This window comes from Pseudomonas sp. FSL W7-0098 (genome assembly GCF_005930585.1).
Classification (GTDB): Bacteria; Pseudomonadota; Gammaproteobacteria; order Pseudomonadales; family Pseudomonadaceae; genus Aquipseudomonas; species Aquipseudomonas bubulae.
Window position 1 is genome coordinate 168,836 of record NZ_RXHW01000004.1, and the last position, 55,288, is coordinate 224,123.

A 55,288-nucleotide genomic window follows, 5' to 3' on the forward strand; every position below is an offset into this window, starting at 1 on the left:
CAACGAAGACGCCGAAGCCGAGCGAGTGGCCGTCGAAATCCTCACCCTGCACCTGCGCACCGATCGACCGTACAGCGACTTCGCGATCCTGTACCGCGGGAACTATCAAGCCAAACTGATCGAATTGAAGCTGCAGCACCATCAGATCCCGTACCGTTTGTCGGGCGGCAACAGCTTCTTCGGACGTCAGGAAGTTAAAGACCTGATGGCTTACTTCCGCCTGATCGTAAACCCGGATGACGATAACGCCTTCCTGCGCGTAATCAACGTCCCACGTCGCGAGATCGGTTCGACTACCCTGGAAAAGCTGGGTAACTACGCGACCGAGCGAAAAATCTCGATGTATGCCGCCACCGATGAAATCGGCCTGGGCGAACATCTGGACGCACGCTTCACTGACCGCCTGGTACGTTTCAAGCGCTTTATGGACCGTGTACGTGAGCATTGCTCGGGCGAAGACCCGATTGCAGCGCTGCGCAGCATGATCATGGACATCGACTACGAAAACTGGCTGCGCACCAACAGCTCCAGCGACAAGGCGGCGGACTACCGCATGTCCAATGTCTGGTTTTTGGTCGAGGCGTTGAAAAACACCCTCGAAAAAGACGAAGACGGCGCCATGACCATCGAGGAAGCCATCGGCAAACTGGTGCTGCGCGACATGCTCGAGCGCCAGCAGGAAGAGGAAGACGGTGCCGAAGGCGTGCAGATGATGACCTTGCACGCCTCCAAGGGTCTGGAATTTCCTTACGTGTTCATCATGGGCATGGAAGAAGAAATCCTCCCGCACCGCTCCAGCATTGAAGCAGACACCATTGAAGAAGAACGGCGCCTGGCCTATGTGGGCATTACCCGTGCCCGTGAGACGCTGGCATTCACCTTTGCCGCCAAGCGTAAACAGTACGGCGAGATCATTGACTGTGCGCCGAGCCGTTTCCTCGATGAGTTACCCCCGGACGATCTGGCCTGGGAAGGCAACGATGACACCCCCACCGAAGTTAAAGCGGTTCGCGGCAATACAGCACTGGCTGATATACGCGCGATGCTAAAACGCTAAAATCGACTATTTTTTACTCTACCTTCAGCGCAAAAGCGCTATTTGAGGACGTTACGTTGGAAGTACTGCACAAGAAAATTCGCGAAGAAGGCATCGTGCTTTCCGATCAGGTTTTGAAAGTCGACGCCTTTTTGAACCATCAGATCGATCCTCAGCTGATGAAGGAAATCGGCGACGAGTTCGCGCGTTTGTTCAAGGATTCGGGCATCACCAAGATCGTCACTATCGAAGCATCGGGTATCGCCCCTGCTGTGATGACTGGCTTGAACTTGGGTGTACCTGTGATTTTTGCGCGTAAGCACCAGTCCCTGACCCTGACTGAAAACCTGCTGTCGGCCACGGTGTATTCGTTCACCAAGCAGACTGAAAGCACCGTTGCGATTTCCCCGCGCCACCTGCAAAGCAGCGACCGCGTGCTGGTGATCGACGACTTCCTGGCCAATGGCAAGGCCTCGCAAGCGCTGATTTCGATCATCAAGCAAGCTGGCGCCACCGTGGCCGGTCTGGGCATCGTGATCGAGAAGTCGTTCCAGGGCGGCCGTGCCGAGCTGGATGCACAGGGCTACCGCGTTGAATCCCTGGCCCGGGTCAAATCCCTGGCGGGCGGTAAAGTGACCTTTATCGAGTAACCCTTTCAGTCCGTAGCAGCTGCCGAGGCACGAAGGCTGCGCCGCCGAACGCAGCCTGGCGGCAGCTGCTACGAAAGGCGCGTCAATTGCTTTTCGCGGTTGCCTGCAGCCCTGCCAGCAGCAAACGCTGGTACAGCTCATCGCGCAACCCGTCGGGTTGTGCGAGCTGCATGCGCTCCAGGTGTTCGGGGAATGCCTGGGGCGAAGGCGCGTCCAGCGTAGCCTTGCCCAGTTGGTACATCTGCGTGAGCTTGAATTTGCTTTTAAGCCAGTTCAACGCTCGCAGCAGGTCTTGCTCCTGCGCGCTGAAATCACTGCCCAGCGGGTATTCCGGGAACAAATGCGGGTGCCGATCGGCGATCTCCTGCAAACGCTGCGGGCTGTTGTCGGCAAAACGTGGATCAAGGCGAAAGTCCTTGGGCAGCTTGCCCATCAGTTGTGCCTGGGTAGTCAGTTCGGTCTGGAAGCGCGAGTCGGTGATGTTGAGCAGCGCCTCGATGACTTTGCTGTCGGTTTTGCCGCGCAAATCAGCAATCCCGTATTCGGTGACCACAATGTCGCGCAAATGCCGCGGGATGGTGCAGTGACCGTATTCCCAGACAATATTGGAACTTACGTCACCGCCCGACTCTCGCCAGCTGCGCAACATGATCACCGAGCGTGCGTCATGCAGGGCATGGCCCTGGGCAACAAAGTTGTATTGCCCGCCAACCCCGCTCAGCACCCGGCCGTCTTCGAGCTGATCAGCCACGGCGGCACCGAGCAAGGTCACGGTGAATGCGCTGTTGACGAAGCGCGCATCACGCCGTTGCAGGCGTTTCAACTCTTCCTGGCCGTATAATTCGTTGATATAGCTGATGGCGGTCATATTGAATTCAAGGCGCTTGCTGTGGGGCAACTCCCTTAGCCGCTGGTAAAAATCGCGGGGGCCGAGGATAAAACCGCCGTGGATGCTGACCCCGTCACCCTGCAAGCTTTCATCCAGGGTGCCCGCATTGGCCTGGGCTTGCCTGTCGGCATCGGGGTAGACCTTGCGTCGCACAATCCCGGCATCGGCCAGCACCATCAGGCCGTGGACAAACATCTCGCTGCAACCATACAGGCCCCGGGCAAATGGCTCGACGCCACCTTGTTGCTCGATCAGCGTGCGCCACGGGGTGATATCGATAGCGTCGAGCAGGTCGCGGTAGCCCTCGTTGTCACCCTGGCGTGCGAGCAGGGCTGCACTCAGGGCATCACCCATCGAGCCAATGCCGATCTGCAGAGTGCCGCCGTCGCGTATCAGGGTGCTGGCATGCAGGCCGATCATATGGTCTTGCAGATTGACCGGCATGCTGGGCGTTGAAAACAACGTAGTGTGCTCATCTTCGTCAATCAACAGATCAAAATCGTCGATACTCAGCTCCGAGTCGCCGGGCATATAAGGCAGGTCATCATGTACCTGGCCCAGTATCAGAATGGTCTCCCCCGCCGCACGCCGCTTGGCAATCATGGGCAACAAATCGAGGGTGATATCCGGGTTGCAGCTCAGGCTCAGACGCGCGGCATCCTCGGGGTGTCGAGCAACCAGTTGGGCCACCAGGTTCAGGCCGCTGGCATTGATGTCGCGGGCCGCGTGACTGTAATTGCTGCTGACGTAATCCTGCTGGGCAGGCGGGCTGTTGAGCAAACTGCCCGGCTGCAAAAAGAACTGCTCGACGTGGATGTTGGTGGGCATGCTGTTGTGAAGCAGGTCGGCCAGGTAATCCAGCTCAATGTAATCGCCAAATACCCGCTCGACAAAAGGTTCCAGAAACAACCGTTGCAGTCCGTCCCCAAGTGGGGGGCGGCCCAGACTCAAAGCGGTATAGATCGTCAGTTGGCGTTCGGGCAGCTGCCTGATCCGCTGATACAGCGCATTGACGAAGCGGTTGGCCTTGCCCAGGCCCAGCGGCAGGCCAAGGTGAATATGCATCGGTAGCCGCGCCAGCACATCATCGACTGCGCGCTCGATCGAACAGGACTGCACCATCTGATCCTCCTTATCCAGTCTTGAATATAGACGTGATAGCGCAGAGGACGCGGACGAGCTCAAATTTCGGGCACAAAAAAGCCGCCCATCAGCGGCTTTTTCAGAGAAGGTCGGGTTATTTCAAACCGGACATTTTCTCGATGGCGCCTTTTAGCTCTTCATCGGTACAGGTCATGCAAGTGCCTTTTGGCGGCATGGCGTTGATACCGGTGATGGCTTTGGCCAGGATGCCATCAAGGCCGCCCTGATGATCGGCGCGCTCTTTCCAGGCCGCGGTGTCACCGATTTTCGGTGCGCCCAACAGGCCGGTGCCGTGGCATGCACTGCAATGCTTGGCAATGATGTCGTCGGGGGTCATGCCACCGCCGCCGCCCACCGAGGCTGCTACGTCCATCCCTTTGCATTCTTGCCCTTGAACACAGACCTTACCCACTGGCTCAAGACGTTTTGCGATGTCATCGTTCGTTGCTGCCTGAGCGTTGACTGCCCATAGGGCCACTACTGCTGCTGGTACGGCCAGCATTTTCATAATTAGGTTCACGCGTTCACCCTCAATGGTGGCTATTCACGCCCACAACCACGGTTTCGCGGGCGGCGAAAGTATAACGGTTAGCCCGCCTCTCTGAAACAACCCTAAAGACAAAGGGGGAATAGAGCTGGCGAAATGCATCTACGGGTGCCTCTGCAAGCAGACAGGGCGCCTCTGTTCTTAGAAATTCGCCGGGGTGGCTGCGCTGATTAGTCGCGCCGCGACGTCGAACGGATTACGAAAGCGGTGTGGTTTGGAGCTTTCGAAATAATAGCTGTCACCGGCTTCCAGCACGAAGGTCTCAAGACCCACGGTTAACTCTAGGCGACCTTCCACCAAAATCCCGGTTTCTTCGCCTTCATGAGTCAGCATTTCGCCCCCGGTATCGGCGCCCGGTGGATAAATCTCGTTGAGAAAGGCAATGGCCCGGCTCGGATGTGCCTTGCCCACCAGTTTCATGGTCACCGCACCGTCGGAAATGTCGATCAGCTCATTGGCTTTGTAGACAATTTGAGTTGGGTTTTCTTGAAGGATTTCTTCGGAAAAAAACTCGACCATGGACATGGGGATGCCACTCAGCACTTTTCGCAGGGAGCTTATAGACGGGCTCACGCTGTTCTTTTCGATCATCGAAATGGTGCTGTTGGTGACGCCCGCGCGCTTGGCGAGTTCACGCTGCGACAGGCCTTTGAGTTTGCGGATGGATTGCAGTCGTTCACCGACGTCCAATGCGGGAGCCTCCTGGGGGTCAGATTCGGGTCGAGAAGCCGCCATCATGGCGATAGCGTTCAGTATTTACAACACTTCGACTTCAAACCCGGACGCCCATTCGCCCCCGCATATTGGATACAACCCATCAGTTACCGGAATAGAGCCGTGGAACGCGTTTGAGGTTGCAGAAAATCTGGTAAGGAATGGTATCTGCTGCAGTGGCCACTTCGCTGGCGAGAATGTTTTTACCCCACAACTCGACCGTCGAACCCAGGCCCGCTTGCGGCACATCGGTGAGGTCGATGCACAGCATGTCCATCGACACACGACCCAGCAACTGGCTGCGCACACCGTCCACAAATACCGCGGTACCGGTGGGTGCCTGGCGCGGGTAGCCGTCGGCATAACCCATGGCCACCACGCCGATTCGCATGGGTTTTGGGGTGATGAACCTGGCACCGTAGCCCACTGGCTCACCGGCGGGCAGTTCGCGCACGCAGATCACTTTGGACTCCAAGGTCATCACCGGTTGCAAGCGAGAGGCCGTGGCCTGTGGCTCGTCAAATGGCGAGCTGCCATACAACATCAAGCCCGGGCGTACCCAGTCACTTGGCACGCGTGGCCAGCCGAGTACGGCCGGCGAGTTGCGCAAGCTGATTTCTGCCGTCAAATCAGCGCGAGCGCCGAGGAACACAGCAACCTGCTCTACGCTTCGAGTGCAATCGAGCTCATCGGCGCGGGCAAAATGGCTCATCAGCACGATTTTCGCCACATTGGCACTGGCCTGCAGACGCTGGTAAGCGGCCTTGTAATCGTTGGGGTGCAAGCCAACGCGGTGCATGCCACTGTCCAGTTTCAGCCACACATGGATGGGTTTGGCGAGTCGGGCCTGCTCGATGGCATCAAGCTGCCACAGCGAATGCACCACACACCAAAAGTCATGTTCGACTATCAGTGGCAGTTCATCCGCTTCAAAAAAACCTTCCAGCAGCAGGATTGGCGCGCGAATACCGGCGGCGCGCAGTTCCAGTGCTTCTTCAATACAGGCCACGGCAAAACCGTCAGCCTCGGCCTCAAGAGCCTGGGCGCAGCGCACGGCACCGTGGCCGTAGGCATCGGCCTTGATCACAGCAAGGGCCTTGGCCCCCGTGACTTCACGGGCCAGTTGGTAATTGTGACGCAGGGCTTGGAGGTCGATCAGGGCACGGGCTGGGCGCATGGCGGCGGGCTTCTAACGGCAAAAGAATAAAAAACGGTGCACACCCGCAGCGTGAACTGCGTGCTGCACCGCAAGAGGGACTGTTACGTGATCAAAAAACTTACGGCAATGCTGCCACAACAGACAGTTCAACCAGGATTTCGGGCTCGCACAGCTTGGCCTCGACAGTTGCGCGGGCCGGCGCTACACCCTTGGGCAGCCATTGGTCCCAGACGCTGTTCATGCCGGCAAAGTCGGCATCGATGTCTTTGAGGTAAATAGTGACCGACAGGATACGGCTTTTATCGGAGCCCGCCAGGTCCAGCAAATGCTCGATATTGGCCAGTGTTTCACGGGTCTGTTGCTCGACCCCGGCGTTCATGTCGTCGCCGACTTGCCCGGACAGGTAGACAGTGCCGTTATGGGTAACGATCTGGCTCATGCGTTCATTGGTGAGCTGGCGCTGGATTGCCATGTTTTGCAGTCTCCTGGTGGTTGCCGTAGCGGGAAATATCAAGGCCTTCGGCGCTGATTTGCGGGGTCTTTTTGGCCATTACGTCCGCGAGGAAACGACCGGAACCGCAGGCCATGGTCCAACCCAGTGTGCCATGCCCGGTGTTCAGGAACAGGTTTTTGAACGGGGTTGCGCCCACAATCGGCGTGCCGTCCGGGGTGGTCGGGCGCAGGCCGGTCCAGAAACTGGCCTGGCTCAGATCACCGCCCTGAGGATAAAGGTCGTTGACGATCATCTCCAGGGTTTCGCGTCGGCGCGGGTTCAGCGACAGGTCAAAACCGGCGATTTCAGCCATGCCGCCAACGCGAATGCGGTTGTCGAAACGGGTGATCGCGACCTTGTAGGTCTCATCGAGAATGGTCGAGGTCGGTGCCATGTCCGAATTGGTAATCGGAATGGTCAGCGAGTAGCCCTTGAGCGGGTAAACCGGCGCCTTGATGCCCAGTGGCTTGAGCATTTGCGGCGAGTAGCTGCCCAGTGCCAGTACGTAACGATCGGCAGTTTCGAGTTTGCCGTCGATCATCACGCCATTGATGCGATCACCTGCGTAGTCCAGACGCTGGATATCCTGGCCGAAGCGGAACTCAACACCCAGGTTTTTGGCCATTTCAGCCAGGCGGGTGGTAAACATCTGACAGTCGCCAGTCTGGTCATTGGGCAGGCGCAGGGCGCCGGCCAAAATGTCGGTCACGCTGGCCAGTGCGGGCTCAACCCGGGCAATACCGGCACGGTCGAGCAGTTCGAACGGTACACCGGATTCTTTCAGGACCGCGATGTCCTTGGCGGCGCCATCGAGCTGGGCCTGAGTGCGGAACAGTTGTGTGGTGCCGAGGTTACGGGCTTCGTAGGCAATACCCGTTTCGGCGCGCAGTTCGTCGAGGCAGTCACGGCTGTACTCGGACAGGCGAACCATGCGCTCCTTATTCACGGCATAGCGGCTGGCGGTGCAGTTGCGCAGCATCTGTGCCATCCACAGGTACTGATCAATGCTGGTCGTGGCCTTGATGGCCAGAGGTGCGTGGCGTTCGAGCAACCACTTGATCGCCTTGAGCGGCACGCCCGGTGCAGCCCACGGCGAAGCGTAGCCCGGGGACACCTGGCCCGCGTTGGCAAAGCTGGTTTCCATTGCAACGGCTGGCTGACGGTCCACGACAACCACATCAAAACCGGCTCGGGCCAGATAATAGGCGCTGGCAGTACCAATAACGCCGCCACCCAATACCATAACTCGCATATTCATTCCCTCATCGCGGCCAGCCGCAGACGTTTATTGTTCGATGCAAAGATGAGCGCAGTATATGAAGCATTGAGCAGTGGTATTCACTGTATAAGAAGCTATATTTGGCGACAATTCTCGGGCATAACCCTTTTCACGGAGGAGAATCTCCTATGCGTACAAATCATCAAACAAAGCGTGAATTGGACAAGATAGATCGCAACATTTTGCGCATCCTCCAGGTCGATGGCCGCATCTCGTTTACCGAGCTGGGAGAGAAGGTTGGGTTGTCGACCACTCCCTGTACAGAACGAGTGCGCAGGCTGGAACGTGAAGGGATCATCATGGGCTACAACGCCCGGCTGAACCCGCAACATTTACAGGGCAGCCTGCTGGTATTTGTGGAAATCAGCCTGGACTACAAATCAGGCGATACCTTTGATGAATTCCGACGCGCCGTGTTGAAGTTGCCCCATGTGCTGGAGTGTCATCTGGTGTCGGGGGACTTCGACTATCTGGTGAAGGCGCGGATCAGCGAGATGGCTTCTTACCGCAAGCTGCTGGGTGACATCTTGCTCAAGCTGCCCCACGTGCGTGAGTCCAAAAGCTATATCGTGATGGAAGAAGTCAAAGAGAGCCTGAATCTGCCGATTGCAGATTGACGGCTTTCCCTTAGAGGGGCTGCGCAGACCGGCTTTTGCCTTTAGTCCCCTCTCCCTCCGGGAGAGGGTCAGGGTGAGGGGGCTCTTGATCTAGACCAGCACCTGCCGCGTACTGGCGATGTACTCATGCACCAGCTTCTCTGCGCTGGGGTGAATCATCTCTACCGGGCGTCGACCGTTGGGGCACGGCAAGGTGGGGGTAGTGCCAAACAACCGACAGATCAATGGCCGCTCTTCATACACCGTGCAGCCATTGGGCCCCAGATGCACACAGTTCAGCTCATCCATTGCTGCTTCTTGTTCGGCAGCCGTCTTGCGCGGCAAGCGGGCCATTTCTTCGGATGAAGTGGTCACAGGCCCGCAGCAGTCATGGCAACCCGGCACGCATTCGAACGAGGGGATTTGCTGCCTGAGAAAGCGGATCTTGTGACTGTTACAGCTCATCCAGAACGTACCGATTGAGAAAAGGCCGCAGAGTCTGCCTGAAAACCCCTGCCCTAGACAGGGCCATTCGGCTGTTCTTGCCCCACGGGAATGGCACGGCTTATGCTCCGTCAAATTTTCCAAACATCAATAATCAGGATTACGCACATGAACGCCCCTGTTCAGCGCAGCCAGCACACCGCTTCTTATTACGCCGCCAGCAGCCTGCCACAACCCGATCATCCGGTGTTGCAGGGCGAGCTGGTGGCGGATGTGTGTGTGGTGGGCGGTGGCTTTTCCGGCCTGAATACGGCGCTGGAGCTGGCCGAGCGCGGCATGAGCGTGGTCTTGCTGGAAGCGCACAAGATCGGTTGGGGCGCCAGCGGGCGCAATGGCGGGCAACTGATTCGCGGGGTCGGCCATGGTGTTGAGCAGTTTGAAGGCATCATCGGCAAGGACGGTGTGCGGCAAATGAAGCTGATGGGGTTGGAGGCGGTGGAAATCGTGCGCCAGCGCGTCGAGCGTTTCAATATTGCCTGTGACCTGACCTGGGGCTATTGCGACCTGGCCAACAAACCCCGTGACCTTGAAGGTTTTGCTGAAGAGGCCCAGGAGCTGCGCGATCTGGGTTATCGCCATGAAACCCGTCTGTTGCAGGCCAACGAAGTGCACAGCGTGGTGGGTTCGGACCGGTATGTCGGCGGCTTTGTCGATATGGGCTCGGGTCATTTGCACCCGCTGAATCTGGCGCTGGGCGAAGCAGCGGCCGCTGCGCAACTGGGTGTAAAGCTGTTTGAAAACTCCGCAGTAACCCGCATCGATTATGGCCCTGAAGTACGGGTGCACACGGCCCAGGGCTCAGTGCGGGCCAAAAGTCTGGTACTGGGCTGCAACGCCTATCTCAAGGACCTCAACCCGCAACTAAGCGGCAAAGTGCTGCCTGCGGGCAGCTACATCATTGCCACCGAGCCGTTGAGCGAAGCCCGGGCTCACGCCTTGCTGCCACAGAACATGGCCGTGTGCGACCAGCGCGTGGCGCTGGACTACTACCGTCTTTCGGCAGATCGGCGTCTGTTATTCGGTGGGGCCTGTCATTATTCTGGGCGGGATCCGCAGGATATTGCCGCGTACATGCGTCCTAAAATGCTCGAGGTGTTCCCGCATCTTAAAGACGTGAAAATCGACTACCAGTGGGGCGGCATGATCGGCATTGGTGCCAACCGCCTGCCGCAGATCGGCCGCCTGCAAGAGCATCCCAATGTGTATTACGCCCAGGCGTATTCAGGGCACGGGGTTAACGCAACCCACCTGGCGGGCAAGTTGCTGGCCGAAGCTATCAGTGGCCAGCACAGTGACGGTTTTGATCTGTTTGCCAAGGTCCCGCATATCACCTTCCCGGGTGGCAAATACCTGCGTTCGCCATTGCTGGCGCTGGGGATGCTGTGGCACCGGTTAAAAGAGCTGCGCTGATTCAAACCTGTAGCCGCTGCCGCAGGTTTGGTTACGAACGCCAAAATGGCTTGCAGCCTTCCTGCCGGGCCATTTCGCGGGTCAACCCCACATCGCGCAGCTGCTGTTCGTCCAGGTTCAGCAGCATCCGGCGACTGCGAGCACGGTGGCAGAACAGCCCCCACACCCCAAGACCGGCCGGGGTGCTGGTGACTTGACGGGCTTCATGCTCAGCCAGTAATTGTTGGCTGTGCAGCGTCAGGCGCACATCGCTCAAACCATTCATCAGACAGCTCCTTTTGACTCGATTGCCATGAGTCAGCATGATGGCCGTGCGCTGGAAACCATGACAGATTCAGCAAAGTCTTTTTAAATACATACAGATCTGCCATTTCAGGCGCTGAATCCTTGGTTTACGCCCCATCTGTACTGGTCCACCCTTCGGGAGTTCTGCCATGACCCTTTATGTCAACCTCGCCGACCTGCTCGGTACGCGCATCGAGCAGGGCTTTTATCGCCCTGGCGACCGTTTGCCGTCGGTGCGGGCGCTAAGCGCCGAGCATGGTGTGAGCCTGAGTACGGTGCAGCAGGCGTATCGCTTGCTGGAGGACAATGGCCTGGCGTCGCCGCGGCCCAAGTCCGGGTACTTCGTGCCGATGGAGCGTGAGCTGCCCGCCCTGCCGGGCATGGGTAAACCTGCCCAGCGACCCGTGGAAATTTCACAGTGGGAGCAAGTGCTGGAACTGGTTCGCTCAGTGCCGCAAAAGGACGTGATCCAGTTGGGGCGCGGCATGCCGGACGTCACCACGCCAACCATCAAGCCGCTGTTGCGCAGCCTGGCGCAAATCAGCCGGCGCCTGGACTTGCCCGGTCTGTATTACGACAACGTCTACGGGGTACTCGGCCTGCGCGAGCAGGTGGCGCGGTTGTTGCTCGATTCGGGCTGCCAGTTGGGCGCAGAAGATCTGGTAATCACCACGGGCTGCCATGAGGCCTTGTCGTGCAGTATTCGAGCCGTGTGCGAACCGGGTGATATCGTCGCGGTCGACTCGCCAAGCTTTCATGGCGCCATGCAAACCCTCAAGGGCCTGGGGATGAAGGCCCTGGAGATCCCTACCGATCCGCTGACCGGCATCAGCCTCGAAGCCCTGGAACTGGCCCTGGAACAGTGGCCGATCAAGGCTATCCAGCTCACCCCCAGTTGCAACAACCCACTGGGCTACATCATGCCCGAAGCCCGCAAGCGGGCGCTGGTGACCCTGGCCCAACGTTTTGATGTGGCGATCATTGAAGACGATGTGTACGGCGAACTGGCCTACACCTACCCTCGCCCGCGAACCATCAAGTCCTTCGACGATGACGGTCGTGTCCTGCTGTGCAGTTCATTCTCCAAAACCCTGGCCCCCGGCTTGCGCGTTGGCTGGGTGGCGCCGGGGCGTTATCTGGAGCGGGTGCTGCACATGAAATACATCAGCACCGGCTCTTGCGCACCGCAGCCGCAACTGGCGGTTGCCGACTTCCTGAAAAACGGTCATTTCGAGCCGCACCTGCGCAAAATGCGCAGCCAATACCAGCGCAATCGCGACCTGATGCTGGGCTGGATCAGCCGCTACTTTCCGCCCGGCACCCGTGCCAGCAGGCCCCAGGGCAGCTTTATGCTGTGGCTTGAGCTGCCTGACGGCTTCGACAGCCTGCGCCTCAACCGCATGTTGCTGGACCAGGGCGTGCAGATCGCGGTGGGCAGTATTTTTTCGGCTTCGGGCAAGTACCGTAATTGCTTGCGCATGAACTACGCTGCAAAGCCTACGCCGCAGATCGAAGAAGCGGTGCGCAAAGTGGGTATGGCAGCCAGTAAACTGCTGGCAGATACCGTTTAACTCCAGTGACGTCTGGCCCGAGGCTTTACCCGTTGAAATCACTTTGCGCATTGTTTTTAGTCGTCTTGCTGGGAGGCTGTGCCACGTTGGACGTACCCCGTGAACCCACCCAGGCGTTACCCGCCGCAGACTCGGCCTTTGGCCGCTCGATCCAGGCCCAGGCCGCGCCGTATCAAGGTCGCTCGGGGTTCAGGCTGCTGCCCAACAGCGGCGAAGCCTTCAGGGCCCGGGCCGAGTTGATTCGCAACGCGCAAACCAGCCTCGACCTGCAGTACTACATCGTCCACGACGGCTTGAGTACGCGCATGCTGATTGACGAATTGCTCAAGGCCGCAGATCGCGGCGTGCGTGTGCGCATCCTGCTCGATGACACCGCCAGTGATGGCCTGGACGATATCCTGGCCACCCTCGCCGCTCATCCCAATATCCAGATTCGCCTGTTCAACCCCCTGCAACTGGGCCGTGGAACGGGTGTAACCCGGGCGATGGGACGGCTGTTCAACCTCTCGCGCCAGCACCGGCGCATGCACAACAAACTCTGGCTGGCCGATAACAGTGCGGCGATCGTGGGCGGGCGCAATCTGGGCGATGAGTACTTCGATGCCAAGCCGGAGCTGAATTTTACCGATATCGACCTGCTTGGCGTCGGCCCGGTGGCCGAGCAATTGGGGCACAGCTTCGATCAGTACTGGAACAGTGCCCTGAGCCAGCCGATTGGTGATTTTGTCTCCTCGCAACTCTCTGAGCAGGAGCTGGGCAAGGCACGCAAACAACTGGAGACCTCGCTCAAGCGTGCGCAGCAACGCAACCCGGCGCTCTATCAGGAGCTGGCCTCATACGAAACCCGCCCGCAGCTCGACGTGTGGCGCAAGGAGCTGATCTGGGCCTGGAATCAGGCGCTGTGGGATGCTCCGAGCAAGGTGCTGGCCCGGGATGAGCCTGACCCGCATCTACTGCTGACCACACAACTGGCGCCGGAGCTGGTAGGCGTTAATCAGGAGCTGATTCTGGTTTCAGCCTACTTTGTGCCGGGTGAAACCGGGCTGGTGTACCTGACGGGCCGCGCCGATGCCGGGGTCGATGTACGTTTATTGACCAACTCCCTGGAGGCTACAGACGTGCCCGTGGTGCATGGCGGTTATGCACCCTATCGCAAGGCGCTGCTGGAGCATGGGGTCAAACTCTTCGAATTGCGCCGCCAGCCGGGCAGCAGCGGTGGCAGTGGCCCGCACTGGCTCAAGCCCGGGATGAGTTCGGATTCGAGCCTGCACAGCAAGGCGATGATCTTTGATCGGCAAAAATCCTTTATCGGTTCATTCAATTTCGATCCGCGTTCAGGCTTGTGGAACACCGAAGTCGGCGTGCTGGTGGACAGCCCCGAGCTGGCCGCCGAGGCCCGCAAACTGGCGTTGCAGGGCATGGCCCCGGCCTTGAGTTATGAGCCGAAACTGGAGCAGGGCAAGATGGTCTGGGTGACCGAAGACAATGGCCAGTTGCACACTTTGCATCATGAACCGGGCAACTGGTGGCGCCGGCTCAATGCCTGGTTCAGCAAAAGTGTGGGGCTGGAAAAAATGCTCTGATTGGCGGCTGCCCTCTCCCCAACCCTCTCCCGGAGGGAGAGGGAGCTGATCGACGGCGATTCTATAGACGTATGCGACCAGCACGGCGAAACAAGTCGCCCGACGCATGTCTGTGCTCCAATTATGTGGTGTAAAAACCATTGTGGGAGCGGGCTTGCTCGCGATGAAGGCACCGCGGTCTGTCAATCAGACCCGGTGCTGTCATCGCGGGCAAGCCCGCTCCCACAGGGTGTTGCGTTTAGAGGATTACAGCTTGATCCAGGTGGACTTCAGCTCGGTGTATTTATCAAACGCGTGCAGAGACTTGTCACGGCCGTTGCCCGACTGCTTGAAGCCACCAAACGGCGCGGTCATGTCGCCGCCATCGTATTGGTTGACCCATACGCTACCGGCGCGCAGGGCCTTGGCGGTCAGGTGAGCCTTGGAGATATCGGCCGTCCAGACGGCCGCCGCCAGGCCGTATGGCGTGTCGTTGGCAATCTTGATGGCCTCTTCGGCACTGTCGAAGGTGATAACCGACAATACCGGGCCGAAGATTTCTTCCTGGGCGATTTTCATCGCATTGCTGACGCCGTCGAAAATGGTCGGTTCAACGTAGGTGCCGCCGGTTTCTTGCAGAATTTGATTACCGCCTGCTACCAGTTTTGCGCCTTCGCTATGGCCGGACTTGATGTACGACAGCACGGTGTTCATTTGCTGGGTATCCACCAGCGCGCCCACGGTGGTTTCCGGGTCCAGCGGGTTGCCGGGCTTCCAGCCCTTGAGGGCGTCGATCACCAGCGGCAGGAACTTGTCCTTGATCGAGCGCTCCACCAGCAGGCGCGAACCCGCGGTGCAAACTTCACCCTGGTTAAAGGCAATGGCGCTGGCAGCGGCTTCGGCAGCCGCTTGCAGATCCGGCGCATCAGCGAAAACGATGTTCGGGCTCTTGCCACCGGCTTCAAGCCAGATGCGCTTCATGTTGGACTCGCCAGCGTAGATCATCAGCTGCTTGGCGATTTTGGTCGAACCGGTAAACACCAGCGTATCGACGTCCATATGCAGGGCCAGCGCCTTGCCGACCGTGTGGCCGTAGCCTGGCAGCACGTTGAAGACGCCCGCTGGAATGCCGGCTTCAACGGCCAGCGCAGCGATACGGATAGCCGTCAGAGGGGACTTTTCGGACGGCTTGAGGATGACCGAGTTACCAGTCGACAGGGCCGGGCCCAGTTTCCAGCAGGCCATCATCAGCGGGAAGTTCCACGGCACAATGGCAGCGACAACGCCCACCGGCTCGCGGGTTACCAAGCCCAGTTGGTCGTGCGGGGTGGCGGCGACTTCGTCGTAGATCTTGTCGATGGCCTCGCCGCTCCAGCTCAGCGCGCCGGCAGCACCGGGCACATCGATGTGCAGGGAGTCACTGATCGGCTTGCCCATGTCCAGGGTTTCAAGCAGGGCCAGTTCTTCAGCGTTTTGCTTGAGCAGGCCGGCAAAGCGGATCATTGCGGCTTTGCGCTTGGCCGGAGCCAGGCGGGACCAGACGCCGGACTCGAACGTCTTGCGGGCCACTTCCACGGCGCGCTGGGCGTCAGCGCTGTCGCAGCTGGCAACCTTACCCAGCAAACGGCCATCGACCGGGCTCAGACACTCGAACGTTTCATTGGAGACCGCATCGGTGTATTCACCGTTGATGAAGGCGCGACCTTCGATTTTCAGCTGTTGGGCCCGTTGTTCCCAGTCAGCACGCGTCAGGGTGGTCATTCGAGTGTCCTCCTCTTGTTGAAATGGAAGCGCCACCCTAAACCAGTGGCCCTGGAACTTTCAATATATTTGACACAGGTGGCGTAAACACCATGGCTTGTTCGTTTTAATAAACATAGACTTTAATTTTGCTGACCACACATGCCGCAATTTCGGGGGGGATAACAAAGATGAGCATCGCAAGCGTAGTCGACTTCAGCACTGCCAATACCCAGGCTGAACGTTTTAGCCCGGCCCCGGAAAAGGTGCTTAAAGGCAACCCTGAGCAAGTTATCCACAACCACTACGACAGCCCCTGTGGGCAAATGAACGCCGGGGTGTGGGAAGGAGCTGTGGGCCAGTGGACCGTCAATTACACCGAGCACGAATACTGCGAGATCGTGCAGGGCGTTTCCGTTTTGCGTGACCATGAAGGTAACGCCAAGACCCTGCGCGCCGGCGATCGCTTTGTCATCCCAGCGGGATTCAAAGGGACATGGGAAGTGCTGGAGCCCTGTCGGAAAATTTACGTAGTCTTTGAGAGCAAGGCCTGAGACAGCTGATCCAGAGCCTTCAACAAGCCCTGCCACGCTTTGATGGCGGGGCTTTTTTATGCCTGCCCTCCAGGGCTACAGGCTACAAATTCAGAAATACGTCGCCAGCGCCCTTCGCGTCAATGTGAGCCAGTCTTGGGAGAACGCCGGGCACTTAAGGAATGAGCAGGCCCGCAGCGTTATTTCATTTATCTGAAAACAGGGAAGCCCCATGTCCAGTCTGAATACTTTGAAACGCCTGTTGTTGACCACCAGCGTCCTGCTGGGGTTTTGCTCCATGCCCGCGATGGCTGAGGAGGACGGCAAGTGCAAAACGGTTGCGATCAATTTTCTGGTTGCGCCTGAGGCGACGCCTGCTTTGCTGGAGATGCTGCGCCGGGAGTCCGGGGCAACCGAGTTGCGTGTCGAGAGGCCGGGCATAGGCTACACCCGAGAGCACAACGCAGACCGCCTTCGCGTGGTCGTCGACGAAAACAACCTTATGCAGAGCTATATGTGCGGCTAAGGCTGACAAACGCGCACAAAAAAGGCCCGTATCGTGAGATATGGGCCTTTTTCGTAAGAAGAAAAACCAATTACTTGATTTTGGCTTCTTTGTAGATCACGTGCTTGCGAACCCGCGGATCGAATTTTTTGATTTCGATTTTGTCCGGAGTGGTGCGCTTGTTCTTATCAGTGGTGTAGAAATGGCCTGTACCAGCGCTCGACACCAAACGGATCAATTCACGCATGATTAGCTCCCTTAGATCTTGCCAGCACGGCGGATTTCGGCCAGCACGACAGTGATGCCACGCTTGTCGATGATACGCATGCCTTTAGCAGATACGCGCAGACGTACGAAACGTTTCTCTTCTTCAACCCAGAAGCGGTGATGCTGCAGGTTCGGCAGGAAACGACGACGGGTTTTGTTATTTGCGTGGGAAATGTTATTCCCAGTCACCGGACCCTTACCGGTAACTTGACAGACTCTCGACATGCCTCAGCCCTCTAAAACCACATGCCCAACCCGGCATGGGTTGGCCGCTTAATCTCTCAGTCATGGCGCCAGGCGCCGCGTTTCTTTAAGGGTCTTACCGGCTACACCTACAAACGCAGGAACCGGGCCCCTAGAAAAGAGCGCTGCTTTATACCAGAAAGACTAAAGAGCAACAACAAGCAGTGTGATTTGGTGTAATTAATGAAGCCGCCATTTTAACGCCAATCCGCGCGGCGTCTATGCCTTGTGGCGTTTTACCGCTCGTCGCTGGGTGAAAGGTATCGGGGGCTGGTGCCCGCTCGTAGCCGCTGCCGAAGGCTGCGATCGAGCACGTAGTGGTCGCCTTTTCACGCTTGCTCAAGGCCCTGGAAGCCCTTTCCCGGCCTGCGACAGCGACTACAGGATGTCGAATGCCATTAAAAAGTGGTCATTTGAGTACCAGAACACTAGGGTAAGACTTTTCCAGACTGCACTTGCAGATGGGCCTTATCGACTTGTACAGGAAACAGATCATGCGCCTCGCTGCCGTCCCCTTTTTGCTCACCTTTTGCCTGAGCCCGCTCGTACACGCGGCCACCTTGAGCGTTTGCACCGAGGCCAGCCCTGAAGGGTTCGACGTTGTGCAGTACAACTCGCTCAGTACCACCAATGCCTCGGCAGACGTGCTGATGAACCGCCTGCTGGACTTTGACGCTAAAGCCGCGAAGCTGGTGCCTTCACTGGCGCAAAGCTGGTCAGTGTCCCCTGAAGGTCTTGTGTACGATTTCAAGCTGCGCCCCGGGATCAAGTTCCACAGCACGCCTTATTTTTCCCCAAGCCGTGAGTTGAATGCCGATGACGTACGTTTCAGCTTCGAACGCATGCTTGACCCTGCCAACCCATGGCACAAGGTGGCGCAAAGCGGTTTTCCCCACGCACAATCCTTGCAGTTGCCTGAGCTGATCAAAAAAATTGAAACTCCGGATCCGCTGACCGTGCGCTTCACCCTGAGTCGCCCTGATTCGACCTTTTTGCCAGCGCTGAGCATGGGCTTTGCCTCGATCTACTCGGCCGAATATGCCGACAAGCTGATGAAAGCAGGCACACCGGAGCTGATGAACAGCCAGCCGATAGGTACCGGGCCTTTTGTATTCAACCGTTTCCAGAAAGACGCGGTGGTGCGCTACAAGGCCAACCCGGACTACTTTGCCGGCAAGCCAGCCGTTGACGGGCTGATTTTTGCCATCACCCCGGACGCCAACGTGCGGCTGCAAAAATTGCGTCGCAATGAATGCCAGATTGCTCTCTCGCCCAAGCCGCTGGACGTCGCAGCTGCCGCCAAGGATCCAGCGCTGGCTGTAGCGCAGACCCCGGCCTTCATGACCGCGTTTGTGGCCATCAATAGCCAGCATCCACCGCTGGATAAACCCGAGGTACGTCAGGCCATCAATCTGGCTTTCGACAAGGACACTTATCTCAAGGCCGTGTTTGAAAACAGCGCCCAAGCGGCCAACGGTATTTACCCGGCGACCACCTGGAGTTATGCCAAAGACTTGCCGGGCTATGCCCACAATCCGCAAAAAGCCCGTGAATTGCTGGCCAGGGCGGGTCTGAAAAACGGCTTCAAAACCACGATCTGGACGCGCCCGACAGGCAGCGTGCTCAATCCCAACCCGAGCCTGGGCGCGCAGTTGCTGCAAGCCGACCTGGCCAAGGTGGGTGTGCAGGCCGATATCCGGGTGATCGAATGGGGCGAGCTGATCCGTCGCGCCAAGGCTGGCGAGCATGACCTGCTGTTTATGGGCTGGGCAGGCGATAACGGTGACCCGGACAACTTCCTCACGCCGCAGTTTTCCTGTGCGGCAGTGAAATCCGGAACCAACTTTGCGCGTTATTGCGACAAGGCGCTGGACGGTTTGATCAGCCAGGGCAAAACCCTGACCGATCAGGACAAACGCAGTGCTTTGTATCAAAAGGCGCAAGCGCAGATCCAGCAACAGGCACTGTGGCTACCGCTGGCCCATCCAACGGCCTACGCACTGACCCGTAAAGACGTACAGGGATATCAGGTGAGTCCGTTTGGGCGTCAAGACTTTTCAACAGTCAGCGTTAAGCCCTGAGCCTTACATCCAGCCGCGCTCGACCATTGAAAGCGGCTGGCCGTCACCGACTATAAAATGATCCAGCACCCGCACTTCGATCAGATCAAGCGCCTGGATCAGGCGCTTGGTCAACGTGCGGTCAGCCTGGCTGGGGTCGCTGATGCCCGAGGGATGGTTGTGGCAGAAAATCACCGCTGCCGCATTGTGCGCCAGGGCACGCTTGACCACCTGGCGCGGGTAGACACTGGCGCTGTCTATCGAGCCCCTGAACAGCACCTCGAAGGCCAGCATGCGGTGCCTGGAGTCCAGAAACAGGCAGCCGAAGGCTTCGTGTGGCTCATGACGCAGCAATGACTTGAGATAATCCCGAACGACTTGCGGGCTCTCCAGCGCGCTGTCGCGGCGCAAGCGTTCGGCCAGGTGGCGGCGGCTCATTTCGAGTACGGCCTGCAACTGGCTGAACTTGGCCGGGCCCAGCCCGAGCGGGAGACAGAATGCGCGCAGATCGGCTTCGAGCAAGGCCCGCAGGCTGCCAAACTCGCTGAGCAGATGGCGCGCCAGATCGACTGCACTTTTGCCCGAAACCCCGGTGCGCAAGAAGATTGCCAGCAGTTCGGCGTCTGAAAGACTGCCTGATCCGTGTTGCAAAAGCTTCTCCCGCGGGCGCTCCGCCGCAGGCCAATCTCGAATGCTCATAACACCTCCTTGTAAATGGGCGCCGCTGTTCCCTGGCAGGCGCTGTGTTATCTTAGCCCATCATTTTTGCGCGGCATTTGGCCATTTTCTGCGCAGTCATCATCGAACTAAAAGGCAGGCCTATGCAGCGGCTGTATCGAAAACGCATTGTTTTGGGCGTCGGCGGCGGCATCGCGGCTTACAAGAGTGCAGAGCTGGTTCGCCGTCTACTGGACCAAGGCGCGGAAGTAAGGGTTGTCATGACCCGTGGCGGCAGCGAATTCATCACGCCTCTGACCATGCAGGCGTTGTCCGGGCACCCCGTTCATCTGGATTTGCTCGACCCTGCGGCTGAAGCGGCCATGGGGCATATCGAGCTGGCCAAGTGGGCCGACCTGGTACTGATTGCACCTGCAACCGCTGACCTGATTGCCCGCCTTGCCCAAGGCCTGGCCAATGACCTGCTGACCACCCTGGTGCTCGCCACGGATGCCACGGTTGCCATCGCTCCGGCGATGAACCAGGCCATGTGGCGCGACCCGGCTACCCAGGCCAATACCTGGTTGCTCGAAAGCCGCGGCCTGCGCGTGTTTGGCCCGGCCTCCGGAAGCCAGGCCTGTGGCGACGTGGGCTTTGGCCGCATGCTCGAAGCGGATGATCTGGTGAGCTGCGCCGCCGAGTGTTTTCAGCGTCAGGTGCTAACCGGCAAGCACGTGCTGATCACCGCAGGCCCTACCCAGGAAAACATCGACCCGGTGCGCTACATCACCAACCACAGCTCCGGAAAAATGGGCTTCGCCCTAGCTGAAGCAGCAGTGGAAGCCGGCGCCCGTGTGACCCTGATTACCGGCCCGGTACACCTGCCGACCCCGGATCGCGTGACCCGTATCGACGTGGTCAGTGCCCGTGACATGCTCGCAGCCTGTGAGGCGGCGATCCCCTGCGACGTGTTTATAGCGTCTGCTGCTGTTGCAGACTACCGCCCGGAAGTCATTGCCCCGCAAAAACTAAAGAAAGACCCTACCAAGGGTGACGGCCTGTTGCTGCAAATGGTGCGCAATCCAGACATTCTGGCCACTATCGCTTCACGCCCTGATCGCCCTTTCAGTGTCGGCTTTGCCGCAGAAACCGAGAACTTGCTCGATTACGCTGCGCGCAAGCTCAAAGACAAAAACCTCGACCTGATTGTCGCCAATGATGTGGCCAACCCCAGCATCGGCTTCAACAGCGAAGAGAACGCCTGCAGCGTGATCGATCGCGAACTGCACGCCACCGTATTTGCCCAGACCAGCAAGGGCAAGATTGCCCGCCAGCTGGTCACTTTTATCGCCGAACGTCTGAACCAGGTTTAACTCGTATGCACGCTTTGCAAGCCAAAATCCTCGACCCTCGCATTGGTAACGAATTCCCGCTGCCGCAGTACGCCACTCCTGGCTCTGCCGGCCTGGACCTGCGCGCCATGCTTAAAGAAGACACCGTTCTGGAGCCGGGCCAGACCCTGCTGATCCCCACCGGCCTGTCGGTGTACATCGGCGACCCGGGCCTTGCCGCCCTGATCCTGCCGCGCTCGGGCCTGGGCCATAAGCACGGTATCGTACTGGGGAACCTGGTCGGCCTTATCGACTCTGACTATCAAGGCGAACTGATGGTGTCGTGCTGGAACCGTGGCCAGACCGCCTTCAACATCACCATCGGCGAGCGTATCGCTCAACTGGTGCTGGTGCCGGTAGTGCAGGCGCACTTTGAGCTGGTCGAAGAGTTCGACGAAAGCCAGCGTGGCGCTGGCGGTTTTGGCCACTCCGGCAAGCTCTGATTTGTATTTCAAGGCCAGGCGTCCTGCCTGGCCTTTCACGCATCCCCGAACCCCTCTGAACATGGAGTCTCCCCCTACAATGAGTAGCTCAGCTTCGGTCGCACCGAAATTCCCTGACAGCATTTTTCGCGCCTACGATATTCGTGGCGTGGTGCCGGAAACCTTGACGGCTGAAACCGCGTACTGGATAGGCCGCGCCATTGGCGCCGAGAGCCTGGCCAAGGGTGAGCCCCATGTGTCGGTAGGTCGGGATGGGCGCTTGTCGGGCCCTGAGCTGGTCGAACGCCTGATCCAGGGTGTGGCGGACAGTGGCTGCCAGGTCAGTGATGTGGGGCTGGTGCCGACACCCGCCCTGTATTACGCGGCTAACGTATTGGCAGGCAAGTCGGGGGTCATGCTCACAGGCAGCCACAACCCGTCGAACTACAACGGTTTTAAAATCGTGATCGCGGGCGATACGCTGGCCAACGAACAAATTCAGGCATTGCATACACGCCTGAAAACCAACGATTTGACCTGGGGCGAAGGCAGCATTGAACGCGTTGACATCTTGTCGCGCTACGCCGAAGTGATTACCCGTGACATCAAGTTGGCCAAGCCCTTGAAGGTAGTGGTCGATTGCGGCAACGGCGCTGCTGGCGTGATTGCACCGCAACTGATTGAAGCGTTGGGTTGTGAAGTGATCCCGTTGTTCTGTGAGGTGGATGGCAACTTCCCCAACCATCACCCTGACCCGGGCAAGCCGGAAAACCTCGTGGACCTGATTGCCAAGGTCAAGGAAAGCAATGCCGATGTAGGCCTGGCCTTCGATGGTGATGGCGATCGCGTGGGCGTGGTGACCAACACCGGCACCATGGTGTTCCCGGACCGTTTGCTGATGTTGTTTGCCCAGGATGTCCTGGAGCGTAACCCGGCAGCCGAGGTCATTTTCGACGTGAAGTGCACACGTCGACTGGCACCCTGGATTGAAGCCTGTGGCGGCCGCCCGCTGATGTGGAAAACCGGTCACTCCCTGATCAAAAAGAAAATGAAAGAAACCGGCGCCCTGCTGGCTGGCGAAATGAGCGGGCATATCTTTTTCAAAGAGCGCTGGTTCGGTTTTGACGACGGTATCTACAGCGCTGCGCGCCTGCTGGAGATCCTCAGCAAGCGTCAGGCAACCGCTGAAGAGCTGTTTGAGACCTTCCCGAACGATATTTCTACGCCTGAAATCAATATCGATGTGACGGACGAGAGCAAATTCAGCATCATTGAGGCTCTGCACGATGCTCAATGGGGCGAGGCCGCCGAGTTGACGTCCATTGATGGTGTGCGGGTTGACTACCCTCATGGCTGGGGCCTGGTTCGCGCCTCCAACACCACGCCGGTGCTGGTGCTGCGATTCGAGGCCGAAACAGAGGCCGAACTGCAACGCATCAAGGATGTCTTTCACGCTCAATTGAAGCGTGTGGCACCTGATCTCCAACTACCGTTTTGATCGACTTGTTCTACCGGAGCCCTGAATGACCCTCGAACGTGATGCCGCCTCCAACGTCGCCAAGGTTTTGTCCGAAGCGCTGCCCTACATTCGCCGTTACGTCGGCAAGACGCTGGTGATCAAGTACGGCGGCAACGCTATGGAGAACGATGACCTGAAAACCGGCTTTGCCCGTGACATCGTGCTGATGAAGGCCGTGGGTATCAACCCGGTCGTGGTCCACGGTGGCGGCCCGCAAATCGGTGATCTGCTCAAGCGTTTATCCATCGAGAGCCATTTTATCGACGGCATGCGCGTGACCGACTCGCAAACCATGGATGTGGTGGAAATGGTGCTGGGCGGCCATGTGAACAAGGAAATCGTCAACCTGATCAACCGCCACGGCGGCAGTGCCATCGGCCTGACCGGTAAGGACGCGACGCTGATTCGCGCCAAAAAGATGGTCGTGACCCGTCAGACGCCGGAAATGACCAAGCCGGAAATCATCGACTTCGGTCATGTGGGCGAGGTCATCGACATCAATACCGACCTGCTGCACATGTTGACCAAGGGTGATTTCATCCCGGTTATCGCGCCAATCGGTGTGGGCGCCAATGGCGAATCCTACAACATCAACGCCGACCTGGTGGCAGGCAAGGTTGCCGAAGCCCTCAAGGCCGAGAAACTGATGCTGCTGACCAACATCGCCGGCTTGATGGACAAGGAAGGCAAGGTGCTGACCGGCCTGACTACCGCTCAGGTGGATGACCTGATCGCCGACGGCACCATTTATGGTGGCATGCTGCCAAAAATCCGCTGCGCGCTGGAAGCCGTGCAAGGTGGCGTGACCACGGCGCATATCGTCGACGGTCGCGTGCCGAATGCCGTACTGCTGGAAATCTTCACCGATACCGGTGTGGGTACGCTGATTACCAACAGCAAACCGGCTTAAGCAGAACCAAAAAAAGCCCCGCCCGGAGTGATCCGGGCGGGGCTTTTTGATGGGCGAGGGGATTAAATCCCGTACTGCGCCCGGTACGCTTCAACGGCTGGCAGGTATTGCTTGAGGGTTTCGTCTTCGGCCAGGAACTGCAAAACCTGGTTCAACGAAACGATGCTGATCACCGGAATACCGAAGTCGCGCTCGACTTCCTGGATCGCCGACAGCTCGCCATTGCCGCGCTCCTGACGGTTGAGGGCAATCATCACGCCGGCCGCCTTGGCGCCCTGGGCCTGGATGATTTGCATCACTTCACGGATAGCGGTACCGGCCGTGATCACGTCGTCGATGATCAGGATATCGCCTTCAAGCGGCGAGCCAACCAGGCTACCGCCTTCGCCATGAGCCTTGGCTTCCTTGCGGTTGAAGCACCACGGCAGATCACGGTCGTGGTGCTCGGCAAGCGCTACGGCAGTGGTCGCCGCCAGGGGGATGCCCTTATAGGCCGGACCAAACAGCACGTCGAAGGAAATACCGCTGTCAACGATGGCGGCAGCATAGAAGCGCCCCAGCTGGGCCAGTGCAGAGCCGGTGTTGAACAGCCCGGCATTGAAGAAGTAAGGGCTGGTACGGCCCGACTTCAGGGTGAACTCACCGAAGCGCAAAACGCCACGATCGATGGCAAAGCGGATGAAATCGCGCTGATACGCTTGCATGAAAAAAGTCCCCAGATACCACGGATTTAGCTAATTAGTAAGACGGCGTGTATCATACACGCACGTGATTTTTGGGGCCATTTATGCGGATCATCAGTGTGAACGTCAATGGTATTCAGACGGCAGTCGAGCGCGGTTTGCTCAGTTGGCTGCAAGCTCAGAATGCCGACGTTATCTGCCTGCAGGACACCCGTGCCTCCGCCTTTGAACTGGACGATCCAGCCTACCAGCTCGATGGCTACTTTCTTTATGCCTGTGACGCCGAAGTCCCCGCCCAAGGTGGCGTGGCTTTGTACTCGCGGCTACAGCCGAAAGCAGTCATCACCGGGCTTGGCTTCGAGACGGCCGATCGCTACGGGCGCTACCTGCAAGCCGATTTCGATAAGGTCAGCATCGCGACCTTGCTGCTCCCTTCGGGGCAGAACGGCGATGAAGACTTGAATCAAAAATTCAAGCTAATGGACGACTTTGCCCGCTACCTGGATAAGCAGCGTCGCAAGCGTCGTGAGTACATCTACTGCGGCTCGCTGTATGTGGCGCAGCAGAAACTCGACATTAAAAACTGGCGCGACAGCCAGCAATCGCCCGGCTTCCTGGCGCCTGAACGGGCCTGGATGGATGAGATTGTCGGCAACATGGGATATGTCGATGCCCTGCGTGAAGTCAGTCGTGAAGGTGACCAGTACAGCTGGTGGCCGGATAACGAACAGGCCGAGATGCTGAATCTGGGCTGGCGTTTTGACTACCAGCTGCTGACACCGGGCTTGCGCCGCTTTGTACGAAGCGCTCGCATGCCGCGTCAGCCACGCTTCTCGCAGCACGCGCCATTGATCGTGGACTACGACTGGACACTGACTATCTAAGTGTTGATCGCAGATCCAGAAAAAGGCTCCCGCTCTGTTATCAAGGGCGGGGGCCTTTTTTGTATCCGAGGCACTTTCAGGCGAAACTGGGCGTTCGTTTATGCAAGGTGCGTATCCGGTACTGCAAAAGCACAGCGGCAATAAAAGTGACAACAGCCTGCAGTACGATGAATAGATAGATTGAAGGGCTATTAAAGTCATACAGGTAAATGACCGGGATAAACCCTGCAAGCATAAAGGTATTGATCAGTACTTGAGGGATCAGGGTGTCTCGCATTGCCCGCAAGTGGCTTGCCGTGAGCGAGAAGTAAAGCGAGCTCAATACCGACATGCATATCGCCACAAATCCTTCACTGGTAAACGTCAGCGAGCGGTCGCCAAAGATAAAAAACAAACCGCTTCCCAGCGCATAAAAACCCCCTGCAATCACGGCCATGAGCACGGCGGCGGCTAGTTGTCCGCGCGGGTAGATCTTGTCCGCATCCACGATATGCTGGCTGGTATAGACGCTATGAAGCTGAGCGAACGCTATGACCGGAATGCTGAGAAATCCGATAATAGACATACAGATCGAAAGATCGGCAACCAGGCTTTCATTCAGCGACAGCAGTTTTCCGTTAAGCAGGTAAAAGTACAATTTTTGCCCCGCTACCCCGGCGGCAATAGGAAAGCCCATTGAAACGACGTCTGCCAGTATTTTTGGCTTGACGAGGATGTGCCGGTATCCGAGCCGCATAGAGAGGCAGGCCAGGGAGATGAAGAGGGCTGTTTCGACAATCAAGAAGTAGCCAACAGCCAAGAAAACAAAGTCGTGCTTGCTGCAAAAAACAAAACAAAACATCAGGAATGCGCAGCCTGCACACGTGCACCACTTCTTTACGGTTGCACACGGCAAGGAGTGTCCAGAGGCTTCGTGGAAAAGATGGGTGAAGGTATTGATTACCAGCAAAGGGATGGCCGGAATATAAATAAGAGACAGGTAAAAGAGTTTATCCCTGTCAAGGCTGTCCAGAAAACGGATGGAGGGGAGGTAAGCGAATACGGCAAGGGCTGCGGCAAACGCAATGGCAGCGAATAAAACCGCTATCGACAGTCCGCTCTCAAAGACTGCCTGGGGAGTGAGCGCATTTTTTTGATGATGAACGATATTGCCAATAGCCGCCAGCGGCATGTAGAAAAGGGTAGATATAACTGAAAAGATCGCCAGGACATAGGCGAACACAGGAAGATCGGCAATATTCTTGTGCGCGAGCAGCGCCGCAGCGATGGAAATGCCAAAAAATGGAAAGAGTCGACTGACAATAAAATTCCATAAGTTTTCCTTTAGATTTTGCTCATAGGTCAACTTCACGTTCGACGTTTCCATAGGGTTATCATGCAATGCCCAAATATAGGCTAACAGGCATCCCTATAAGTTCGCATATCCAAGATAAGATGATGCCAGATTTCATCCACTTCCAGCGCGGGTGGCAGGACGGGATACATTGCTTGGTATTTTTATTGAGAAACAAAAGTTTTTATAATACTGGATCGCTATCTCTGCTTCTATCGGTGTCCACTGCCGCCAGAGCAATGGGGTGCAGCACCTTTTTGAGAATTCATCACGGCAGTTTTCATAATATCTTTATCCTTAAAGATAGTGGCGAAGACTGATCAAGCAGTCGACATAAAAACTAGACGAGTAAAAACAAATAGTCAACAGCATATTTTCAAGTGCCACTTGGCCTTTATTTAAATTCGGTATTCACAGATGGCCATTGCACTAACATGGCGCGATAAATAACGGTGCGCTTTAAAATAAGGCTCTCTTAAAGGCATGGTTTATTTAGCGCGCATAAGTAAGTAGTTGTCGTTAAACGAATGCCTGGATAAACAAAGCATCGTACTGACGTCCACTCACCTGTTGTTTTGGCTCCCGCAATCAGCAAGCGTAGAAAAGCCCACCGAGGTGGGCTTTTCTACAAGGTGCCTGAGTTGCTGACTGAAACCTTACTTGATCGGCCGCCAGGTGAAGGGATAACGGTACACCACCCCGTCATTGGCCTTGACCCCTGCAATCACCACCAGCACTACCGCGCCAATCAGTACCAGGCCCAGCAGCGCAAAGCCGATCAGCACGAACATCAGCACATAGCAAATGGCCGAAGCAATCGCCACGGTGATCTGGAAGTTCAGTGCTTCCTTGCCCTGGTCGTCAATAAACGGGTCGCTCTCGCGCTTTACCTGCCACAGGATCAGCGGGCCGATCAGGCTGCCAAACGGAAACCACATCCCGAGGAACGCCGAAAAATGACAGAACATCGCCCATTTCCGGGCGTCGCGGCCCGGTTTGGGTGTTGAAAGATCCAGCTCACTCATCACGTTCTCCGGTTGGTCGTTTGAAGGCTTTGACAGTCAATCCGGCAATTTAGTCGGCCAATGCCGCTTGTTGCAGGGCAAAAATTTCGTTCATGCCTTTTTGTGCCAGTGCCAGCATGGCGTTCAGCTCTTCAGGCTGGAACGGTGCGCCTTCGGCGGTGCCCTGAACTTCGATGAAACCGCCGCTGCTGGTCATCACCACGTTGAGGTCGGTTTCGGCTGCCGAATCTTCAGGATAGTCCAGGTCAAGTACCGGTACGCCCTGGTACATGCCCACCGATACCGCCGCGATCATCTGCTTGATCGGGTCACCGCCTTTGAGGCCGCCACGCTTCTTGATGATCTTCAGGGCGTCGACCAGAGCAACCATGGCGCCGGTGATCGAGGCAGTGCGGGTGCCGCCGTCAGCCTGGATTACGTCGCAGTCGACGTACAAAGTGATATCGCCCAGTTTGGACATATCCAGTGCAGCACGCAGGGAGCGGCCGATCAGGCGCTGGATTTCCAGGGTGCGCCCGCCTTGCTTGCCGCGGCTGGCTTCGCGCTGGTTACGGTCGCCGGTGGCGCGTGGCAGCATGCCGTATTCGGCAGTCAGCCAGCCCTGGCCCTGGCCTTTGAGGAACCGCGGTACGCCATTCTCGACGCTGACGGTGCAGATGACTTTGGTGTCACCGAACTCGACCAGTACAGAACCCTCTGCGTGTTTGGTGTAGTTGCGGGTGATGCGGATCGGGCGGAGCTGATCGGCAACGCGACCACTTGGACGTTTCATGTGGGATACCTGTACGGGACGGAAAACTGCCGAGCATTATAAAGGAAAGGCCATGGCTGCGCAGGGCGCGTCTGTGAACCCTGGCGGGGAACGAAGATTGGATGTATTTACGACCGACGCCATTTGGGGCAGTTGCCCGCACTGCGTTACAATCTGTCGTCTAACCTGCCGCCAGGCTTAACTCATCCAATCGCGAGGTACCGTCCATGGTGCACAGCATGACCGCCTTTGCCCGCGTCGAAAGCGCCGGCACTCAGGGCACCCTGAGTTGGGAGCTGCGTTCGGTCAACAGCCGCTACCTGGAGCCGCACCTGCGTCTGCCTGAATCTTTCCGTGACCTCGAGGGCGCGGTGCGTGAAGCGCTGCGCCAGGGCATCTCCCGGGGCAAGCTGGAATGCACTTTGCGTTTCACTGAAGAAACCACCGGCAAGCCGCTGCAGGTTGACCGCGAGCGTGCCGCCCAGCTGGTGGCCGCCGCCGAGACCATCGCCAGCCTGATCAAGCAGCCTGCCGCGCTCAACCCGCTGGAAGTCCTGGCCTGGCCCGGTGTTCTGGTAGCCGATGCCAGCGACCCGCAAGCCTTGAACACCCAGGCCCTGGCGCTGTTCAAGCAAGGCCTGCAAGAACTGAAAAACGGCCGTGAGCGCGAAGGCGCGGAACTGGCCCGCCTGATCAGCGATCGCTTGACCGCCATCGAAAGCGATGTCGAAACCCTGCGCGAGCTGGTACCGCAAATGCTCGCCACCCAGCGTCAAAAGGTCCTCGATCGCTTTGCCGACATGAAGGCCGAGCTTGACCCCCAGCGCCTTGAACAGGAAATGGTTCTGCTCGCGCAAAAAAGCGACGTGGCCGAAGAGCTGGACCGCCTGAGCACCCATATTCTTGAAGTACGCCGCGTACTCAAGTCGGGGGGTGCTGCCGGGCGACGCCTGGACTTCCTGATGCAAGAACTGAATCGCGAGGCCAATACCCTGGGCTCCAAGGCATTCGATCCACGCAGTACCCAAGCGGCGGTCAACCTCAAGGTGTTGATCGAGCAGATGCGTGAACAAGTACAGAATATTGAGTAAGGCACACCCTGACATGACCCACAGCACTGGCACCCTTTATATCGTTTCTGCTCCTTCGGGCGCAGGCAAGACCAGCCTGGTCAAGGCATTGATCGACGTTGAGCCGCAGATCCGGGTATCGGTCTCGCACACCACCCGTGCCATGCGCCCAGGTGAAGTGAATGGCGTGAACTATCATTTTGTCGAGCGCGAAGAGTTCGTGAAAATGATCGAGCACGGTGACTTCCTGGAACGTGCCGAAGTGTTCGGCAACCTTTACGGCACTTCGCAAAGCCACCTGCAGCAGACCCTGGATGAAGGCCACGACCTGATTCTGGAAATCGACTGGCAAGGTGCAGAGCAGGTGCGCAAGCTGATGCCGCAGGCGCGCTCGATCTTTATCCTGCCGCCGAGCCAGGAAGCCTTGCGTCAGCGTCTGGACAACCGTGGCCAGGACAGCGACGAAATCATTGACGCACGCATGCGCGAAGCCGTGAGTGAAATGAGCCACTATGTGGACTATGACTACCTGATCATCAACGACGATTTTGCCCTGGCACTTGAAGACTTGAAGGCCATTTTCCGTGCCAATCGCCTTCAGCAAAAACGCCAGCAACAGCGTTTTGGCAAATTACTGGCCGAACTGCTCGGTTAATGAACACTTCCCAAAACCCCTGTAAGGGCTTTACATTGGCGCTTACAGAGGTTTTAGGAGCAGTGACGGAAAAATCAGCGCTTCCCTAATGGCTGGTGATTTTTTAAACTGTTCAGTCCGCTCGCCCATCCGGGCAGCGCGCATATTGCATTTGCTACGAGGAAGACCATGGCCCGCGTAACCGTTGAAGACTGTCTAGAACACGTGGATAACCGCTTTGAGCTGGTCATGCTCTCTACCAAGCGTGCCCGTCAACTGGCCACCGGCGGTAAAGAGCCTCTGGTGCAGTGGGAAAACGACAAGCCTACCGTTGTTGCCCTGCGCGAAATCGCAGAAGGCCTGATGAGCTACGAGTTTATCGCCAACGCTGAAATCGTCGAAGACGAACCGCTGTTCGCAGCGTTCGAGGACGAGTCCAACGAGGCGAACTAAGCCTATGCCCGGTCGACGTAGCACGGCGAAGGGTAAAAAGTTTTGGCAGGAGGTTTCCTCATGCCGAGCATAGACGCCCTCGCCGATCGCTTGTCGGCGTACCTCGGCCCGGACCAGGTCAATCTGGTCCGCCGGGCGTACTTCTACGCAGAACAAGCCCACGACGGCCAACGCCGACGCAGCGGCGAGCCTTATGTCACGCACCCGCTGGCAGTGGCAAATATCCTTGCCGACATGCATATGGACCATCAGAGCCTGATGGCGGCCATGCTGCATGACGTGATTGAAGACACCGGTATTGCCAAGGAAGCGCTGGTAGCGCAGTTCGGCGAAACCGTGGCCGACCTGGTCGATGGAGTCAGCAAGCTGACTCAGATGAACTTCGAAACCAAGGCCGAAGCCCAGGCTGAAAACTTCCAGAAGATGGCCATGGCCATGGCACGCGATATCCGCGTGATCCTGGTGAAGCTGGCTGACCGTCTGCACAACATGCGCACCCTCGAAGTGCTGTCCGGCGAAAAACGCCGACGGATTGCCAAGGAAACCCTGGAAATCTACGCACCCATCGCCAATCGGCTGGGCATGCACAGCATTCGTATCGAATTCGAAGACCTCGGTTTCAAGGCGATGTACCCGATGCGCTCCGCGCGCATTTATCAGGCGGTCAAACGCGCTCGGGGCAATCGCAAGGAAATCGTCAACAAAATTGAAGAATCGCTCAGCCACTGCCTGGCCATCGATGGCATTCAGGGCGAAGTCAGCGGTCGTCAAAAGCATATCTACGGCATCTACAAGAAGATGCGCGGCAAACGCCGGGCTTTTAACGAGATCATGGATGTTTACGCATTCCGGATCATCGTCGACAAGGTCGACACCTGCTACCGCGTGCTGGGCGCTGTACATAATTTGTACAAGCCCCTGCCGGGCCGGTTCAAGGACTACATCGCCATTCCCAAGGCCAACGGCTACCAGTCGTTGCATACCACGCTGTTTGGCATGCATGGCGTACCGATCGAGATCCAGATCCGTACCCGTGAAATGGAAGAAATGGCCAACAACGGCATCGCCGCCCACTGGCTTTACAAGTCCAGTGGCGACGAGCAGCACACGGGCACCCACGCCCGGGCGCGGCAATGGGTCAAGGGCGTGCTGGAAATGCAGCAACGCGCCGGCAACTCCCTCGAATTTATCGAAAGCGTGAAGATCGACCTGTTCCCGGACGAGGTCTACGTGTTTACGCCCAAAGGACGGATCATGGAGCTGCCCAAAGGCTCCACGGCCGTCGACTTTGCCTACGCGGTGCACACCGACGTGGGCAACAGCTGCATCGCCTGTCGCATCAACCGGCGTCTCGCACCGCTGTCCGAGCCGCTGCAAAGCGGCTCCACGGTCGAGATCGTCAGCGCTCCCGGCGCCCGCCCCAACCCGGCCTGGCTTAACTTTGTGGTCACCGGCAAGGCGCGTACCCATATTCGCCATGCGCTCAAGCTGCAACGCCGTTCCGAGTCGGTCAACCTGGGCGAACGCCTGCTCAACAAGGTGCTTAACGGCTTCAACAGCGCGCTGGACAAGATCCCGGCCGAACGCGTTCAGGCCATGCTCCAGGAGTACCGCCTGGAGCAGATCGAAGACCTGCTCGAAGATATCGGCCTCGGCAATCGCATGGCCTACGTGGTGGCCCGACGCCTGTTGGGCGAAGGCGAAGCATTGCCGAGCCCGGAAGGCCCGCTGGCGATTCGCGGCACCGAAGGCCTGGTGCTCAGCTACGCCAAATGCTGTACGCCGATCCCGGGGGATCCGATCGTTGGCCATTTGTCCGCAGGCAAAGGCATGGTCGTGCACCTGGACAACTGCCGCAATATCAGTGAAATCCGCCACAACCCCGAAAAGTGCATTCAGCTGTCGTGGGCCAAGGACGTTACCGGCGAGTTCAACGTTGAATTGCGCGTCGAACTGGAACACCAGCGCGGCCTGATTGCGCTGTTGGCCAGCAGCGTCAACGCTGCCGACGGCAATATCGAAAAGATCAGCATGGACGAACGCGATGGTCGCATCAGCGTGGTCCAACTGGTGGTCAGCGTACACGACCGTGTACACCTGGCCCGCGTGATCAAAAAACTGCGCGCCCTTACCGGGGTTATCCGCATCACTCGCATGCGTGCGTAGCCATCTAATTACAAGGAGTCACCCATGTCCAAGACTGTTATCACCAGCGACAAGGCACCTGCTGCAATCGGTACTTATTCTCAGGCGATCAAAGCTGGCAATACTGTCTACATGTCCGGTCAAATCCCGCTGGACCCAAAAACCATGGAACTGGTTGAAGGCTTTGAAGCCCAGACCATCCAGGTTTTCGAAAACCTGAAGTCGGTCGCTGAAGCCGCAGGCGGTTCGTTCAAGGACATCGTCAAGCTGAACATCTTCCTGACTGACCTGAGCCACTTCGCCAAGGTCAACGAGATCATGGGCACCTACTTCGAACAACCCTATCCGGCCCGCGCCGCCATTGGCGTTGCTGCACTGCCAAAGGGCTCGCAGGTAGAAATGGACGCTATTCTGGTTATTGAGTAACGCCCTCGGCGCAGCGTCTTCATGCTGCGCCACCCCCCCGCTCTTCCCGGCTTCAAAAGGATTCCACCATGCGCAAAGCGCTAGTGTTGTCACTGCTCTCCATTGTTTTGGGTGGTTGTGCCAGCGAACCCGCCCCCCGTGATATCAGTGGCATCTGGATCAATCAGGCAGCAATAGATGAAGCGGCCAAGGGTGGCGGCCTGCTTGACGCCTTGTCGTCGTCAGGGCCAACCCTGGAATGGAGCATCGACGCCAAAAACGCCAAGGCCACCTGGCGAAGCAGCTTTGAGCGGGACGAGGGTACGCTGGTGCCTGATGGCAGCGCGTCGTGGAAGGTCAATTTCTATGGCGGTGAAAATACTGACCTGAAGCTCGAAGGCTCTGAATTAATACAGGCAGCGACTGAATCCTTTCCGCGGCAGGCGTTCGTACGTCCAGCTCAAAGTGATGTCGGTGAAGTTTCCCGGGGCACAAATGCAGATTTGTTCAAATCGGTGCATTTTGAGCAGGCACTCAAGTCAGCCTATCTTGGGGGCGAATGGCGCGTACTGAGTGGTGCAGGTCAGGGTGCCAAGGTGACATTCTCGCCCAAGGGGCAAGTCAGTGGATTGCCTGGCATCAATGGCTATGAGCTGTGCCTGGGAGGTGACTGCGCCACTATGAGCGGCGGTTTGGACAGCCTCTGGCTTCAGCAGGGGGAAATGGGCGCAGCGCATATTTTTGTGCGCAAAGGCCGCACACTTGAAATCTTCGAGGCGGTGGACGTCTCAGCGCCCGACGAAATGCCCCAGTTCTACCCGGGCAAGCGTGAGTGGGCGCTGGAGAAGCTGTAAGCCAACCAAACGCCCGCTCCCACAAGATAACTCTCAGGCCTGCTCCCCCAAAATCGCAGCATAGCCCTCGCGATAATTCGAATAGCGCGGCTCCCAGCCCAGCGCCTTGGCGCGGGCATTGCTGCAGCGCTTGCTGCCTGCGCGGCGCACGCTCGCTTCGGCGGCCCATTCGGTAATGCCCAACCGCTCGCGCAACCAGTCCACCACTTCTGCCAGTGGCGCCGGTGCGTTATCCACACCTATATAGCAGTCATCCAGCGCCTTGCCCTGACGATCAGCCTCCAGCAGAAAGGCCAGCAGCCCCGCAGCATCATCGGCATGGATACGGTTGCCATACAGCGGCGGCTCAACCGCCACGCGATAACCTTTGCGCACTTGCCCCAGCAGCCATTCACGACCCGGCCCGTAGATCCCGGTCAGGCGTACCGCGCTGGCAGCGATGCCACTCTCCAGCGCCACTCGCTCGGCATCCAGGATGATCCGGCCAGAGTAGTTGGTGCTCAGGGCGGGCGATGTTTCGTCGATCCATTCCCCGTCTTTCTGGGCGTAAACGCCACTGCTGGATACAAACAGCAGACGCTTGGGTCGCTGACCATGCTGCTCCAGCCAACTCAGGGTGTTTTTCAGGCCGTCTACATATGCCGCCTGATAGCCCGCTTCGTCATGCTCGGTCGCCGCCGCGCTGTACACCACGTAGTCAATTTGCCCGGTTGGCCATTGCGTCGGGCATTGCTCGCTGAACAAATCGCCCTCCACACCGATAACGCCCGTGGGTAAACGGTCAATGGAGCGGCGCAGGCCGTAGACCTGCCAATCCTGGTCGAGCAGTTGAGTCGCCAGACGGCTGCCGACATCACCGCATCCGACGATCAATACAGAGGCTTTGGGCATCGCAAAAATCCTAATGAAAAGTTACAAAAAGACGTAATTTGGCACGACCAAAGTCGTGACTTCCGAAAAAAACAGATGCTATTGCTTTTGTTAACAAGAATTACTTGCAATAATAACCCATCATTTTGCCCTTGGTCTTACAACGCGTTGTAGGGCATTACCTCATTACTTTTCTCAGGTCCGGCTAGCATGACACGCAATCATCCCACCGCTTCGCCAACCCAGCCTTCGAGCCCTGCACGCGTCTGGCGTGGGGTGGCGGCGCTGATGTTCAGCTTGATGTTGGCACCTGTTGCGGCATTTGCCGACGAGCCTGCTGCCCCGGCCGTGCACGCGGCCACTGAAGCAGCTGCCCCGGCACCTGTTGCTGCACCGGGTACGACTGATCCTACACTGGTTGAAGGCGCTGCTGCGCCAGCCGATAACGCGCCGCAAATAGTCGCAGAAGAAGACAACAGCCTGGGCATGGCCCATGACCTGTCGCCTTGGGGCATGTACAAAAACGCAGACATCATCGTCAAAATCGTAATGATCGGCCTGGCTATTGCTTCGATCATCACCTGGACGATCTGGATTGCCAAAGGCTTTGAAGTCCTGGGTGCCAAGCGTCGTCTGCGCAGTGAAATTGCCCAACTGAAAAAAGCTCGCACCTTGAAAGAAGCCAGCGAGACGGCTGGCAAAGAAGGCACCCTGGCCCACTTGCTGGTGCAGGACGCCCTTGAAGAAATGCGCCTGTCGGCCAACAGCCGTGAAAAAGAAGGCATCAAGGAGCGTGTAAGCTTCCGTCTTGAGCGTCTGGTTGCAGCGTGCGGTCGCAACATGAGCAGCGGCACTGGCGTACTCGCCACCATCGGTTCCACAGCACCGTTCGTCGGTCTGTTCGGTACCGTATGGGGCATCATGAACAGCTTTATCGGCATCGCCAAAACCCAGACCACCAACCTGGCAGTTGTTGCGCCGGGTATTGCCGAAGCCCTGCTGGCCACGGCACTGGGCCTGGTCGCAGCGATCCCTGCGGTAGTGATTTACAACGTCTTCGCCCGCTCCATCACCGGCTACAAGGCCCAGGTGGCGGATGCATCTGCTGAAGTGTTGCTGTTGGTTAGCCGTGACCTCGATCACCTGCCGCCCGAGCGCAGCTCGCAACCGCACATGGTGAAAGTGGGGTAATCGGCCATGGGCCTGCATTTAAAAGAAGGCGATGACGATCTCGCCGAAAACCATGAAATCAACGTCACCCCCTTTATTGACGTGATGCTGGTACTGCTGATCATCTTTATGGTGGCAGCACCGCTGGCCACTGTGGATATCAAGGTTGACTTGCCTGCTTCCAGCGCCAAACCGGCGCCTCGTCCTGAGAAACCGGTGTTCCTCAGCGTCAAGGCTGATCAGCGCCTGTACCTGGGCGAAGAACCGGTCACGGTTGAAGCCCTGGGCCCGACCCTGGATGCCAGGACCCACAACAACAAAGACACGACGATCTTCTTCCAGGCCGACAAGGGCGTGGACTACGGTGACCTGATGAGCGTGATGGATGCTTTGCGCGCAGCGGGTTATTTGAAGGTGGGTCTGGTCGGACTTGAGACGGCAGCCAAGAAATGACCATAGCGCGCCAAAAGATGACGCGTTACGCAATCAGCCTGGCCGCGGTGTTGGCCATCCATGCAGTGGCCGTGATTCTGGCCCTGCAATGGTCCAACCCGCGCGCTATCGAACTTCCGCCGCAAGCGATGATGGTTGACCTGGCACCGCTGCCAGCACCACCGCCGCCTGCGCCGCCCAAAGTGGTGACACCGCCACAACCCCCGGCGCCAGTGGAAGAGTTGCCGATACCCAAGCTGGCCGAAGCGCCCAAGCCGAAGATTTCTGTACCCAAACCGGTCAAGCCCAAGCAAAAGCCTCAACCGCCCAAGCCTGTGGAAAAACCGGACCCGGTCAAAGAGAAACCTTCAGAAGAGAAACCGAGCGACGCAACGCCGACCAAAAATACCAGCGAGAAATCCGCTGCACCGGCACCGGGGCCGTCGGCGCAACAACTGGCGGCCAAGGCCAGTTGGGAAGGCACTTTGCTCAGTCACCTGGGCAAGTACAAAAAGTACCCGCCTGCTGCGCAATCCCGTGGCAAGGAAGGCTTGAACCGTCTGCGCTTCGTGGTAGACGCCGAAGGCAAGGTACTGTCCTACGAACTGGTAGGGCGCTCTGGCAACGCCGATCTGGACCGGGCCACCCTGGAAATGATTCGCCGGGCACAACCCTTGCCCAAACCGCCGCCTGAAATGCTGACCAATGGCAGCATCGAGATCGTGGCACCCTTCGTTTATTCCATCGATAAACGTCGGCGCTAACACCACAAAGGGCACCTCAGGGTGCCCTTTGTGCATCTGCGGTCTGGATAAAAAACCAGTCATACCTTGATTGGCTACTGTAGCTCTGAGGGTAATGTCTGATAACGTGCGTCTATCGATTGCAGCCGCTATGCTTGGCCCGCAACCACAGGGACGCACGCTATGACGCTTACAGAATTACGCTACATCGTTACCCTCGCCCAAGAGCAGCACTTCGGCCACGCCGCCGAGCGCTGCCATGTCAGCCAGCCGACCCTGTCGGTGGGTGTGAAAAAACTGGAAGACGAACTCGGTGTGCTGATTTTCGAGCGCAGCAAAAGTGCCGTGCGTGTAACCCCCGTGGGCGAAGCCATCGTGGCCCAGGCGCAAAAGGTGCTGGAGCAGGCCCAGGGCATTCGCGAACTGGCTCAGGCCGGCAAGAACCAGCTGACCGCTCCGCTTAAAGTAGGCGCGATCTATACCGTGGGTCCGTATCTGTTCCCGCATCTGATCCCGCAACTGCACCGGGTTGCCCCGCAGATGCCGTTGTATATCGAAGAAAACTTCACCCATGTGCTGCGCGACAAACTGCGCAACGGCGAGCTGGATGCAATCATCATCGCCCTGCCGTTCCAGGAAGCCGACGTGCTGACCATGCCGCTGTATGACGAGCCGTTTTACGTGCTCATGCCCAGCGAGCACCCGTGGACCAAAAAAGACACCATCGACGCCAGCCTGCTCAACGACAAGAGCCTGCTGTTGCTGGGCGAAGGTCACTGCTTCCGCGATCAGGTGCTGGAAGCCTGCCCGACTGTGGCCAAAGGCAATGATGGCGCCATGCACACCACGGTCGAATCCAGCTCGCTGGAAACCATCCGCCACATGGTCGCTTCCGGCCTGGGTATCTCGATTCTGCCGTTGTCGGCTGTCGACAGTCATCACTATGCCCCGGGCATCCTGGCCGTGCGTCCGCTGACCCCGCCGGTACCGTTCCGCACCGTTGCCATCGCCTGGCGCGCCAGCTTCCCGCGGCCAAAGGCGATTGAAATCCTCGCCGACTCGATCCGCCTGTGCTCGGTGGCCAAGCCGCCTGCCGCGACCTAAGTGCCACTGCAATGACCGAGTTGTCGAAAGTATCGGTCACCGCGCTCAAGGGCGTCGGTGAGGCCATGGCCGAAAAATTGGCCAAGGTCGGACTGGAAAACGTCCAGGACGTGCTGTTCCATTTGCCGTTGCGCTATCAGGACCGCACCCGCGTTGTCCCGATTGGCGCTTTGCGCCCCGGTCAGGATGCCGTTGTCGAGGGCCGGGTCATTGGCGCCGACGTGGTCATGGGCAAGCGCCGCAGCTTGCTGGTGCGCATCAACGATGGCACCGGCGGCCTGAGTCTGCGCTTCTACCACTTCAGCAATGCGCAGAAGGAAAGCCTCAAACGTGGCACCGAAGTGCGCTGCTATGGCGAAGCCCGCCCCGGCGCTTCGGGACTGGAGATCTATCATCCCGAATACCGCGCCATTACCGGCGACGAACCGCCACCTGTCGACACCACGCTGACGCCCATCTACCCCACCACCGAAGGCCTGACCCAACAGCGCTTGCGTCAGCTCAGCCAGCAAAGCCTGGCCATGCTCGGCCCGCGCAGCCTGCCCGACTGGTTGCCGCCGGAGCTGGCCAAGGACTATCAACTGGCCCCGCTGGATGAAGCCATTCGCTATCTGCATCAGCCGCCTGCCAATGCTGATGTTGAAGAACTCGCCCTGGGCCATCACTGGGCCCAGCACCGCCTGGCCTTTGAGGAGCTGCTGACTCACCAGCTGTCGCAACAGCGACTGCGCGAGAGCCTGCGTTCACAACAAGCCCCGGCGTTGCCCAAGGCGAAAAAACTGCCAGTGCAGTTCCTCGCCAATCTGGGTTTCCCGCCGACGGGCGCGCAGACCCGGGTTGGCAACGAGATTGCCTACGACCTCAGTCAGCCCGAACCCATGTTGCGCCTGATTCAGGGCGACGTGGGCTCCGGCAAGACCGTGGTTGCGGCCATGGCAGCGTTACAAGCACTTGAGGCGGGTTATCAGGTTGCCCTGATGGCCCCCACGGAAATCCTCGCCGAGCAGCACTTCATCAACTTCAAGCGCTGGCTCGAGCCTTTGGGCCTTGAAGTGGCGTGGCTGGCCGGCAAGCTCAAGGGCAAGGCCCGGGTCAGTGCGCTGGAGCAAATCGCCAGCGGCGTACCGATGGTGGTCGGTACCCATGCTCTGTTCCAGGACAACGTGCAGTTCAAGAACCTGGCGCTGGTGATCATCGACGAACAGCACCGCTTTGGCGTGCAGCAACGTCTGGCCCTGCGCAACAAGGGCGTGGGCGGAGTGATGTGCCCGCACCAGCTGATCATGACTGCCACGCCGATCCCGCGCACCCTGGCCATGAGCGCCTATGCCGACCTCGACACCTCGATCCTCGACGAGCTGCCGCCGGGCCGTACTCCGGTTAATACGGTACTGGTGGTCGATACGCGGCGTCTCGAAGTGATCGAGCGGGTGCGCGCCGCCTGCGCTGAAGGGCGCCAGGCGTATTGGGTGTGCACCCTGATCGAAGAGTCGGAAGAAATGACCTGCCAGGCTGCCGAAACCACCTTTGAAGACCTCTCCAGCGCCTTGGGTGAGCTGCGCGTCGGGTTGATTCACGGGCGAATGAAGCCCGCTGAAAAAGCCGAAGTCATGGCGCGCTTCAAGGCTGGCGAGCTGCAATTGCTCGTGGCCACCACGGTGATTGAGGTGGGCGTCGACGTGCCCAACTCAAGCTTGATGATCATCGAAAACCCCGAGCGCCTCGGCCTGTCCCAGCTGCACCAGTTGCGCGGTCGCGTGGGCCGGGGCAGCGCCGTCAGCCATTGCGTGCTGCTGTATCACCCGCCGCTGTCACAAATCGGCCGTCAGCGCCTGGGCATCATGCGCGAGACCAACGATGGCTTTGTGATCGCCGAAAAAGACCTCGAACTGCGCGGCCCCGGCGAAATGCTCGGCACCCGCCAGACCGGTCTTCTGCAATTCAAGGTCGCCGACCTGATGCGCGATGCCGACCTGCTGCCCGCCGTGCGCGAGGCCGCCCAGGCGTTGATCGAACGCTGGCCGAGCCATGTCAGCCCCCTGCTTGATCGCTGGCTGCGCCACGGTCAGCAATATGGTCAGGTGTAAAAGACCATTCAGTAAATGGCCCGGCGGCCGATCAAGAGCTAATCAAAATCAAGTTGTACAGAACGGATGCAGACCATGACTGAAGTTGCCAGTGCCCTTGTTGCTGCGAGCACGCCGTCCGTTATCGGGCGCTTGCTCGGTGACCTGGCTGTCGCCTATCGCAAAGTCCCGGATCACCCGGGGCTCGACCCTGCGCGCAAGGTGCACGCCGTACTGCTCGACGATTCGATCGGTCCCCTGCTGGTGCTGTTCACCCAGAATCATTTACTTGATCTGAACCGTCTGGCCGACTTGACCGGGCGGCGCATGACCGCCGTTGCGCCGGAGCGCCTGCAGGTCTTGCTGGACAAGCATGGCCTGAGCCAGCTGCCGGGCTTGCCGGCGCTGGTCAACTCGCCCTGCCTGTACGAAGAACACTTGCTGCAACAACCCTCGCTGCTAATCAGCACGGGTGAACCGGGCCTGTGGCTGGAGATTGCCCAGCAAGACTTCAAACCCCTGCTCAAAAACGCCAGCGCCGGCCGTTTTGGCGAGCCTTTGGGCGCCATCACACCTGATCTCGGCGGGGACGATGGCGAGGCCATCACCCGGGCAGTGCAGGCCTTCACGGCGCGGCGCATCCAGCAGCGGCTGGAGGCCACCATCGAACTGCCACCGCTGTCCGAGAGCGTGCGCAGAATCATGCGGCTGCGCTCCGACCCTGACGTGACCATCGATGAAATCACCAGCGTGGTGGAAACTGACCCGGCGCTGGCGGCGCAGGTCATGAGCTGGGCCTCGTCATCGTTTTACGCCTCGCAGAGCAAGATTCGCTCGGTCGAAGACGCCATTGTGCGCGTGCTGGGGGTTGATCTGGTGATCAACCTGGCACTCAGCCTGTCGCTGGGCAAAACCCTGAGCCTGCCCAAGGACCATCCGCAATCGAGCACTCCTTACTGGCAGCAGTCGATCTACACCGCGGCGGTGATTGAAGGGCTGACCCGGGCCATGCCCCGGGAGCAGCGCCCCGAAGTCGGCATGACTTACCTGGGCGGGTTGCTGCACAATTTTGGTTACCTGCTGCTGGCCCATGTGTTTCCGCCGCATTTTTCGCTGATCTGCCGGCATCTTGAGGTAAACCCCCATGTCAGCCACAGCCTGATCGAGCAGCACCTGTTGGGTATCAGCCGTGAACAGATGGGCGCCTGGCTGATGCGCTTTTGGGGGATGCCGGATGAGCTGGCGATTGCCGTACGCTATCAACACGACCCGGCTTATGTGGGGGTGGATGCGCAGTATCCGAACCTGGTGTGTGTGGCGCTGGGCTTGCTGCGCAGCCGTGGAGTCGGTCACGGTGCGTGTGCGCCGTTGCCGGATGCGTTGTTCGAGCGTCTTGGCGTGCCACGAGAAAAGGCTGAGGCGGTGGTGGGCAAAGTATTGGAGGCTGAAGTGTTGCTGCGCGAGATGGCGGCGCAGTTCGGTCAGGCTTGAATAACTAAAAGCACAAGCCCCTCACCCCATCCCTCTCCCAGAGGGTGAGGGAGCTGATTGTCGGTGTTCTTGAAATCGCGCGCGGTCAGTTCCCTCTCCCTCTGGGAGAGGGCTAGGGTGAGGGGCTCTTGATCTTAAGCCTTGGCCTTTTTACGCGGCTTGAGGTACTTGGTCAGGCCCTGGAACCAGATCACCAGCGCCGGGTTGCCCTTGATCTGAATCGACTTGTCCTGAATCCCTGTCATGAACGCCAGTTGCTTGTTCTTCGCCTGCAGCGTAGCGAAGCCGTAGGCGGCATCTTTAAAGGCGATGGCAAACGCCGGCTCGGGGTACAGGCCGCCGTGGCTGGTGATGCGCTGGTCTTTGACCTTGAAATGACGGGCCACTTTGCCGTCGAGGGTTTGCAGCTGGAACACCAGATCCTTGTCCACCAATTGTTGCTGGAAAGCAGGATTGTTGCGGCTGGCTTTGCCCATCAAAAAGCCCAGCATCCAGAGCAGAAAACGAAATTTCATGTACGCGGCCTCGGGGAAATAAAAAATGGCCGGCGCAGTGTAACGATTTGAGCGAAGAACGCCATATTTCTGCAGAGTTAGGCGTAGATGGGCTAGGTTTTGCCACTTATGGCCGCACAATCGGCCCGTGTTTTCTCAAGAACGGGCCGCTGGCAAGGCCAGCTTGCCCATTCTTCATGTAGCCCGTGCCTTAAGGATTCACGCTGTCCTTGAGGAATTTGCCCGGTTTGAACGCCACCGTGTTGCTGGCCTTGATGGTGACCGGCTGACCGGTTTGCGGGTTTTGCCCCGTACGGGCACCGCGGTGGCGCTGGATAAAGGTGCCAAAGCCGACCAGCGTAACGCTGTCCTTGCGATGCAGGGCCTGGGTGATTTCTTCCAGCACCGCATTGAGAACGCGGTTGGCTTGTTCTTTGGTTAGGTCAGCCTTTTCAGCGATAGCTGCGGCGAGATCGGGTTTACGCATGATGAAGCCTCATTGACGGTTTTTTGTTGTTATGTCCGTGCTGCTCTCTACGGAACAGCGCCCAAGGCGCCGCAGGCTCTAAACTGCGGCAGACCCGTGTGAGAATGGCACGCGACCAAGGTCGGCGCCAGCCTCTGCACAGGCTTTGTTGAGTCAAGGCAATGGCATATGCGACAGAATGAGCCGCTTTTACGCCAAAAGTGCAGGCAGCTCTTTGTTTAGCGCGAGTTTTTCTCGAACAGCCTCACCCGTCAGCGCATAACCGAGCAACTTGCCGTCTGCGTCGCGGCACAGCGCCTTGATATCGGCGCCCTGGCCTTCCACGGTCCACACACCCTCATAGCCACGCGGCACAGGTGACACCACCAGCGGGCAAACCGGGGTTTTCACCGTAATGGGCATGGCTCCGTAACTGACCGCGGTCGGGTTGCCTGCCAGGGTTTGCGCCAGCGCCCGGGCGCAACTCATCAACGGCATCACATACAGCAGGTTAAGGCCGTCGACCTCGGCACAATCGCCCAGCGCGTAGATATGGGAGTGAGAGGTTTTAAGATGACGATCCACCTCAACCCCGCGATTGACCTTGATCCCCGCAGCGGCGGCCATATCAATGCGAGGGCGCAAACCGATGGCGGACACCACCACATCGCACGGAACGACACTGCCATCCGACAAATGCGCCTCGAGGCCGCTGTCGGTACGTTGCAGGCGGGTCAACACCGGGCCCAGATGAAAGCGTGCGCCCAGGCTTTCGAGGCCAGCCTGCACCGCCGCTGCAGCAGCGGGGTGTAAAAGGGTTGGCATCACTTGCTCGCAGGGCGCGACCAGATCGACCTCATAACCGCCTGCGATCAGATCGTTGGCAAATTCGCAGCCGATCAGCCCCGCGCCCAGGATCAGGACGCGGCGTTTACCTGCGGCAGCTGCGCGAAAACGCGCGTAGTCTTCCAGGTCATTGATCGGGAAGATCGCATCCTGGGCGTCGCCCTCCACCGGGACCTGCACCGTTTGCGCACCCCAGGCCAGCACCAGGTCACGATAGGGCACCGCCTCTTCACCGATCCACAATTGCTTGTGGCCCGGGTCGATACCGCTGATGCGGGTATGGATACGCACCTGGGCCTTGAGCTGCTCGGCCATCGCCTCGGGCGTGGCCATGCTCAGGCCGTCAGCCTCTTTGTTTTTGCCAAAGCCGGTAGACAGCATTGGCTTGGAGTAAGAGCGCCCGTCATCGGAGGTGATCAACAGCAGCGGGGTTTCGCTGTCCAGCTTGCGAAACTCACGGGCCAGGTTATAGCCGGCCAGCCCGGTGCCAACGATCACGACAGGTGCGTTCATGCCAATCTCCAGAAGTTGAATCAGGTTTTAAAAGGGTTGATCAGTTGATTTCAATCATCTCGAAATCCATTTTACCGACGCCACAATCCGGGCACAGCCAGTCTTCAGGTACGTCCTGCCACAGGGTACCGGGGGCGATGCCATCATCCGGCCAGCCGTCGGCTTCGTTATAAATCAGTCCACATACAATGCATTGCCACTTCTTCATCTGGGTATTTCCTAAAGGTTCAGGCTTGGACAAGGCCACGGACTTATCAACAGGCGCCGTGTTACTCGTCAAATTCAGGGCGTTTTGTACTGATGACCACCCGCAGATGCAAGCACCAATACGGGCAAAAGTCCCTTGGACGCTCATTCGAGGATCCGCGTGATAAGCTCGCCGACCTCAATGGCTGCCAATTATGACCCACCGTGCCGCACATAACTTCTCCGCTTATCCCCCCTGTCTGGCTTGAACAAGGCCAACTTCCTGCGCTGCCTGACTCACAGACCCTGGACTGGCTATTTGACGAGGGCTCTCTGACTCGGCGTCTCACTGCAATTTCAGATAATGCCTTCAGCGTGCTTCCACTTTATGAAGGTTGGCAAGTACTGCGCCCGGATGAATGCGCTGCGTTGGACCTGCCTGAAGGCGTTCAGGGCTGGGTGCGCGAAGTGTATTTGCGCGGGCACGGTGAGCCTTGGGTGTTTGCACGCAGTGTCGCGGGTAAAAGCTCACTGCAAGAGGGTGGCCTGAACATGGACGAACTGGGCAACCGCTCGCTGGGGGAGTTGCTGTTCAGCGACCAGGCCTTTGAGCGCGGAGCCCTGCAGGTGTGCCACTACCCGCGTAACTGGTTGCCGCAGGCTGATCAGGTCGATCACCTGTGGGCACGCCGCTCGCGCTTTGTGCGTGGCAAACTGAGCGTGCTGGTGGCCGAAGTGTTTTTACCCAAACTGTGGGCCGCCCTCGGTGCCCGGTCGGAGAACAATTGATGTACACGCGCCTGCTCAAATCACTCAACCGTTTCAACCCCCGTGCCTGGGACTTTATCCAGCTGACCCGCATGGACAAGCCCATCGGCATCTACCTGCTGCTGTGGCCGACCTTGTGGGCATTGTGGGTGGCCGCCAAAGGCGTACCCTCGCTGGGTAACCTGCTGATTTTTGTCTTAGGCGTGGTATTGACCCGTGCTGCCGGCTGCGTGATCAACGACTTTGCCGACCGCAAGGTGGATGGTCATGTCAAACGAACAGAACAACGGCCTATGGCCAGTGGCAAAATCAGCAGCAAAGAAGCCCTGGTGTTCTTTGCGCTGTTGATGGGGGTCAGCTTCCTGCTGGTGCTGTGCACCAATGCTCCGACCATCTGGCTTTCATTTGGCGCGCTGGCACTGGCGGCCACTTACCCGTTCATGAAGCGCTACACCTACTACCCGCAAGTGGTGCTGGGCGCAGCGTTCTCGTGGGGCATACCGATGGCCTTTACGGCCGAGACCGGCAGCCTGCCTGCTGCGGCCTGGCTGCTGTACATCGCCAACCTGCTGTGGACAGTGGCCTACGACACCTACTACGCCATGACCGACCGCGAAGATGATCTCAAGATCGGGGTTAAATCCACCGCCATCCTGTTTGGCGATGCCGACCGCGTGATCATCCTCAGCCTGCAGGGTCTGGCCCTGGGTTGCCTGCTGCTGGCAGGGTCGCACTTTGAGCTGGGCGGCTGGTTCCACCTTGGCCTGCTGGCGGCGGCGGGCTGTTTTGTGTGGGAATTCTGGTACACCCGCGACCGTGATCCGCAGCGCTGCTTCAAGGCCTTCCTGCACAACCACTGGGCAGGGTTGGCGATTTTTGTGGGGATCGTGCTCAATTATGCGGTGGCTTGAGCCCCTGCCCCGCGAGTTTTTTCAACGCTGACCCAACCCCTGTGGGAGCGGGCTTGCTCGCGATGCGGACAGCGCGGTGGCGCTGCAAGACCGCGACGATCCAGTCGCGAGCAAGCCCGCTCCCACATCGGCCTTACCCCGCTGGCACCAGCCGCAAGGTGCTGCGGGTATTGAGCTGGATTTCGTTTTCGTCCATATGCGGTTTGTCGTAATCACCCTCGATGTAGGACTCGGCCTGGTCGCGGTAGTGCTTGTCGAACGGCACGCCACTTTGCCCGACCGGGTTGATGGTCAGCCCGTGGGACGGCTCGGCAAAGTCGATCAGGCGCCGGGTAGACGGGCCGTAGCTCACTGGCCACGGGGCATTGCCCAGTTTGGCGCTGAGGTTGTTGGGCACTTCGTGGCCGCCGGGGGCGGCGAAGGGGCCGACGTTGAGCAGCCAGTCCAGGGGCTTTTGCCGCCCCAGCGGGTGTTCATGGGTCAGGGTGTGGGCCACGCCCCAGCGCCATTGCCCGGGGTCGTCACCCAGGGTGGCCTTCAAATGGGCGATGCTGGCCTGCCACGCCACCTTGACCGTATCGGCGCGGGTTTCTGTGCGCGCGGTGCTGCGGTTGTCCCACCACAGTGAATCCGGGCTGGCCGCAAGGCGCGGCAAGGCAGCATCGATCACACGCGTAGTCAGCATGGCATCAAAAAAACTGTCGCCCAGTTTGTCGCGCATGGTGGCCTCTGTGAGGCTGTACAAAAACTGGTTGAACAAGGTCGCCGCAGTTGAGTCCAGCGGATAATCGCCCTTCCACTGTGCCAGTTGCTCCACCAGTTTGCGTTCGCCCGGGTCCGTGACCACTTCGCGCAGCACCGGCAACAGAGGCTTGAGCACACGCTGCGCGTAGCCCGTGGCAGTCCCCAACTGCAAGGCCTGGCTGTTTTTCAGGTTCCACTTCACGCTGGCATCGCTGAGCTGGCGATCAAGCTGCTGGCCGCGATCGGCCAGGTTGTAATAACCGGGAATCTCGATGCCGGCAGGCGACAGCGGCTGAAAGTTGGCCGACACGATATAGCCCCGCGCCGGGTTTTCTTCCTGGGGGTTGGCGCTGAACGGGTAAAAACCGTCTTTATCGGCCTGTGAGGTGCTGCCATCGAGGATGAATGCCGGGTTGACCCCCGCCGGGCGTTTGGGCAACTGCGCTGCTGCCCACCATCCGATATCCCCCTTGGCGTTTGCCCACACCAGGTTCAGCCCCGGCGCTTGAATAAACGTCGCTGCCGTACGCGCCCTGCTCAGGGTGTCGGCGCGGTTGAGCTGGTAGAAGCCTTCGAGGATCGGATTTTTCGTTTCCAGAAAGCCCCACCACATGGCAATCGGCGTGTTGCCCGCCGTGGCGCCCAGCACGTCATTGATAATCGGCCCGTGGGGTGACTGGCGCAGGGTGAGGGTCACCGGCGCCTCGCCCTTGACGGCAATCTGCTGTTCGCTGCGGGTCATGTCGACCCATTGGCCGTGATACCAGACCTGATTGGGGTTATCGGGGTTGGTCTTCTCGGCGATCAGGTCCAGATCATCGTTCTGGAACATGGTCAGGCTCCAGCCAAAATCGGGGTTGTTGCCCAGAAAAGCGAACGGCACCAGCGCCTGATGGTAGCCATACAGGTCGAAATCCGGTGCCGACAGCTGCGCTTCGTACCACACAGACGGTGCCGCAAAACGGATATGCGGGTCACCCGCCAGCAGTGGCTTGCCACTTTGTGTGCGTTTGCCTGACACCACCCAGGCGTTGCTGCCTTCAAACTGCGGCAAGCCCGCCTGGCTCAGGGCCTGATCGCTCAGTTGGGCCAGCGCCCCCAGGGTTTCCCAGTCGCTGGCCGCCAGTGCAGGAGACAATACGCCTTGGGGCTGCCAGTCGAGGTCGAAGATTTTCAGGTAATCGCTGCCCAGTTGGTCACGTATATAGGTCAGCAGCGGTTCGGTACGAAAGCCGGCGGCAAAGCTGTAAGCCATGTAGCCGGCGACACTGATGGTATCTTCGCCGGTAAAGGGCCGGGGGGCGATGCCCAGCAGGTCGAACTCCACGGGTTTGGGGTTGTTGGCCTGGTATTGATTGATCCCGTCCAGGTACGCCTGCAAGGCCAGAAATGACGGGGACTGGTGATCCAGCTCAGTCAAGTAACTCGCAGCCCGCTCACGGATGCGCAGGCTGCGAAAAAGCTTGTCGGTATCGACCAGCTTGGGGCCCAGCACCTCGGCCAGTTCGCCCCGGGCGAGGCGGCGCATGATCTCCATCTGAAACAGCCGGTCTTGTGCCTGAACGTAGCCCAGGGCCCGGTACATATCCGCCTGGTTGCCTGCACGAATATGCGGCACACCGCGCTCGTCATAACGCACCGTGACCGGCCCCTGCAACGCTGCAAGCGCCACCTGCCCCTGGCGTACGGGCAGTTTGCTCTGCACGTACCAGGCCCCGCCGCCTGCAAGGACGACAATGGCAACGGCGATAACGGTCAGGCTGCGATTCATGAAGCAACTCCTTGTTCTGGTCGTACGCGCCGGGGCGATATCAGTGGGCGGCGCTTTTATCTTGCCAGGAGCAGTAACAGCCCACCGCCATGGTATGGGTGGCCTTGACCGGGCGACCTTCGCTCAGGGCTTGCAGGATGGGTTCTATGAAACTGTTGCTGGCGTTGCAGGTGGCCCCTTCGCTGTAGGGGCCAAAGTAGGCCAGTTGGCCACTGCGGTCCCAGATGGCCACGGCCGGGCTGGCACTCAGATGCTCGGCGCCGGGCAGGCTGGCCAGCGCCTTGATCGCGCCCAGGGTGGCGGGTAATTGACCGTGAGTGCCGGGCTTTTGCAGTGAGTAGAATTCGACGCCTTGGGGCGCGTAATGAGCCAGCAGCTCGCTGAGGTGCTGCTGGTTGCCAACGTTGCAGGGGCACGCCGGGTCCCAGAAGTGCACCACGCGAATGGCACCCGGACCCGACAGTTCGGCGGGCAGGCTCAGTACATCTCCGGAGAACAAAGCGGCCTGATCACTGAAGGCACGGATATAGCGGCCCTGGAACCAGTCGTAGGCCGTCCACAACCCCACCGCGCAGATCAGCGTCAGCAGGCAGGCCAACAGGGTTTTGAACGGGGGCACCGGCATTGGAAAGCTCCTTGAAGGCCGCGTAGCTTGCCATGCTTGACCTGACAGATGAATATTGAAGGTCTATAAAGCCTGTTTTGCGCGCCTGCGCCCTGTCTGGAAGCCTCTATGCCTGCCCTGTTTTCTCCCGATTCCTTGCGCGCCAGCCTGCAGCCGCTGGCTGCGGGCCAGCCGTTATCGAGTGAAGCCCTGGCGTATCAGCGTTATTACGGTCTGGATTTTCCCCATCGTCAGGCGCCAGTCAAACGTCAGTTGGGGCGCTTCACTGCGGGGGGTTACGAGATCGTCAGTCAGGTGTGGTGGCCAGCCTCGTCACCCGTGGCGACCTTGTTTGTGATTCACGGGTTTTACGATCATATGGGGCTTTACCGGCATGTGATCGAATGGGGGCTGGACCACGGATTTGTAGTGATCGCCTGTGATCTGCCGGGGCACGGGCTGTCCAGTGGCGAGCGGGCCAGTATCGACGATTTCGCGCGGTACCAGGCGGTGCTGCAAGGCCTGTTTATCGAAGCGCAATCATTGCAGTTGCCGCAGCCCTGGCATCTGTGCGGGCAAAGCACGGGGGGAGCGATTGTGCTCGATCACCTGTTGCGCTGCGGTGCGCAAAGCCCGGCACAGGGCCAGGCAATACTGCTTTCGCCCCTGGTGCGACCCAAGGGCTGGAGCTGGTCGAAACTCAGCTACTACCTGCTGCGCCCGTTCGTCAAAGGCATTGCCCGGCGTTTTAGCGAAAACTCCAACGACCCGGCTTTTTTGCCGTTTCTGCAAGCCGACCCTCTGCAACCGGTGCGCTTGCCGACGGCCTGGGTGGGTGCCCTGGCGCGCTGGATCCCGCGAATTGAAGGCGCGGCACCGAGTGCGCGGCAGCCGCTGGTGATTCAGGGCCAGGACGATAAAACGGTGGATTGGCAGCATAACCTTGAGGTGCTCAAGGCCAAGTTCAATCAGCCGCAGACACTGCTGTTGCCTGAAGCCCGGCACCATCTGGCGAATGAAACGCCCGAGATACGTGAGCGATATTTCGCTTTTCTGGACAAGTATTTCTGAGACCCTGAAGGGCGCTGTCCTATGGGTTCAGGTTGGCAGTGCTTTGCCCCACTGCCAGCCCGGCGCGAACCGCTGCCAGGGCTGCTTGATAATAGGTCTTGCCTTCAGGCGATTGCGCAAAGGTAACGAACTCTTCCAGCTCCGGGTCAGACAGATCGCGATACACGTAGAGCAAGGTGTTATCCAGCTCGCCGCCGATCTGATCCATCAACCGCTGGCGCTGCCCGTTCAACATGCTCTGCGCTTGCCCGCCACCCAATAGCCCCGGGATCATCGAACTCAAGCTGTCCGCGGCAACACCGGCAATCGCCAGGCTGACTTCGGCCCCGGCTTCACGGGCAGGCAGTGCGCGAGACAAATGATTGATCAGCAACTGGCGGGTAGCGTCGGCGTCCATGCGCGGCAGGCCCTGCGCATGCATGGCCAATTGATCGCGGCGCGTGGCCAACAGCTCGGCGGCGACAATTTTGCCGCCCAATGGCGAGCGGAAAAACACCAGCGCCGGCTTCGGATCAGGCAAGTTGTTACGCATCTGTTCCTTGGCCCGCTTATCCATCGCCGCAGGTGCAAAACGCTGGCTACTGTTGTTGACCAACGCCTGGTAGACCGCTGGCGGCAAATTGTTGCGATAACGCTCCTGAGCAGCGCCCAGCGCATCATTGAAGTGCTCACGTTGTTGCGGCCAGCCGGCGACCGTAAACAGATCATCAAGGTTGTCTGCCCATGCGGGTAACGTACAAAACATCATTAACAGTAAAAACAAGCGGCGCATGAGGGGCTCCTGTCTGCAGGGCGCTATTGTCCGGGTGTGGCGTAGGACTTGTCGAGAATTCGTCTCGCTCATATGGGCATTAAAGCGTGCAGGTGATTTATTTCGACATTGCCAGCTAGACGGAGCTGTCAGATTTTGAGGCGGCTCGATACTATGCGCGCCATGCAAATACCCTCTGATCACCCGCTGTTGCTACGCATCGTCGACGACCTGTATACGCAGGGATGGTCACAGCAAAATATTTTCCTGCCCGAGGCTCTGACCCTCGAACTGGCGGCTGAGTGCCATAAACGTTCAGCTGAAGGCGAACTGACCCCGGCAGCGGTCGGCCGCGGTGTGACTCAGGAGGTACGCGAGGGAATACGCGGTGACCATATCCAATGGCTGGAGCCGGGAGAGGCGCTGGCTTGCGACAGTTACCTGGGGTTAATGGAAAGCCTGCGAATCGCCATGAATCGCAGGCTTTTTTTGGGCCTGGAGGACTTTGAAAGCCACTTTGCGCTCTACCCGCCCGGTGCGTTTTACCTCAAGCATCTGGACCGCTTTCGGGATGATGACCGGCGCATGGTTTCGGCTGTGGTCTATCTCAACCAGGGCTGGCTGCCCGAGCATGGTGGGCATTTGCGCATGTACCTGGACGGCGATATCGACTATGACGTGTTGCCGACCGGCGGGTGTCTGGTGGTCTTTCTCTCGGGCGAAATCCCCCATGAAGTCATGCCTGCGACCCGTGACCGTCTGTCGTTGACCGGTTGGTTTCGCCGTCGTGCCACCGAGGTGTTTGTATGAGCCCCAAAGTACTGGTCAGTCGCTGCCTGCTGGGGCATCGCGTGCGCTACGACGGCGGCGCCAGCGGCCCCTATGCACTACTGGCGCAATGGCAGGCCGAAGGCCGGGTGATTGCCTTGTGCCCGGAAGTGGCGGGCGGCTTGCCCACGCCACGCGCTGCAGCAGAGATCCCCGGCGGCCAAGGGGTCGAGGTGCTCGCGGGTAAGGCTGCAGTCATTACCACTGAAGGCGAAGACGTAACCGAGGCGTTTGTGTCCGGCGCGCGTCAGGCACTGGCGCTGGTTGAGCGCCACGGCATCCGCATTGCCATTCTCAAGGCCAACAGCCCGTCCTGCGGCAATCGACTGACCTATGACGGCAGCTTTAGGGGTGTCAAAGTCGAGGGGCAGGGCGTGACTGCAGCCTTGCTGACCCGTGCAGGGGTGCAGGTATTCAGTGAGCTGGAGCTCGAAGAAGCGGCCAAAGCACTGGGTGTTTTGACGCAGAAATGAGTTCAGGTAATATCCGTCATCACATTGCCCAGGGATACAACGATGACTGACAAGCCTAAATCGCAGCCCTCGGCCGCAGCTGAAAGTGCCGATTCAGCACTGCACCATATCGTTGATGGTTTTTTGCACTTTCATCACGAAATCTTCCCTGAACAAGAAGCCTTTTTCAAAAAGCTGGCCACGGCGCAAAACCCCCGTGCGATGTTTATTGCCTGTGCCGATTCGCGCATCGTGCCGGAGCTGATCACCCAGAGCGCACCGGGCGATCTGTTCGTGACCCGTAACGTCGGCAACGTTGTACCGCCTTACGGCCAGATGAACGGTGGTGTTTCCACGGCGATCGAGTACGCGGTACTGGCACTGGGCGTGCAGCACATCATCATTTGCGGGCATTCCGATTGTGGCGCGATGCGCGCCGTGCTCAACCCCGCCAGCTTGAAAAAAATGCCGACGGTAAAGGCCTGGCTGCACCACGTGGAAGTGGCCAAGACCATGGTGCAGGACAACTGCAACTGCGCCAATGAATCTGAAAGCATGCACGTGCTGACCGAAGAAAACGTGATTGCCCAGCTGCAGCACTTGCGCACGCACCCGTCGGTAGCGTCGCGTATGGCCAATGGGCATCTGTTTATCCATGGCTGGGTCTACGACATCGAAACCAGCGCAATCAAGGCCTACGACGCCGACAAGGGCGAATTCCTGCCACTGGACGGCACCAGCCCGATCCCGAGCGCGACGCCCAAAGCGCGGTTTTAAACGCGCATGAGCGGTGGGAGCGGGCTTGCTCGCGATTGCATCAGCGCGGTATGTCAGTTAAACCGCAGCGTCTGCATCGCAGGCAAGCCAGCTCCCACAAAAAGCCTGCAAAAATCTTACAACGCCAGGCCAACACCCAATTGCTTGGACAGGCACGGCCAGCGCTTCCAGGCTGCGCCCGTTTCAGGGCTGGTCAGGCGCTCGCGATAGGCTTCGACCGACTCCAGGGCAAAGCTCTCTTCGTTGAGCATCAGGTCAACCGCATGATGCACGGCGGCATCCAGCTGGTTGGCAAAGTCTTCGCCAATCAACTGGTGGGCGATCAGGTTGGCCACGGTCATGTCCAGCGGAATCAACGGCTGCTGGAAGTGCTTGATATAGAGGTCGTTGACCTCTTCGACCAGGCGGTGCGCCAGGTACGCTTCGTCCAGCAAACCCTCCAGCCCTTCGTGGCCAACGAGCAGCGGCAATGGCTGGGCAAAGAATTGCTCGGCGATTTTCAGGATCGGCTTGATCTGCGACTCGATACCGGCCTCGCGAGCGACTTCATTGGCCGCATCGAGCAAGTCGGGCACCTGGTCGATATAGGCGCTGACGAAACGCGTCATCACCACATTACGGTCGACTTCAGGCAATTGGATGGCGGTGTGAAGGTGTGGCAATTGAGCGGCCAGATGCTTGGCGAGCAGGCCCGTTTCAGCCTCATGGTCTTGGGCACGCGAGATCTGCACGCGGATGGCGGCGGTGTTCATGGGAACTCCAGGGGGGTGCTAGACAGGGGGGTACTTTTAAAAAAGTAGCCCTCTCAGGTCAAGGAGAGGGGTTTTTCAGGGGGAGTATTGTCATTCATTTTGTGACCGGGCAGTGAGTGCCATTTGTCGATGGCCCCTTATTTCATTGTTTTGGCCCCTCATATTGCGGGGCCGGGCCCTGTGTCTATACTCGTTTTTGTAACCGTTATTCGATGACGCCCGACTGCTTGAGCAGACGAGGCTCGGCGGTAAGGAACAGCTGGTTGGAACACCGCCCCCTTGTAGCGCTGCCCGTGTACAGATGCAGACCGGCGCAATAACAAGAAAAATAAAGGGGAACACCGCGATGCGACATCCACAGTTATGGATGGGCCTGCTGTTGTGGTCAGTGTTCAGCCAGGCACAAGCGGCCTGGACCGTGAATATGACGCCAGGTGCAACCGAAGTCAGTCATGCGGTCTTCGACCTGCACATGACCATCTTCTGGATCTGTGTGGTGATCGGCATCATCGTCTTCGGGGCCATGTTCTGGTCGATGATCGTCCACCGTCGCTCCACCGGCCAGGAACCGGCCAGGTTTCATGAGAGCACCAGAGTCGAAATCCTGTGGACAGTCATCCCCTTGGTGATCCTGATCGCCATGGCTGTACCCGCGACCCGCACCCTGATCCATATCTATGACAGCAGTGAATCGGATGTGGATATCCAGGTCACTGGCTATCAGTGGAAATGGCATTACAAATACCTGGGCCAGGACGTCGAGTTTTTCAGCAACCTGGCCACCCCCGCCGACCAGATCCACAACCAGGCCCCCAAGGGCGAGCATTACCTGCTCGAGGTCGATGAACCGCTGGTTTTGCCCATAGGCGCCAAGGTGCGGTTTTTGGTGACCTCGGCCGATGTCATCCATTCCTGGTGGGTGCCGGCTTTTGCAGTCAAACGTGACGCCATTCCGGGGTTTATCAACGAGGCCTGGACCCGCGTCGAGAAGCCTGGCCTTTACCGCGGCCAGTGCGCCGAACTGTGTGGCAAGGACCACGGCTTTATGCCGATTGTGGTTGATGTCAAAACCAGGGCCGATTACGACGCCTGGTTGACCGAACGCAAGGCCCAGGCCGCGCAACTCAAGGAGTTGACCAGTAAAGAGTGGACCCTC

General features: G+C 58.7%; 57 protein-coding genes and 1 pseudogene (2 of these 58 cut by a window edge). 33 read left to right on the forward strand and 25 right to left on the reverse strand.

What is annotated here, in order from left to right; translation table 11 throughout:
• Both rep and FHL07_RS08905 read left to right on the forward strand, forming a co-directional pair.
• Positions 1-1,057, forward strand: partial view of a DNA helicase Rep gene (gene rep, locus FHL07_RS08900; RefSeq protein WP_016782673.1) — the 3' portion only. Its footprint begins 953 nt before the window's first position; the window shows 1,057 of its 2,010 coding nt (coding positions 954-2,010); the start codon falls outside the window, past its left edge; the stop codon is at positions 1,055-1,057.
• A gap of 56 nt (positions 1,058-1,113) precedes the next feature.
• Complete coding sequence (locus FHL07_RS08905) at positions 1,114-1,686, forward strand: xanthine phosphoribosyltransferase (protein ID WP_138738391.1); 573 nt, start codon at positions 1,114-1,116, stop codon at positions 1,684-1,686.
• 82 nt (positions 1,687-1,768) lie between these two features.
• Here the strand turns inward: FHL07_RS08905 and FHL07_RS08910 are convergent, their stop codons facing one another.
• The 6 genes from FHL07_RS08910 to dadA all read right to left on the reverse strand — a co-directional run bounded on the left by FHL07_RS08910 (position 1,769) and on the right by dadA (position 7,883).
• The gene (locus tag FHL07_RS08910; protein ID WP_095020507.1) at positions 1,769-3,697 is read right to left on the reverse strand and encodes an acetyl-CoA hydrolase/transferase C-terminal domain-containing protein; all 1,929 of its coding nucleotides are present in this window, start codon (positions 3,695-3,697) and stop codon (positions 1,769-1,771) included.
• A 115-nt stretch (positions 3,698-3,812) separates the two neighbouring features.
• On the reverse strand, positions 3,813-4,226 hold the full coding sequence (locus FHL07_RS08915; RefSeq protein WP_094999735.1) for a c-type cytochrome: 414 nt from the start codon (positions 4,224-4,226) through the stop codon (positions 3,813-3,815).
• Between the two features lie 180 nt (positions 4,227-4,406).
• On the reverse strand, positions 4,407-4,955 hold the full coding sequence (locus tag FHL07_RS08920; RefSeq protein ID WP_095020509.1) for a cupin domain-containing protein: 549 nt from the start codon (positions 4,953-4,955) through the stop codon (positions 4,407-4,409).
• Positions 4,956-5,082: 127 nt separating this feature from the next.
• Positions 5,083-6,156 (reverse strand): alanine racemase, encoded by a 1,074-nt coding sequence (gene alr, locus FHL07_RS08925; protein ID WP_138738392.1) that lies wholly within the window; start codon positions 6,154-6,156, stop codon positions 5,083-5,085.
• Between the two features lie 100 nt (positions 6,157-6,256).
• Positions 6,257-6,610 carry a RidA family protein gene (locus FHL07_RS08930; protein ID WP_094999733.1) on the reverse strand — a complete coding sequence of 118 codons (354 nt, stop codon included), beginning with the start codon at positions 6,608-6,610 and terminating at the stop codon, positions 6,257-6,259.
• A complete protein-coding gene (dadA, locus tag FHL07_RS08935; protein WP_029611630.1) occupies positions 6,582-7,883 on the reverse strand; it encodes a D-amino acid dehydrogenase in 1,302 nt (433 codons plus the stop codon). Before dadA ends, FHL07_RS08930 begins: the two co-directional genes overlap by 29 nt.
• A 155-nt stretch (positions 7,884-8,038) precedes the next feature.
• Between dadA and FHL07_RS08940 the strand changes: the two genes are divergently transcribed.
• Entirely contained in the window at positions 8,039-8,527 is a 489-nt protein-coding gene (locus FHL07_RS08940; RefSeq protein WP_016782681.1) for an Lrp/AsnC ligand binding domain-containing protein, read from the forward strand.
• Between the two features lie 90 nt (positions 8,528-8,617).
• Here the strand turns inward: FHL07_RS08940 and FHL07_RS08945 are convergent, their stop codons facing one another.
• The gene (locus FHL07_RS08945; RefSeq protein ID WP_003437837.1) at positions 8,618-8,971 is read right to left on the reverse strand and encodes a YkgJ family cysteine cluster protein; all 354 of its coding nucleotides are present in this window, start codon (positions 8,969-8,971) and stop codon (positions 8,618-8,620) included.
• Between the two features lie 147 nt (positions 8,972-9,118).
• Here FHL07_RS08945 and FHL07_RS08950 point away from each other — a divergent pair, with 147 nt between their 5' ends.
• Complete coding sequence (locus tag FHL07_RS08950; protein WP_095038490.1) at positions 9,119-10,420, forward strand: NAD(P)/FAD-dependent oxidoreductase; 1,302 nt, start codon at positions 9,119-9,121, stop codon at positions 10,418-10,420.
• A 31-nt stretch (positions 10,421-10,451) separates the two neighbouring features.
• Here the strand turns inward: FHL07_RS08950 and FHL07_RS08955 are convergent, their stop codons facing one another.
• Positions 10,452-10,685: a DUF1127 domain-containing protein gene (locus FHL07_RS08955; RefSeq protein ID WP_094999731.1), complete on the reverse strand. Its 234-nt coding sequence runs from the start codon at positions 10,683-10,685 to the stop codon at positions 10,452-10,454.
• Positions 10,686-10,854: 169 nt separating this feature from the next.
• On the opposite strand from FHL07_RS08955, the gene FHL07_RS08960 reads away from it, so the two are divergent.
• Together FHL07_RS08960 and FHL07_RS08965 are read left to right on the forward strand one after the other, a co-directional pair.
• A complete protein-coding gene (locus tag FHL07_RS08960; protein ID WP_094999730.1) occupies positions 10,855-12,276 on the forward strand; it encodes an aminotransferase-like domain-containing protein in 1,422 nt (473 codons plus the stop codon).
• 32 nt (positions 12,277-12,308) lie between these two features.
• Positions 12,309-13,859 (forward strand): phospholipase D family protein, encoded by a 1,551-nt coding sequence (locus FHL07_RS08965; protein WP_138738393.1) that lies wholly within the window; start codon positions 12,309-12,311, stop codon positions 13,857-13,859.
• A 246-nt stretch (positions 13,860-14,105) separates the two neighbouring features.
• On the opposite strand, the gene FHL07_RS08970 is transcribed toward FHL07_RS08965, so the two are convergent.
• Positions 14,106-15,599, reverse strand: a complete 1,494-nt coding sequence (locus tag FHL07_RS08970; protein WP_094999728.1) for an aldehyde dehydrogenase — start codon at positions 15,597-15,599, stop codon at positions 14,106-14,108.
• A 170-nt stretch (positions 15,600-15,769) separates the two neighbouring features.
• On the opposite strand from FHL07_RS08970, the gene FHL07_RS08975 reads away from it, so the two are divergent.
• On the forward strand, positions 15,770-16,132 hold the full coding sequence (locus tag FHL07_RS08975; RefSeq protein WP_094999727.1) for a cupin domain-containing protein: 363 nt from the start codon (positions 15,770-15,772) through the stop codon (positions 16,130-16,132).
• Positions 16,133-16,343: 211 nt separating this feature from the next.
• Positions 16,344-16,637: an I78 family peptidase inhibitor gene (locus FHL07_RS08980; protein ID WP_094999726.1), complete on the forward strand. Its 294-nt coding sequence runs from the start codon at positions 16,344-16,346 to the stop codon at positions 16,635-16,637.
• 70 nt (positions 16,638-16,707) lie between these two features.
• Here the strand turns inward: FHL07_RS08980 and rpmG are convergent, their stop codons facing one another.
• Both rpmG and rpmB read right to left on the reverse strand, forming a co-directional pair.
• Positions 16,708-16,863, reverse strand: coding sequence for a 50S ribosomal protein L33 (gene rpmG / locus FHL07_RS08985; protein ID WP_003437824.1), 156 nt, complete (start codon positions 16,861-16,863; stop codon positions 16,708-16,710).
• Positions 16,864-16,874: 11 nt separating this feature from the next.
• Complete coding sequence (gene rpmB, locus FHL07_RS08990) at positions 16,875-17,108, reverse strand: 50S ribosomal protein L28 (RefSeq protein ID WP_019410280.1); 234 nt, start codon at positions 17,106-17,108, stop codon at positions 16,875-16,877.
• Positions 17,109-17,620: 512 nt separating this feature from the next.
• On the opposite strand from rpmB, the gene FHL07_RS08995 reads away from it, so the two are divergent.
• Positions 17,621-19,207 (forward strand): ABC transporter substrate-binding protein, encoded by a 1,587-nt coding sequence (locus FHL07_RS08995; RefSeq protein WP_130872185.1) that lies wholly within the window; start codon positions 17,621-17,623, stop codon positions 19,205-19,207.
• Between the two features lie 3 nt (positions 19,208-19,210).
• Here the strand turns inward: FHL07_RS08995 and radC are convergent, their stop codons facing one another.
• Positions 19,211-19,885 (reverse strand): RadC family protein, encoded by a 675-nt coding sequence (gene radC, locus FHL07_RS09000; RefSeq protein WP_095017867.1) that lies wholly within the window; start codon positions 19,883-19,885, stop codon positions 19,211-19,213.
• A gap of 122 nt (positions 19,886-20,007) precedes the next feature.
• Here radC and coaBC point away from each other — a divergent pair, with 122 nt between their 5' ends.
• The 4 genes and pseudogenes from coaBC (at position 20,008) to argB (ending at position 24,085) form a co-directional block, all read left to right on the forward strand.
• Positions 20,008-21,216, forward strand: a complete 1,209-nt coding sequence (coaBC, locus tag FHL07_RS09005; protein WP_138738394.1) for a bifunctional phosphopantothenoylcysteine decarboxylase/phosphopantothenate--cysteine ligase CoaBC — start codon at positions 20,008-20,010, stop codon at positions 21,214-21,216.
• 5 nt (positions 21,217-21,221) lie between these two features.
• On the forward strand, positions 21,222-21,677 hold the full coding sequence (dut, locus tag FHL07_RS09010) for a dUTP diphosphatase (protein WP_016782694.1): 456 nt from the start codon (positions 21,222-21,224) through the stop codon (positions 21,675-21,677).
• A 55-nt stretch (positions 21,678-21,732) separates the two neighbouring features.
• Positions 21,733-23,154: pseudogene (locus FHL07_RS09015) on the forward strand (phosphomannomutase/phosphoglucomutase); the annotation flags it as partial.
• Between the two features lie 25 nt (positions 23,155-23,179).
• On the forward strand, positions 23,180-24,085 hold the full coding sequence (gene argB / locus FHL07_RS09020; RefSeq protein ID WP_016782696.1) for an acetylglutamate kinase: 906 nt from the start codon (positions 23,180-23,182) through the stop codon (positions 24,083-24,085).
• Positions 24,086-24,147: 62 nt separating this feature from the next.
• Here the strand turns inward: argB and pyrE are convergent, their stop codons facing one another.
• A complete protein-coding gene (gene pyrE / locus FHL07_RS09025) occupies positions 24,148-24,789 on the reverse strand; it encodes an orotate phosphoribosyltransferase (protein WP_094999720.1) in 642 nt (213 codons plus the stop codon).
• 83 nt (positions 24,790-24,872) lie between these two features.
• On the opposite strand from pyrE, the gene FHL07_RS09030 reads away from it, so the two are divergent.
• Positions 24,873-25,652, forward strand: a complete 780-nt coding sequence (locus FHL07_RS09030) for an exodeoxyribonuclease III (protein WP_016782698.1) — start codon at positions 24,873-24,875, stop codon at positions 25,650-25,652.
• A gap of 76 nt (positions 25,653-25,728) precedes the next feature.
• Here FHL07_RS09030 and FHL07_RS09035 read toward each other — a convergent pair whose 3' ends face one another.
• From FHL07_RS09035 to rph, 3 genes are all read right to left on the reverse strand, one after another.
• Positions 25,729-27,003 carry a hypothetical protein gene (locus FHL07_RS09035; RefSeq protein WP_138738395.1) on the reverse strand — a complete coding sequence of 425 codons (1,275 nt, stop codon included), beginning with the start codon at positions 27,001-27,003 and terminating at the stop codon, positions 25,729-25,731.
• Between the two features lie 638 nt (positions 27,004-27,641).
• Entirely contained in the window at positions 27,642-28,010 is a 369-nt protein-coding gene (locus tag FHL07_RS09040; RefSeq protein WP_094999718.1) for a DUF4870 domain-containing protein, read from the reverse strand.
• 49 nt (positions 28,011-28,059) lie between these two features.
• Complete coding sequence (gene rph, locus FHL07_RS09045) at positions 28,060-28,782, reverse strand: ribonuclease PH (RefSeq protein ID WP_016782701.1); 723 nt, start codon at positions 28,780-28,782, stop codon at positions 28,060-28,062.
• A gap of 206 nt (positions 28,783-28,988) precedes the next feature.
• Between rph and FHL07_RS09050 the strand changes: the two genes are divergently transcribed.
• The 6 genes from FHL07_RS09050 (at position 28,989) to FHL07_RS09075 (ending at position 34,322) form a co-directional block, all read left to right on the forward strand.
• The gene (locus FHL07_RS09050; RefSeq protein ID WP_095017870.1) at positions 28,989-29,852 is read left to right on the forward strand and encodes a YicC/YloC family endoribonuclease; all 864 of its coding nucleotides are present in this window, start codon (positions 28,989-28,991) and stop codon (positions 29,850-29,852) included.
• Between the two features lie 13 nt (positions 29,853-29,865).
• A complete protein-coding gene (gene gmk / locus FHL07_RS09055) occupies positions 29,866-30,486 on the forward strand; it encodes a guanylate kinase (protein WP_016782706.1) in 621 nt (206 codons plus the stop codon).
• Between the two features lie 168 nt (positions 30,487-30,654).
• The gene (rpoZ, locus tag FHL07_RS09060) at positions 30,655-30,918 is read left to right on the forward strand and encodes a DNA-directed RNA polymerase subunit omega (protein WP_016782707.1); all 264 of its coding nucleotides are present in this window, start codon (positions 30,655-30,657) and stop codon (positions 30,916-30,918) included.
• A gap of 60 nt (positions 30,919-30,978) precedes the next feature.
• Positions 30,979-33,084, forward strand: coding sequence for a bifunctional GTP diphosphokinase/guanosine-3',5'-bis pyrophosphate 3'-pyrophosphohydrolase (gene spoT, locus FHL07_RS09065; RefSeq protein ID WP_016782708.1), 2,106 nt, complete (start codon positions 30,979-30,981; stop codon positions 33,082-33,084).
• A gap of 24 nt (positions 33,085-33,108) precedes the next feature.
• A complete protein-coding gene (locus FHL07_RS09070; RefSeq protein WP_016782709.1) occupies positions 33,109-33,489 on the forward strand; it encodes a RidA family protein in 381 nt (126 codons plus the stop codon).
• Between the two features lie 68 nt (positions 33,490-33,557).
• Positions 33,558-34,322 carry a hypothetical protein gene (locus FHL07_RS09075; RefSeq protein ID WP_094999715.1) on the forward strand — a complete coding sequence of 255 codons (765 nt, stop codon included), beginning with the start codon at positions 33,558-33,560 and terminating at the stop codon, positions 34,320-34,322.
• A 33-nt stretch (positions 34,323-34,355) separates the two neighbouring features.
• On the opposite strand, the gene FHL07_RS09080 is transcribed toward FHL07_RS09075, so the two are convergent.
• Positions 34,356-35,213, reverse strand: a complete 858-nt coding sequence (locus FHL07_RS09080) for an NAD-dependent epimerase/dehydratase family protein (protein ID WP_094999714.1) — start codon at positions 35,211-35,213, stop codon at positions 34,356-34,358.
• Positions 35,214-35,402: 189 nt separating this feature from the next.
• Between FHL07_RS09080 and exbB the strand changes: the two genes are divergently transcribed.
• From exbB to FHL07_RS09110, 6 genes are all read left to right on the forward strand, one after another.
• Positions 35,403-36,383 (forward strand): tonB-system energizer ExbB, encoded by a 981-nt coding sequence (gene exbB / locus FHL07_RS09085; RefSeq protein WP_094999713.1) that lies wholly within the window; start codon positions 35,403-35,405, stop codon positions 36,381-36,383.
• A gap of 6 nt (positions 36,384-36,389) precedes the next feature.
• Positions 36,390-36,815: a TonB system transport protein ExbD gene (exbD, locus tag FHL07_RS09090; RefSeq protein WP_016782713.1), complete on the forward strand. Its 426-nt coding sequence runs from the start codon at positions 36,390-36,392 to the stop codon at positions 36,813-36,815.
• Entirely contained in the window at positions 36,812-37,558 is a 747-nt protein-coding gene (locus FHL07_RS09095; RefSeq protein WP_094999712.1) for a TonB family protein, read from the forward strand. The genes exbD and FHL07_RS09095 overlap by 4 nt, the downstream gene beginning before the upstream one ends.
• 162 nt (positions 37,559-37,720) lie before the next feature.
• A complete protein-coding gene (locus tag FHL07_RS09100) occupies positions 37,721-38,641 on the forward strand; it encodes a hydrogen peroxide-inducible genes activator (protein WP_094999711.1) in 921 nt (306 codons plus the stop codon).
• An 11-nt stretch (positions 38,642-38,652) separates the two neighbouring features.
• Positions 38,653-40,728 (forward strand): ATP-dependent DNA helicase RecG, encoded by a 2,076-nt coding sequence (recG, locus tag FHL07_RS09105; RefSeq protein ID WP_094999710.1) that lies wholly within the window; start codon positions 38,653-38,655, stop codon positions 40,726-40,728.
• A gap of 75 nt (positions 40,729-40,803) precedes the next feature.
• Positions 40,804-42,198: an aminoacyl-tRNA deacylase and HDOD domain-containing protein gene (locus FHL07_RS09110; protein ID WP_169916456.1), complete on the forward strand. Its 1,395-nt coding sequence runs from the start codon at positions 40,804-40,806 to the stop codon at positions 42,196-42,198.
• A 134-nt stretch (positions 42,199-42,332) separates the two neighbouring features.
• Here FHL07_RS09110 and FHL07_RS09115 read toward each other — a convergent pair whose 3' ends face one another.
• The 4 genes from FHL07_RS09115 to FHL07_RS09130 form a co-directional block, all read right to left on the reverse strand.
• Complete coding sequence (locus FHL07_RS09115) at positions 42,333-42,713, reverse strand: helicase (RefSeq protein WP_094999708.1); 381 nt, start codon at positions 42,711-42,713, stop codon at positions 42,333-42,335.
• 190 nt (positions 42,714-42,903) lie between these two features.
• Entirely contained in the window at positions 42,904-43,179 is a 276-nt protein-coding gene (locus FHL07_RS09120) for an HU family DNA-binding protein (protein ID WP_016782719.1), read from the reverse strand.
• 189 nt (positions 43,180-43,368) lie between these two features.
• On the reverse strand, positions 43,369-44,517 hold the full coding sequence (locus FHL07_RS09125) for an NAD(P)/FAD-dependent oxidoreductase (protein WP_095038484.1): 1,149 nt from the start codon (positions 44,515-44,517) through the stop codon (positions 43,369-43,371).
• 40 nt (positions 44,518-44,557) lie between these two features.
• Positions 44,558-44,725, reverse strand: coding sequence for a rubredoxin (locus FHL07_RS09130; RefSeq protein ID WP_003437744.1), 168 nt, complete (start codon positions 44,723-44,725; stop codon positions 44,558-44,560).
• A gap of 203 nt (positions 44,726-44,928) precedes the next feature.
• On the opposite strand from FHL07_RS09130, the gene FHL07_RS09135 reads away from it, so the two are divergent.
• On the forward strand, positions 44,929-45,492 hold the full coding sequence (locus FHL07_RS09135; protein ID WP_133144100.1) for a chorismate--pyruvate lyase family protein: 564 nt from the start codon (positions 44,929-44,931) through the stop codon (positions 45,490-45,492).
• Positions 45,492-46,382 carry a 4-hydroxybenzoate octaprenyltransferase gene (gene ubiA, locus FHL07_RS09140; protein ID WP_095017874.1) on the forward strand — a complete coding sequence of 297 codons (891 nt, stop codon included), beginning with the start codon at positions 45,492-45,494 and terminating at the stop codon, positions 46,380-46,382. Before FHL07_RS09135 ends, ubiA begins: the two co-directional genes overlap by 1 nt.
• A gap of 133 nt (positions 46,383-46,515) precedes the next feature.
• Here the strand turns inward: ubiA and FHL07_RS09145 are convergent, their stop codons facing one another.
• A complete protein-coding gene (locus FHL07_RS09145) occupies positions 46,516-48,897 on the reverse strand; it encodes a penicillin acylase family protein (protein ID WP_138738396.1) in 2,382 nt (793 codons plus the stop codon).
• Positions 48,898-48,937: 40 nt separating this feature from the next.
• Entirely contained in the window at positions 48,938-49,522 is a 585-nt protein-coding gene (locus tag FHL07_RS09150) for a DUF6436 domain-containing protein (RefSeq protein WP_095017876.1), read from the reverse strand.
• 108 nt (positions 49,523-49,630) lie between these two features.
• Here FHL07_RS09150 and FHL07_RS09155 point away from each other — a divergent pair, with 108 nt between their 5' ends.
• The gene (locus FHL07_RS09155) at positions 49,631-50,572 is read left to right on the forward strand and encodes an alpha/beta hydrolase (protein WP_133144103.1); all 942 of its coding nucleotides are present in this window, start codon (positions 49,631-49,633) and stop codon (positions 50,570-50,572) included.
• Between the two features lie 19 nt (positions 50,573-50,591).
• On the opposite strand, the gene FHL07_RS09160 is transcribed toward FHL07_RS09155, so the two are convergent.
• The gene (locus FHL07_RS09160) at positions 50,592-51,344 is read right to left on the reverse strand and encodes a hypothetical protein (protein ID WP_095017878.1); all 753 of its coding nucleotides are present in this window, start codon (positions 51,342-51,344) and stop codon (positions 50,592-50,594) included.
• A gap of 153 nt (positions 51,345-51,497) precedes the next feature.
• On the opposite strand from FHL07_RS09160, the gene FHL07_RS09165 reads away from it, so the two are divergent.
• Genes FHL07_RS09165 through FHL07_RS09175 form a run of 3 tightly spaced genes read left to right on the forward strand, consistent with a single transcriptional unit; the run spans position 51,498 to position 53,380 of the window.
• The gene (locus tag FHL07_RS09165; protein ID WP_094999699.1) at positions 51,498-52,133 is read left to right on the forward strand and encodes a 2OG-Fe(II) oxygenase; all 636 of its coding nucleotides are present in this window, start codon (positions 51,498-51,500) and stop codon (positions 52,131-52,133) included.
• On the forward strand, positions 52,130-52,624 hold the full coding sequence (locus FHL07_RS09170; protein ID WP_094999698.1) for a DUF523 domain-containing protein: 495 nt from the start codon (positions 52,130-52,132) through the stop codon (positions 52,622-52,624). The genes FHL07_RS09165 and FHL07_RS09170 overlap by 4 nt, the downstream gene beginning before the upstream one ends.
• 42 nt (positions 52,625-52,666) lie before the next feature.
• Complete coding sequence (locus FHL07_RS09175; RefSeq protein ID WP_094999697.1) at positions 52,667-53,380, forward strand: carbonic anhydrase; 714 nt, start codon at positions 52,667-52,669, stop codon at positions 53,378-53,380.
• A 116-nt stretch (positions 53,381-53,496) separates the two neighbouring features.
• Here FHL07_RS09175 and FHL07_RS09185 read toward each other — a convergent pair whose 3' ends face one another.
• Positions 53,497-54,132: a hypothetical protein gene (locus FHL07_RS09185; protein ID WP_094999696.1), complete on the reverse strand. Its 636-nt coding sequence runs from the start codon at positions 54,130-54,132 to the stop codon at positions 53,497-53,499.
• A 346-nt stretch (positions 54,133-54,478) separates the two neighbouring features.
• Between FHL07_RS09185 and coxB the strand changes: the two genes are divergently transcribed.
• Positions 54,479-55,288: the 5' portion of a cytochrome c oxidase subunit II gene (gene coxB / locus FHL07_RS09190; RefSeq protein ID WP_138738397.1), read on the forward strand. The gene runs 315 nt beyond the window's last position; only the first 810 of its 1,125 coding nucleotides appear in the window; its start codon is at positions 54,479-54,481; the stop codon falls past the right edge of the window.

Excerpts from the sequence above, each read along its gene's own strand:
- FHL07_RS08910 (WP_095020507.1), bottom strand. The coding sequence starts at position 3,697 with ATGGTGCAGTCCTGTTCGATCGAGCGCGCAGTCGATGATGTGCTGGCG.
- FHL07_RS08915 (WP_094999735.1), bottom strand. The coding sequence starts at position 4,226 with ATGAAAATGCTGGCCGTACCAGCAGCAGTAGTGGCCCTATGGGCAGTC.
- alr (WP_138738392.1), bottom strand. The coding sequence starts at position 6,156 with ATGCGCCCAGCCCGTGCCCTGATCGACCTCCAAGCCCTGCGTCACAAT.
- FHL07_RS08930 (WP_094999733.1), bottom strand. The coding sequence starts at position 6,610 with ATGGCAATCCAGCGCCAGCTCACCAATGAACGCATGAGCCAGATCGTT.
- dadA (WP_029611630.1), bottom strand. The coding sequence starts at position 7,883 with ATGCGAGTTATGGTATTGGGTGGCGGCGTTATTGGTACTGCCAGCGCC.
- FHL07_RS08940 (WP_016782681.1), top strand. The coding sequence starts at position 8,039 with ATGCGTACAAATCATCAAACAAAGCGTGAATTGGACAAGATAGATCGC.
- FHL07_RS08945 (WP_003437837.1), bottom strand. The coding sequence starts at position 8,971 with ATGAGCTGTAACAGTCACAAGATCCGCTTTCTCAGGCAGCAAATCCCC.
- FHL07_RS08950 (WP_095038490.1), top strand. The coding sequence starts at position 9,119 with ATGAACGCCCCTGTTCAGCGCAGCCAGCACACCGCTTCTTATTACGCC.
- FHL07_RS08955 (WP_094999731.1), bottom strand. The coding sequence starts at position 10,685 with ATGAATGGTTTGAGCGATGTGCGCCTGACGCTGCACAGCCAACAATTA.
- FHL07_RS08960 (WP_094999730.1), top strand. The coding sequence starts at position 10,855 with ATGACCCTTTATGTCAACCTCGCCGACCTGCTCGGTACGCGCATCGAG.
- FHL07_RS08970 (WP_094999728.1), bottom strand. The coding sequence starts at position 15,599 with ATGACCACCCTGACGCGTGCTGACTGGGAACAACGGGCCCAACAGCTG.
- FHL07_RS08975 (WP_094999727.1), top strand. The coding sequence starts at position 15,770 with ATGAGCATCGCAAGCGTAGTCGACTTCAGCACTGCCAATACCCAGGCT.
- FHL07_RS08980 (WP_094999726.1), top strand. The coding sequence starts at position 16,344 with ATGTCCAGTCTGAATACTTTGAAACGCCTGTTGTTGACCACCAGCGTC.
- rpmG (WP_003437824.1), bottom strand. The coding sequence starts at position 16,863 with ATGCGTGAATTGATCCGTTTGGTGTCGAGCGCTGGTACAGGCCATTTC.
- rpmB (WP_019410280.1), bottom strand. The coding sequence starts at position 17,108 with ATGTCGAGAGTCTGTCAAGTTACCGGTAAGGGTCCGGTGACTGGGAAT.
- FHL07_RS08995 (WP_130872185.1), top strand. The coding sequence starts at position 17,621 with ATGCGCCTCGCTGCCGTCCCCTTTTTGCTCACCTTTTGCCTGAGCCCG.
- radC (WP_095017867.1), bottom strand. The coding sequence starts at position 19,885 with ATGAGCATTCGAGATTGGCCTGCGGCGGAGCGCCCGCGGGAGAAGCTT.
- coaBC (WP_138738394.1), top strand. The coding sequence starts at position 20,008 with ATGCAGCGGCTGTATCGAAAACGCATTGTTTTGGGCGTCGGCGGCGGC.
- dut (WP_016782694.1), top strand. The coding sequence starts at position 21,222 with ATGCACGCTTTGCAAGCCAAAATCCTCGACCCTCGCATTGGTAACGAA.
- argB (WP_016782696.1), top strand. The coding sequence starts at position 23,180 with ATGACCCTCGAACGTGATGCCGCCTCCAACGTCGCCAAGGTTTTGTCC.
- pyrE (WP_094999720.1), bottom strand. The coding sequence starts at position 24,789 with ATGCAAGCGTATCAGCGCGATTTCATCCGCTTTGCCATCGATCGTGGC.
- FHL07_RS09030 (WP_016782698.1), top strand. The coding sequence starts at position 24,873 with ATGCGGATCATCAGTGTGAACGTCAATGGTATTCAGACGGCAGTCGAG.
- FHL07_RS09040 (WP_094999718.1), bottom strand. The coding sequence starts at position 28,010 with ATGAGTGAGCTGGATCTTTCAACACCCAAACCGGGCCGCGACGCCCGG.
- rph (WP_016782701.1), bottom strand. The coding sequence starts at position 28,782 with ATGAAACGTCCAAGTGGTCGCGTTGCCGATCAGCTCCGCCCGATCCGC.
- FHL07_RS09050 (WP_095017870.1), top strand. The coding sequence starts at position 28,989 with ATGGTGCACAGCATGACCGCCTTTGCCCGCGTCGAAAGCGCCGGCACT.
- gmk (WP_016782706.1), top strand. The coding sequence starts at position 29,866 with ATGACCCACAGCACTGGCACCCTTTATATCGTTTCTGCTCCTTCGGGC.
- rpoZ (WP_016782707.1), top strand. The coding sequence starts at position 30,655 with ATGGCCCGCGTAACCGTTGAAGACTGTCTAGAACACGTGGATAACCGC.
- spoT (WP_016782708.1), top strand. The coding sequence starts at position 30,979 with ATGCCGAGCATAGACGCCCTCGCCGATCGCTTGTCGGCGTACCTCGGC.
- FHL07_RS09070 (WP_016782709.1), top strand. The coding sequence starts at position 33,109 with ATGTCCAAGACTGTTATCACCAGCGACAAGGCACCTGCTGCAATCGGT.
- FHL07_RS09075 (WP_094999715.1), top strand. The coding sequence starts at position 33,558 with ATGCGCAAAGCGCTAGTGTTGTCACTGCTCTCCATTGTTTTGGGTGGT.
- FHL07_RS09080 (WP_094999714.1), bottom strand. The coding sequence starts at position 35,213 with ATGCCCAAAGCCTCTGTATTGATCGTCGGATGCGGTGATGTCGGCAGC.
- exbB (WP_094999713.1), top strand. The coding sequence starts at position 35,403 with ATGACACGCAATCATCCCACCGCTTCGCCAACCCAGCCTTCGAGCCCT.
- exbD (WP_016782713.1), top strand. The coding sequence starts at position 36,390 with ATGGGCCTGCATTTAAAAGAAGGCGATGACGATCTCGCCGAAAACCAT.
- FHL07_RS09095 (WP_094999712.1), top strand. The coding sequence starts at position 36,812 with ATGACCATAGCGCGCCAAAAGATGACGCGTTACGCAATCAGCCTGGCC.
- FHL07_RS09100 (WP_094999711.1), top strand. The coding sequence starts at position 37,721 with ATGACGCTTACAGAATTACGCTACATCGTTACCCTCGCCCAAGAGCAG.
- recG (WP_094999710.1), top strand. The coding sequence starts at position 38,653 with ATGACCGAGTTGTCGAAAGTATCGGTCACCGCGCTCAAGGGCGTCGGT.
- FHL07_RS09110 (WP_169916456.1), top strand. The coding sequence starts at position 40,804 with ATGACTGAAGTTGCCAGTGCCCTTGTTGCTGCGAGCACGCCGTCCGTT.
- FHL07_RS09115 (WP_094999708.1), bottom strand. The coding sequence starts at position 42,713 with ATGAAATTTCGTTTTCTGCTCTGGATGCTGGGCTTTTTGATGGGCAAA.
- FHL07_RS09120 (WP_016782719.1), bottom strand. The coding sequence starts at position 43,179 with ATGCGTAAACCCGATCTCGCCGCAGCTATCGCTGAAAAGGCTGACCTA.
- FHL07_RS09125 (WP_095038484.1), bottom strand. The coding sequence starts at position 44,517 with ATGAACGCACCTGTCGTGATCGTTGGCACCGGGCTGGCCGGCTATAAC.
- FHL07_RS09130 (WP_003437744.1), bottom strand. The coding sequence starts at position 44,725 with ATGAAGAAGTGGCAATGCATTGTATGTGGACTGATTTATAACGAAGCC.
- ubiA (WP_095017874.1), top strand. The coding sequence starts at position 45,492 with ATGTACACGCGCCTGCTCAAATCACTCAACCGTTTCAACCCCCGTGCC.
- FHL07_RS09145 (WP_138738396.1), bottom strand. The coding sequence starts at position 48,897 with ATGAATCGCAGCCTGACCGTTATCGCCGTTGCCATTGTCGTCCTTGCA.
- FHL07_RS09150 (WP_095017876.1), bottom strand. The coding sequence starts at position 49,522 with ATGCCGGTGCCCCCGTTCAAAACCCTGTTGGCCTGCCTGCTGACGCTG.
- FHL07_RS09155 (WP_133144103.1), top strand. The coding sequence starts at position 49,631 with ATGCCTGCCCTGTTTTCTCCCGATTCCTTGCGCGCCAGCCTGCAGCCG.
- FHL07_RS09160 (WP_095017878.1), bottom strand. The coding sequence starts at position 51,344 with ATGCGCCGCTTGTTTTTACTGTTAATGATGTTTTGTACGTTACCCGCA.
- FHL07_RS09165 (WP_094999699.1), top strand. The coding sequence starts at position 51,498 with ATGCGCGCCATGCAAATACCCTCTGATCACCCGCTGTTGCTACGCATC.
- FHL07_RS09170 (WP_094999698.1), top strand. The coding sequence starts at position 52,130 with ATGAGCCCCAAAGTACTGGTCAGTCGCTGCCTGCTGGGGCATCGCGTG.
- FHL07_RS09175 (WP_094999697.1), top strand. The coding sequence starts at position 52,667 with ATGACTGACAAGCCTAAATCGCAGCCCTCGGCCGCAGCTGAAAGTGCC.
- FHL07_RS09185 (WP_094999696.1), bottom strand. The coding sequence starts at position 54,132 with ATGAACACCGCCGCCATCCGCGTGCAGATCTCGCGTGCCCAAGACCAT.